At 58.8% G+C, this 53,778-nt stretch carries 58 protein-coding genes, 1 tRNA gene and 1 riboswitch (2 of these 60 cut by a window edge); of the genes, 28 read left to right on the top strand and 31 right to left on the bottom strand.

Translation table 11 applies throughout. The features are described 5' to 3' along the window. The 3 genes from ATY77_RS22960 to ATY77_RS22950 all read left to right on the top strand — a co-directional run. A protein-coding gene (locus ATY77_RS22960; protein ID WP_088676733.1) for an aspartate aminotransferase family protein crosses the window boundary here: on the top strand, positions 1 to 650 show its 3' portion. Its footprint begins 550 nt before the window's first position; 650 of the gene's 1,200 nt are visible here — the last part of the coding sequence; the start codon falls outside the window, past its left edge; the stop codon is at positions 648 to 650. An 18-nt stretch (positions 651 to 668) separates the two neighbouring features. Next, the gene (gene argF, locus ATY77_RS22955) at positions 669 to 1,583 is read left to right on the top strand and encodes an ornithine carbamoyltransferase (protein WP_088676734.1); all 915 of its coding nucleotides are present in this window, start codon (positions 669 to 671) and stop codon (positions 1,581 to 1,583) included. Positions 1,584 to 1,671: 88 nt separating this feature from the next. Next, on the top strand, positions 1,672 to 2,664 hold the full coding sequence (locus tag ATY77_RS22950; RefSeq protein WP_088688960.1) for an Hsp33 family molecular chaperone: 993 nt from the start codon (positions 1,672 to 1,674) through the stop codon (positions 2,662 to 2,664). Between the two features lie 123 nt (positions 2,665 to 2,787). Here ATY77_RS22950 and apaG read toward each other — a convergent pair whose 3' ends face one another. Both apaG and ATY77_RS22940 read right to left on the bottom strand, forming a co-directional pair. Next, positions 2,788 to 3,180, bottom strand: a complete 393-nt coding sequence (gene apaG, locus ATY77_RS22945; protein ID WP_011423893.1) for a Co2+/Mg2+ efflux protein ApaG — start codon at positions 3,178 to 3,180, stop codon at positions 2,788 to 2,790. A 262-nt stretch (positions 3,181 to 3,442) separates the two neighbouring features. Then, positions 3,443 to 4,627, bottom strand: a complete 1,185-nt coding sequence (locus ATY77_RS22940; RefSeq protein ID WP_088688959.1) for an O-succinylhomoserine sulfhydrylase — start codon at positions 4,625 to 4,627, stop codon at positions 3,443 to 3,445. A 43-nt stretch (positions 4,628 to 4,670) separates the two neighbouring features. Further along, positions 4,671 to 4,749: riboswitch (SAM riboswitch) on the bottom strand. A gap of 73 nt (positions 4,750 to 4,822) precedes the next feature. On the opposite strand from ATY77_RS22940, the gene ATY77_RS22935 reads away from it, so the two are divergent. The 3 genes from ATY77_RS22935 to ATY77_RS22925 all read left to right on the top strand — a co-directional run bounded on the left by ATY77_RS22935 (position 4,823) and on the right by ATY77_RS22925 (position 7,458). Next, positions 4,823 to 5,917, top strand: a complete 1,095-nt coding sequence (locus tag ATY77_RS22935; protein ID WP_190237683.1) for a 2'-deoxycytidine 5'-triphosphate deaminase — start codon at positions 4,823 to 4,825, stop codon at positions 5,915 to 5,917. A 58-nt stretch (positions 5,918 to 5,975) separates the two neighbouring features. Next, a tRNA-Gly gene (locus ATY77_RS22930) sits at positions 5,976 to 6,046 on the top strand. Positions 6,047 to 6,234: 188 nt separating this feature from the next. Then, complete coding sequence (locus ATY77_RS22925) at positions 6,235 to 7,458, top strand: integrase arm-type DNA-binding domain-containing protein (RefSeq protein ID WP_088688958.1); 1,224 nt, start codon at positions 6,235 to 6,237, stop codon at positions 7,456 to 7,458. Between the two features lie 73 nt (positions 7,459 to 7,531). Here the strand turns inward: ATY77_RS22925 and ATY77_RS22920 are convergent, their stop codons facing one another. Further along, positions 7,532 to 7,702 (bottom strand): YegP family protein, encoded by a 171-nt coding sequence (locus ATY77_RS22920; RefSeq protein ID WP_088688957.1) that lies wholly within the window; start codon positions 7,700 to 7,702, stop codon positions 7,532 to 7,534. A gap of 572 nt (positions 7,703 to 8,274) precedes the next feature. On the opposite strand from ATY77_RS22920, the gene ATY77_RS22910 reads away from it, so the two are divergent. Genes ATY77_RS22910 through ATY77_RS22890 form a run of 5 tightly spaced genes read left to right on the top strand, consistent with a single transcriptional unit; the run spans position 8,275 to position 15,391 of the window. Next, complete coding sequence (locus tag ATY77_RS22910) at positions 8,275 to 8,895, top strand: restriction endonuclease subunit S (protein WP_088688955.1); 621 nt, start codon at positions 8,275 to 8,277, stop codon at positions 8,893 to 8,895. 2 nt (positions 8,896 to 8,897) lie between these two features. Further along, positions 8,898 to 10,424, top strand: a complete 1,527-nt coding sequence (locus ATY77_RS22905; RefSeq protein ID WP_088688954.1) for a class I SAM-dependent DNA methyltransferase — start codon at positions 8,898 to 8,900, stop codon at positions 10,422 to 10,424. Continuing rightward, positions 10,414 to 11,694, top strand: coding sequence for a restriction endonuclease subunit S (locus tag ATY77_RS22900; protein ID WP_190237682.1), 1,281 nt, complete (start codon positions 10,414 to 10,416; stop codon positions 11,692 to 11,694). Before ATY77_RS22905 ends, ATY77_RS22900 begins: the two co-directional genes overlap by 11 nt. Then, positions 11,691 to 14,660: a type I restriction endonuclease subunit R gene (locus tag ATY77_RS22895; RefSeq protein WP_088688952.1), complete on the top strand. Its 2,970-nt coding sequence runs from the start codon at positions 11,691 to 11,693 to the stop codon at positions 14,658 to 14,660. Before ATY77_RS22900 ends, ATY77_RS22895 begins: the two co-directional genes overlap by 4 nt. Next, positions 14,657 to 15,391, top strand: coding sequence for a SprT family zinc-dependent metalloprotease (locus ATY77_RS22890; RefSeq protein ID WP_088688951.1), 735 nt, complete (start codon positions 14,657 to 14,659; stop codon positions 15,389 to 15,391). The genes ATY77_RS22895 and ATY77_RS22890 overlap by 4 nt, the downstream gene beginning before the upstream one ends. Positions 15,392 to 15,433: 42 nt before the next feature. Here ATY77_RS22890 and ATY77_RS22885 read toward each other — a convergent pair whose 3' ends face one another. Continuing rightward, on the bottom strand, positions 15,434 to 15,994 hold the full coding sequence (locus tag ATY77_RS22885; protein ID WP_088688950.1) for a recombinase family protein: 561 nt from the start codon (positions 15,992 to 15,994) through the stop codon (positions 15,434 to 15,436). Between the two features lie 498 nt (positions 15,995 to 16,492). Between ATY77_RS22885 and ATY77_RS22880 the strand changes: the two genes are divergently transcribed. Together ATY77_RS22880 and ATY77_RS22875 are read left to right on the top strand one after the other, a co-directional pair. Further along, positions 16,493 to 16,987 (top strand): hypothetical protein, encoded by a 495-nt coding sequence (locus ATY77_RS22880; RefSeq protein ID WP_141103963.1) that lies wholly within the window; start codon positions 16,493 to 16,495, stop codon positions 16,985 to 16,987. 98 nt (positions 16,988 to 17,085) lie between these two features. Beyond that, positions 17,086 to 19,545 (top strand): hypothetical protein, encoded by a 2,460-nt coding sequence (locus ATY77_RS22875; protein WP_088688948.1) that lies wholly within the window; start codon positions 17,086 to 17,088, stop codon positions 19,543 to 19,545. A gap of 413 nt (positions 19,546 to 19,958) precedes the next feature. On the opposite strand, the gene ligD is transcribed toward ATY77_RS22875, so the two are convergent. Next, positions 19,959 to 21,017: a non-homologous end-joining DNA ligase gene (gene ligD / locus ATY77_RS22870; protein ID WP_088688947.1), complete on the bottom strand. Its 1,059-nt coding sequence runs from the start codon at positions 21,015 to 21,017 to the stop codon at positions 19,959 to 19,961. A 133-nt stretch (positions 21,018 to 21,150) separates the two neighbouring features. On the opposite strand from ligD, the gene ATY77_RS22865 reads away from it, so the two are divergent. The 6 genes from ATY77_RS22865 to ATY77_RS22840 all read left to right on the top strand — a co-directional run bounded on the left by ATY77_RS22865 (position 21,151) and on the right by ATY77_RS22840 (position 23,747). Beyond that, positions 21,151 to 21,546: a hypothetical protein gene (locus ATY77_RS22865; RefSeq protein ID WP_088688946.1), complete on the top strand. Its 396-nt coding sequence runs from the start codon at positions 21,151 to 21,153 to the stop codon at positions 21,544 to 21,546. A gap of 8 nt (positions 21,547 to 21,554) precedes the next feature. Beyond that, positions 21,555 to 21,752: a hypothetical protein gene (locus tag ATY77_RS22860; protein WP_088688997.1), complete on the top strand. Its 198-nt coding sequence runs from the start codon at positions 21,555 to 21,557 to the stop codon at positions 21,750 to 21,752. An 11-nt stretch (positions 21,753 to 21,763) separates the two neighbouring features. Further along, entirely contained in the window at positions 21,764 to 22,075 is a 312-nt protein-coding gene (locus tag ATY77_RS22855) for a hypothetical protein (protein WP_245314387.1), read from the top strand. Positions 22,076 to 22,395: 320 nt separating this feature from the next. Next, a complete protein-coding gene (locus ATY77_RS22850) occupies positions 22,396 to 23,151 on the top strand; it encodes an SOS response-associated peptidase (protein WP_088688996.1) in 756 nt (251 codons plus the stop codon). Positions 23,152 to 23,196: 45 nt separating this feature from the next. After that, positions 23,197 to 23,376 carry a hypothetical protein gene (locus ATY77_RS22845; RefSeq protein ID WP_245314390.1) on the top strand — a complete coding sequence of 60 codons (180 nt, stop codon included), beginning with the start codon at positions 23,197 to 23,199 and terminating at the stop codon, positions 23,374 to 23,376. Beyond that, entirely contained in the window at positions 23,373 to 23,747 is a 375-nt protein-coding gene (locus tag ATY77_RS22840) for a thermonuclease family protein (protein ID WP_141103962.1), read from the top strand. The genes ATY77_RS22845 and ATY77_RS22840 overlap by 4 nt, the downstream gene beginning before the upstream one ends. 967 nt (positions 23,748 to 24,714) lie before the next feature. Here the strand turns inward: ATY77_RS22840 and ATY77_RS22830 are convergent. From ATY77_RS22830 to ATY77_RS22820, 3 genes are all read right to left on the bottom strand, one after another. Beyond that, a complete protein-coding gene (locus ATY77_RS22830; protein ID WP_141103961.1) occupies positions 24,715 to 25,266 on the bottom strand; it encodes a hypothetical protein in 552 nt (183 codons plus the stop codon). Between the two features lie 104 nt (positions 25,267 to 25,370). Next, complete coding sequence (locus ATY77_RS22825; RefSeq protein ID WP_141103960.1) at positions 25,371 to 26,222, bottom strand: hypothetical protein; 852 nt, start codon at positions 26,220 to 26,222, stop codon at positions 25,371 to 25,373. Positions 26,223 to 26,442: 220 nt separating this feature from the next. Beyond that, positions 26,443 to 26,793, bottom strand: a complete 351-nt coding sequence (locus tag ATY77_RS22820; RefSeq protein WP_088688941.1) for a hypothetical protein — start codon at positions 26,791 to 26,793, stop codon at positions 26,443 to 26,445. A 109-nt stretch (positions 26,794 to 26,902) separates the two neighbouring features. Here ATY77_RS22820 and ATY77_RS22815 point away from each other — a divergent pair, with 109 nt between their 5' ends. Next, positions 26,903 to 27,169, top strand: a complete 267-nt coding sequence (locus ATY77_RS22815) for a helix-turn-helix transcriptional regulator (RefSeq protein WP_088688940.1) — start codon at positions 26,903 to 26,905, stop codon at positions 27,167 to 27,169. Positions 27,170 to 27,172: 3 nt separating this feature from the next. Here the strand turns inward: ATY77_RS22815 and ATY77_RS22810 are convergent, their stop codons facing one another. The 8 genes from ATY77_RS22810 to ATY77_RS22775 form a co-directional block, all read right to left on the bottom strand. Further along, complete coding sequence (locus ATY77_RS22810; protein ID WP_088688939.1) at positions 27,173 to 27,544, bottom strand: DUF3768 domain-containing protein; 372 nt, start codon at positions 27,542 to 27,544, stop codon at positions 27,173 to 27,175. A 9-nt stretch (positions 27,545 to 27,553) separates the two neighbouring features. Then, positions 27,554 to 28,132 carry a hypothetical protein gene (locus tag ATY77_RS22805; RefSeq protein ID WP_088688938.1) on the bottom strand — a complete coding sequence of 193 codons (579 nt, stop codon included), beginning with the start codon at positions 28,130 to 28,132 and terminating at the stop codon, positions 27,554 to 27,556. Positions 28,133 to 28,270: 138 nt separating this feature from the next. After that, the gene (locus tag ATY77_RS22800) at positions 28,271 to 29,176 is read right to left on the bottom strand and encodes a hypothetical protein (RefSeq protein ID WP_088688937.1); all 906 of its coding nucleotides are present in this window, start codon (positions 29,174 to 29,176) and stop codon (positions 28,271 to 28,273) included. A 91-nt stretch (positions 29,177 to 29,267) separates the two neighbouring features. Then, positions 29,268 to 29,963 (bottom strand): hypothetical protein, encoded by a 696-nt coding sequence (locus tag ATY77_RS22795; protein ID WP_088688936.1) that lies wholly within the window; start codon positions 29,961 to 29,963, stop codon positions 29,268 to 29,270. Further along, positions 29,960 to 30,202 (bottom strand): AlpA family phage regulatory protein, encoded by a 243-nt coding sequence (locus ATY77_RS22790; protein ID WP_088688994.1) that lies wholly within the window; start codon positions 30,200 to 30,202, stop codon positions 29,960 to 29,962. The genes ATY77_RS22795 and ATY77_RS22790 overlap by 4 nt, the downstream gene beginning before the upstream one ends. Positions 30,203 to 30,333: 131 nt before the next feature. Further along, positions 30,334 to 31,281, bottom strand: coding sequence for a hypothetical protein (locus ATY77_RS22785; protein ID WP_088688935.1), 948 nt, complete (start codon positions 31,279 to 31,281; stop codon positions 30,334 to 30,336). A 219-nt stretch (positions 31,282 to 31,500) separates the two neighbouring features. Then, on the bottom strand, positions 31,501 to 31,785 hold the full coding sequence (locus ATY77_RS22780) for a hypothetical protein (RefSeq protein ID WP_088688993.1): 285 nt from the start codon (positions 31,783 to 31,785) through the stop codon (positions 31,501 to 31,503). Between the two features lie 152 nt (positions 31,786 to 31,937). Further along, positions 31,938 to 33,944: a HAMP domain-containing methyl-accepting chemotaxis protein gene (locus ATY77_RS22775; protein ID WP_088688934.1), complete on the bottom strand. Its 2,007-nt coding sequence runs from the start codon at positions 33,942 to 33,944 to the stop codon at positions 31,938 to 31,940. A gap of 325 nt (positions 33,945 to 34,269) precedes the next feature. Between ATY77_RS22775 and ATY77_RS22770 the strand changes: the two genes are divergently transcribed. Then, positions 34,270 to 35,145, top strand: a complete 876-nt coding sequence (locus ATY77_RS22770; protein ID WP_088688933.1) for a transporter substrate-binding domain-containing protein — start codon at positions 34,270 to 34,272, stop codon at positions 35,143 to 35,145. A 17-nt stretch (positions 35,146 to 35,162) separates the two neighbouring features. On the opposite strand, the gene ATY77_RS22765 is transcribed toward ATY77_RS22770, so the two are convergent. The 5 genes from ATY77_RS22765 to ATY77_RS22745 form a co-directional block, all read right to left on the bottom strand. Further along, positions 35,163 to 35,576, bottom strand: a complete 414-nt coding sequence (locus tag ATY77_RS22765; protein WP_088676740.1) for a tellurite resistance TerB family protein — start codon at positions 35,574 to 35,576, stop codon at positions 35,163 to 35,165. Positions 35,577 to 35,678: 102 nt separating this feature from the next. Then, on the bottom strand, positions 35,679 to 36,392 hold the full coding sequence (locus tag ATY77_RS22760; protein WP_088688932.1) for a thermonuclease family protein: 714 nt from the start codon (positions 36,390 to 36,392) through the stop codon (positions 35,679 to 35,681). A gap of 11 nt (positions 36,393 to 36,403) precedes the next feature. Next, positions 36,404 to 37,069 carry a helix-turn-helix transcriptional regulator gene (locus tag ATY77_RS22755; protein WP_088676742.1) on the bottom strand — a complete coding sequence of 222 codons (666 nt, stop codon included), beginning with the start codon at positions 37,067 to 37,069 and terminating at the stop codon, positions 36,404 to 36,406. Between the two features lie 120 nt (positions 37,070 to 37,189). Then, positions 37,190 to 37,837: a response regulator transcription factor gene (locus ATY77_RS22750; protein WP_088688931.1), complete on the bottom strand. Its 648-nt coding sequence runs from the start codon at positions 37,835 to 37,837 to the stop codon at positions 37,190 to 37,192. A gap of 91 nt (positions 37,838 to 37,928) precedes the next feature. Beyond that, the gene (locus ATY77_RS22745; protein WP_088688930.1) at positions 37,929 to 38,327 is read right to left on the bottom strand and encodes a hypothetical protein; all 399 of its coding nucleotides are present in this window, start codon (positions 38,325 to 38,327) and stop codon (positions 37,929 to 37,931) included. A gap of 118 nt (positions 38,328 to 38,445) precedes the next feature. On the opposite strand from ATY77_RS22745, the gene ATY77_RS22740 reads away from it, so the two are divergent. After that, positions 38,446 to 38,799, top strand: a complete 354-nt coding sequence (locus ATY77_RS22740; RefSeq protein ID WP_088688992.1) for a DUF952 domain-containing protein — start codon at positions 38,446 to 38,448, stop codon at positions 38,797 to 38,799. Continuing rightward, positions 38,796 to 39,884: a quinone-dependent dihydroorotate dehydrogenase gene (locus ATY77_RS22735; protein ID WP_088688929.1), complete on the top strand. Its 1,089-nt coding sequence runs from the start codon at positions 38,796 to 38,798 to the stop codon at positions 39,882 to 39,884. Before ATY77_RS22740 ends, ATY77_RS22735 begins: the two co-directional genes overlap by 4 nt. Here the strand turns inward: ATY77_RS22735 and ATY77_RS22730 are convergent. From ATY77_RS22730 to ATY77_RS22720, 3 genes are read right to left on the bottom strand one after another with little or no spacing between them, the layout of a single operon-like run. Next, on the bottom strand, positions 39,860 to 41,206 hold the full coding sequence (locus ATY77_RS22730; protein ID WP_088688928.1) for an MATE family efflux transporter: 1,347 nt from the start codon (positions 41,204 to 41,206) through the stop codon (positions 39,860 to 39,862). The genes ATY77_RS22735 and ATY77_RS22730 overlap by 25 nt on opposite strands. Positions 41,207 to 41,250: 44 nt before the next feature. After that, positions 41,251 to 41,769 carry a CAP domain-containing protein gene (locus ATY77_RS22725; protein ID WP_088688927.1) on the bottom strand — a complete coding sequence of 173 codons (519 nt, stop codon included), beginning with the start codon at positions 41,767 to 41,769 and terminating at the stop codon, positions 41,251 to 41,253. Between the two features lies 1 nt (position 41,770). Then, complete coding sequence (locus ATY77_RS22720; RefSeq protein WP_088676748.1) at positions 41,771 to 42,037, bottom strand: DUF6460 domain-containing protein; 267 nt, start codon at positions 42,035 to 42,037, stop codon at positions 41,771 to 41,773. Between the two features lie 174 nt (positions 42,038 to 42,211). Between ATY77_RS22720 and ATY77_RS22715 the strand changes: the two genes are divergently transcribed. Both ATY77_RS22715 and ATY77_RS22710 read left to right on the top strand, forming a co-directional pair. Further along, a complete protein-coding gene (locus tag ATY77_RS22715; RefSeq protein WP_088688991.1) occupies positions 42,212 to 43,144 on the top strand; it encodes a methyltransferase in 933 nt (310 codons plus the stop codon). 203 nt (positions 43,145 to 43,347) lie between these two features. After that, positions 43,348 to 43,983, top strand: coding sequence for a YitT family protein (locus ATY77_RS22710; RefSeq protein ID WP_088676749.1), 636 nt, complete (start codon positions 43,348 to 43,350; stop codon positions 43,981 to 43,983). Between the two features lie 324 nt (positions 43,984 to 44,307). Here the strand turns inward: ATY77_RS22710 and ATY77_RS22705 are convergent, their stop codons facing one another. Both ATY77_RS22705 and ATY77_RS22700 read right to left on the bottom strand, forming a co-directional pair. Further along, positions 44,308 to 44,769, bottom strand: a complete 462-nt coding sequence (locus ATY77_RS22705; protein WP_088688926.1) for a carboxymuconolactone decarboxylase family protein — start codon at positions 44,767 to 44,769, stop codon at positions 44,308 to 44,310. Between the two features lie 18 nt (positions 44,770 to 44,787). Beyond that, on the bottom strand, positions 44,788 to 45,288 hold the full coding sequence (locus ATY77_RS22700) for an Rrf2 family transcriptional regulator (protein ID WP_088676751.1): 501 nt from the start codon (positions 45,286 to 45,288) through the stop codon (positions 44,788 to 44,790). Positions 45,289 to 45,414: 126 nt separating this feature from the next. Here ATY77_RS22700 and ATY77_RS22695 point away from each other — a divergent pair, with 126 nt between their 5' ends. From ATY77_RS22695 to pdeM, 3 genes are read left to right on the top strand one after another with little or no spacing between them, the layout of a single operon-like run. After that, positions 45,415 to 46,047: a YitT family protein gene (locus ATY77_RS22695; RefSeq protein WP_088688925.1), complete on the top strand. Its 633-nt coding sequence runs from the start codon at positions 45,415 to 45,417 to the stop codon at positions 46,045 to 46,047. A 47-nt stretch (positions 46,048 to 46,094) separates the two neighbouring features. Beyond that, a complete protein-coding gene (locus ATY77_RS22690; RefSeq protein ID WP_088688990.1) occupies positions 46,095 to 48,605 on the top strand; it encodes a ligase-associated DNA damage response DEXH box helicase in 2,511 nt (836 codons plus the stop codon). A gap of 36 nt (positions 48,606 to 48,641) precedes the next feature. Next, positions 48,642 to 49,367 carry a ligase-associated DNA damage response endonuclease PdeM gene (gene pdeM, locus ATY77_RS22685; RefSeq protein WP_088688924.1) on the top strand — a complete coding sequence of 242 codons (726 nt, stop codon included), beginning with the start codon at positions 48,642 to 48,644 and terminating at the stop codon, positions 49,365 to 49,367. Positions 49,368 to 49,407: 40 nt separating this feature from the next. On the opposite strand, the gene ATY77_RS22680 is transcribed toward pdeM, so the two are convergent. The 5 genes from ATY77_RS22680 to ATY77_RS22660 all read right to left on the bottom strand — a co-directional run. Further along, entirely contained in the window at positions 49,408 to 49,989 is a 582-nt protein-coding gene (locus ATY77_RS22680; protein WP_088688923.1) for a transglycosylase SLT domain-containing protein, read from the bottom strand. A 96-nt stretch (positions 49,990 to 50,085) separates the two neighbouring features. Beyond that, positions 50,086 to 50,643, bottom strand: a complete 558-nt coding sequence (locus tag ATY77_RS22675) for a dihydrofolate reductase family protein (RefSeq protein WP_088688922.1) — start codon at positions 50,641 to 50,643, stop codon at positions 50,086 to 50,088. 174 nt (positions 50,644 to 50,817) lie between these two features. Further along, positions 50,818 to 51,618, bottom strand: coding sequence for a TIGR02186 family protein (locus tag ATY77_RS22670; protein WP_088688921.1), 801 nt, complete (start codon positions 51,616 to 51,618; stop codon positions 50,818 to 50,820). Next, positions 51,618 to 52,541 carry a sulfite exporter TauE/SafE family protein gene (locus ATY77_RS22665; protein WP_088676756.1) on the bottom strand — a complete coding sequence of 308 codons (924 nt, stop codon included), beginning with the start codon at positions 52,539 to 52,541 and terminating at the stop codon, positions 51,618 to 51,620. Before ATY77_RS22665 ends, ATY77_RS22670 begins: the two co-directional genes overlap by 1 nt. 432 nt (positions 52,542 to 52,973) lie before the next feature. Beyond that, positions 52,974 to 53,778 carry the end of a peptidoglycan-binding protein gene (locus ATY77_RS22660; protein WP_088688920.1) on the bottom strand. Its footprint extends 2,966 nt past the window's final position, so only the last 805 of its 3,771 coding nucleotides appear in the window; its start codon lies beyond the right edge, outside the window; it ends in the stop codon at positions 52,974 to 52,976.

Below are 53,778 nucleotides of genomic sequence, written 5' to 3'. Positions count from 1 at the left end.
CGGTGCAGGGCGAGGGCGGTGTGCGCCCCGCCACCAACGAATTCATGAAGGCGCTTCGACAGCTCTGCGACGAAAAGGATCTGCTTCTGATCCTCGACGAGGTCCAAACCGGCGTCGGCCGCACAGGCAAGCTCTTCGCCCATGAATGGTCCGGCGTGACGCCCGATATCATGGCCGTTGCCAAGGGCATCGGCGGCGGCTTTCCGCTCGGCGCCTGCCTTGCGACGGCAGAAGCCGCCTCAGGCATGAAAGCCGGTACGCATGGCTCGACCTACGGCGGCAACCCGCTAGCCATGGCCGTCGGCAGCGCCGTGCTCGACGTCATTCTTGCCGATGGCTTTCTCCAGCAAGTGCGCGACGTCGCGCTGGTCTTCCGCCAGGGGCTGGCTTCGCTCAAGGATCGCTATCCCGATGTGATCGAGGATGTGCGCGGGGAGGGCCTTCTGCTCGGCATCAAGGCCGCCGTTCCCTCGGCCGAACTGCTGCAGGCGATCCGCGAGGCGCATCTGCTCGGCGTGCCGGCCGGCGATAACGTCATCCGCCTTATTCCCCCTCTCGTCGTCACCGCCGAGGAAGCCCGCGAGGGCCTCGTCCGGATCGAGCGCGCTGCCGAAAGCATTCGCGCCTCCAAGGTGAAGAAGACGGCTTGAACGAGGTAAAAACACGATATGGCTCCTAAGCATTTTCTCGACCTTTCGGCGGTCACATCCTCCGATCTCAGAACCATCATGAACGATGCGCTCGCTCGTAAGCAGGCCTTCAAGGCCGGCAAGGGCGACAAGCCTCTCGACGGCAAGATGCTGGCGATGATCTTCGAAAAGCCGTCGACGCGCACCCGCGTCTCCTTCGATGTCGGCATGCGCCAGCTCGGCGGCGAGACGCTGTTCCTTTCCGGCACCGAGATGCAGCTCGGCCGTGCCGAGACGATCGGCGATACCGCCAAGGTGCTGTCGCGTTATGTCGATGCGATCATGATCCGCACGACCGAGCATTCGCGCCTTCTAGAACTCGCCGAGCATGCGACCGTGCCTGTCATCAATGCGCTGACCGACGACACGCATCCGTGCCAGATCATGGCCGATATCATGACCTTCGAAGAGCATCGCGGGCCCATCAAGGGCAAGACCATCGCCTGGACCGGCGACGGCAACAACGTGCTGCATTCGCTGGTCGAAGGGGCCGCGCGTTTCGGCTACCGCATGAACATGGCCGTGCCTCTTGGTTCGGAGCCCAAGGATCACTATCTGAACTGGGCCCGCAATGAGGGCGCCGAAATCATGCTCTGCCATGATGCCGACCGTGCGGTCGCCGGCGTCGATTGCGTGGTGACCGATACCTGGGTCTCCATGAATCAGGAACATCGGGCCCGGGGTCACAACGTCTTCCAGCCTTATCAGGTCAACGCGGCCTTGATGGCCAAGGCCGGCAGCGATGCATTGTTCATGCATTGCCTGCCCGCCCATCGCGGTGAGGAAGTGACGGATGATGTGATCGACGGCCCGCAATCCGTGGTCTTCGATGAGGCGGAAAACCGCCTTCATGCGCAGAAATCGATTCTAGCTTGGTGCCTGGGCGCGATCTGAACCATAATCGGACGTCGTGAGTCAAAGCTCGCGACCGCGCGAGCGCCGGGCACCTTGGCCGTCGCTCTGACAATGAGGAGTGAAAGCCATGGCAGAAGCTGCAGCCGTTCTAGGCCAGTTCGATTTCGCCGGCGATGACCATGTCGTCCCCTTTCAGGTGGAAGGCCTGGATGTGCGCGGGCGCGCCGTCCAGCTCGGCCCGATGCTCGATGCGATCCTCGAGCGTCATCATTATCCGGCGCCCGTCGCCCGGTTGCTGGCCGAAGTCGTCGTGCTGACGGTGCTGCTCGGCACCTCCTTGAAGTTCGAGGGCAAGTTCACGGTGCAGACCAAGGGTGACGGACCGGTCGATCTTCTCGTCGCCGATTTCTCGACGCCGGAAAATGTCCGCGCCTATGCCCGCTTCGATCAGGCGCTGCTCAACAAGGCTGTCGCATCGGGCGAAACCGAGCCGGAGCAACTGCTCGGCAAGGGCGTGCTCGCCTTCACCATCGACCAAGGCAAGTTCGGCCAGCCTTATCAGGGCATCGTTGCGCTGGACGGCACCTCGCTCGAGGACATCGCCGGCGTCTATTTCCGCCAGTCGGAACAGATCCCGACGCGCGTGCGCCTTGCGGCGGCCGAGCTCTTCGATCGCGATGAAGCGGGCAAGCCGCGCCATCGCTGGCGGGCCGGCGGCCTTGTCGCCCAGTTCCTGCCGGAGGCGCCGGAGCGCATGCGCCAGCCGGATCTCCACGGCGGCGACGGCGACACCGGCGACCGCCCGCATGGAGAGGATGACGCCTGGGCCGAAGCGCGTTCGCTGGTCGAGACCATCGACGCCGACGAACTCACCGATCCCCAGGTCGGGACCGAGCGGCTGCTGTTCCGCCTGTTCCACGAGCGCGGCGTGCGCGTCTACGAACCGCGGGCGGTCCTCGATCGCTGCAGCTGTTCGCGCGAAAAGATCGGTACCGTGCTGAAGGGCTTCAGCGCCGAGGAAATCGAAGCGAGCCAGGAAAACGGCGAGATCGCCGTTACCTGCGAATTCTGCTCGACCACCTATCGCTTCCAGCCGGCCGAGCTTCAGCCGGCGGAATAGTTTTCGGCGGCGCTCCGATAGCTACCCTCACTATAACCCTCTCCCCGCGCGGGGTGAGGGGACTCACCCGCCTGTGTTGCGCGTCGCTGTTACTTTGAAACGGAATCGAGTTCAGAAAGCGCCTCAGTTGAGCACGCGCAATAGCCCCGGTGAATCCAGCGAGAAGGCGGGGATGTCGACATCGAACAGCTCGCCTTCATCAGTTTCCATCTGGTAATGGCCGAACATCAGGCCCGAGGGCGTATCGAGCGGACAGCCGGAGGAATATTCGTAGGTGTCGCCGGGGCTGAGCCGCGGCTGCTCGCCGACGACGCCGGGGCCGGTCACTTCGTCCACCTGGCCGTTCTGGTCGGTGATGTTCCAATAGCGGTTGACCAGGCGAACGGCGACGCCGGAATTGTTGCTGATGACGATCCGGTAACCCCAGACATAGCGATCGTCTTCCGGATCGGATTGCTCCTCCAGATAGAACGGTTCGACTACGACTTCGATATCTCTTGTGAGGGCGCGATACATGCCTTGCACCATAGTCAAGATATGTTACCCGTATCTTATAAAGAGGCCCTGTCCGTCAAGAAACGGAACGTTGATCAGGGATGAAACAAGCATGATCGAAGGGTTTTCGATCGTTAAGCCTAATCGTCAGTGTTAATTTTACTTCCGAACGCCTGCGCTGGCGATCTTGTTCCCCCGGCCGAGCAGGCGCGAGGTCCGGCCCCGGCCGAACCTCCGCAAGGTCCGCGAGCCGGACCCCGGCGGGTCCGGCCGCTATTCTCGATCAGGCCGAAACCTTGGGAAGCGCCTTCGCGAAATCCTCGATCAAGTCGTCGGTATCCTCGATGCCTGCCGAAAGGCGGACCGTGCCTGCGGAAATGCCGAGTTCGGCGCGCGCCTCGTCCGTCAGGTTCTTGTGCGTCGTCGTTGCCGGATGTGTGATCAGGCTCTTGCTGTCGCCGAGATTGTTGGAGATTTTGACGATCTCAAGCGCGTTCTGCAGCGCGAAGGCCGCTTCTTTGCCGCCCTTCAGTTCGAAGCAGACGAGCGTTGAGCCACCCGACATCTGCTTGGCGATGATATCGGCCTGCGGATGGTCCTTGCGGCCGGGATAGATCACCTTGGCGACCTTGCCTTGCTCCGCCAGGAAATCGGCAATCTTCGCCGCATTCTGGGTCTGCTGCTTGACGCGCAGCGGCAGCGTTTCGATGCCCTTCAGCAGCGTCCAGGCGTTGAACGGCGACATGGCCGGGCCGGTATGGCGGAAATAGTCGTGCAGGTTCTCGTCGATCCAGGCCTTGTCGGAAAGCACGACGCCGCCGAGGCACCGGCCCTGGCCGTCAATATGCTTGGTGGCGGAATAGACGACGATATGGGCGCCGAGTTCCAGCGGCTTCTGGAAGAGCGGCGTTGCAAAGACGTTGTCGACGACGACCTTGGCGCCGATCTGGTTGGCAAGCCTGGCGACGCCTGCGATGTCGATCACTTCAAGCGTCGGGTTGGTCGGGCTTTCCAGGAAGAAGACCTTGGTCTTCGGCGTGATCGCCTTTTCCCAGTTGGCGAGATCGCGGCCGTCGACGAGCGTGCAGTCGATGCCGTATTTCGGCGCCAATGTTTCCACTACCCAGCGGCAGGAGCCGAAGAGGGCGCGCGCCGCGACGATGTGGTCGCCGGCCTTCAGCTGGCAGAGGATAGCGGCAGTGACGGCGGCCATGCCGGAGGCGGTGGCGCGGGCGTCTTCGGCGCCTTCCAGAGCGCACATGCGCTTTTCGAACATGTCATTGGTCGGGCTGCCGTAGCGGGCATAGATGAAGCCGTCCGTCTCGCCCTTGAAGCGGGCTTCGGCCGCCTCGGACGTGTCGTAGACAAAGCCCTGCGTGAGATAGATCGCCTCGGACGTTTCGCCATATTGCGAACGCAGCGTACCGCCATGGACGAGTTGGGTTGCCGGGCGCCAGGTCTTGCTCATGCCATCACCTTCACATAACAAAAAAACCGGCCGCAAAAGCAGACCGGTTTCATACCCGGTCTTTTTAGCCACTTGTTTAACGTGGCTGCAAGCCGACCGGCCAAATCACCACGGGATAATTCTGCAATACTGCTGTTAGCTGCTTGCGTCAATTCCCCGAGTTTGGTTTTGTCTGCGGCAAATGATGGATGGGGCATGATGGCTCGCGAAACGGGAATTCTGGCTGACCGCGCAATCTCGGCGCTGTTCGAAACGGGGCGTCTTAACTCCGAGCGGGAGCTGGACCGCGATCAAATCCAGCCGGCAAGTCTCGACCTGCGCTTAGGAAGCAAGGCTTTTCGCGTGCGTGCCTCCTTCATGCCAGGGCCCTCGCATCTAGTGGCCGACAAGCTCGACCGGCTGAGCCTGCATGTGATCGATCTCTCCGAGGGCGCGGTGCTGGAGACCGGCTGCGTCTATATCGTGCCGCTGATGGAGAGCTTGGCGCTGCCGGCCGATATGTCGGCCTCGGCCAATCCGAAGAGCTCGACCGGAAGGCTCGACATCTTCACCCGCGTCATTACCGATTATGCCCAGGAATTCGACAAGATCCCGGCTGGCTATTCCGGCCCGCTCTATCTCGAAATCAGCCCGCGCACCTTCCCGATCGTCGTGCGCCGTGGCTCGCGCCTGTCGCAGATCCGCTTCCGCGTCGGCCACTCCGTCCTCGGCGAGCCGGAACTCTTGAAGCTGCATGAAAGCGAGACGCTGGTTGCCAGCAAGCAGCCGAATGTTTCCGGCGGCGGCATCGCGCTGTCGATCGATCTCAGCGGTGATAAGGACGGCCTAATCGGTTATCGCGGCAAGCATCACACCGCCGTCGTCGACGTCGACGAGAAAGATCAGCACGACATCTTCGATTTCTGGGAGCCGCTCTATAGCCGCGGCCGCAACGAGCTGATCCTCGATCCCGACGAGTTCTATATCCTCGTCTCGCGCGAGGCCGTGCATGTGCCGCCGGACTATGCCGCCGAGATGACCCCCTTCGACCCACTGGTCGGCGAATTCCGCGTCCACTACGCCGGCTTCTTCGACCCGGGCTTCGGCCATGCGCCGGCCGGCGGGCGCGGCAGCCGCGCCGTGCTCGAAGTGCGCAGCCACGAAGTGCCCTTCATCCTCGAAGACGGCCAGATCGTCGGCCGCCTCGTCTACGAGCACATGCAGGAAAAGCCGGCCAGCCTCTACGGCTCCGGCCTCGGCTCCAACTATCAGGCTCAGGGCCTCAAGCTCTCCAAACACTTCCGCATCTGAGGCGCAGCATTCGGGCGACTTGACAGCGACGCCCATCTGTTGGAAATCTCAGGGTATCGCGGGTGTAGCTCAATGGTAGAGCAGCAGCTTCCCAAGCTGAATACGAGGGTTCGATTCCCTTCACCCGCTCCCTTCCCTCAGGGCGTTTCGCAAATGTTCGTCCAGCAACGTTCAATATGACGTTTAAAATCAGTGACATCCGGATAACTGGTGCCTCGCGCGCGCGTAGTTTGTGCAAAGTCGTGCAGTGACAGCCAGCAATTTTTTCGGTACAAAACCACGGTATAAGGCTACTAGCATCGAGGCCGATACCGTAAATGGCGCTGACAGACGTTCAAATTCGAAATGCCAAAAAGTGGGAAAAACCCTACAAACTGCCAGATGGAAAAGGCCTTTACCTCTACGTGTCGACGGCGGGCGGCAAGTCATGGCGGCTAGATTACGCCTATTTCGGAAAACGAAAGACGCTGACGCTGGGTTCTTATCCTGCCCTCGGGCTTGCTGACGCGCGTAGCCGACGGGATGACGCCAAGCGAACGCTATCTGAAGGTTTAGACCCGTCCTTGACGAAGAAGCGGGAGCAAATGGCTGCCAAAGCGGCAGCCGGGAACACTTTCGGCCTGATCGCCGATGAGTTCATCGCCAAGTTGCGTCGAGATAAACGGGCTGAGCCGACTATCGACAAAAATACGTGGATGTTGAAGGTTCTGGCGAAGAAGCTTTTGCCGTACCCCATCACGCAAATTTCGGCGAAAGACGTTTTGGATGTCCTTACTGCTGTCGAAAAAAGCGGGCGCATAGAGAGCGCCCTTGCTACGCGTTCAGTAATAGGGCGCGTCTTCCGGTTCGCTATTGCAACCGCAAGAGCGGAAAACGATCCTACCTCGGCCTTGCGCGGCGCCCTTCAGCGGCATGTGCCCGTTAGCCACCCTGCACTCACCACTCGTGAGGAGCTTGGCGGATTGATGAGGGCCATTTATGGTTACGAAGGCTGGCCGTCGCTTGTCGCAGCGTTGAAAATTCAGGCTCTCTGCTTCGCCCGGCCCGGGGAAACAAGATCGATGGAGTGGCCGGAAGTCGACCTCGATAAGGCCATTTGGACAATTCCGGCTGCAAAAACAAAGATGCGCCGCGAGCATCAGGTCCCACTCTCCCGTCAGGCCATCGAGGTGATCAAACATATGAAGGACCTGTTCGGAGACAAACCGCAGGTTTTTCCGTCAATGATGTCTGGCAAGGCACTGCTCTCCGAAAATTCGATGAACTCTGCTCTGCGTCGTATGGGGGTAGGGGAGGAGGAGCATACGGCGCACGGATTTCGCTCGTCGGCTAGTAGCATCCTGAACGAGTCGGGGGAATTCGGGGCCGATGTTATAGAAGCCCAACTCGCCCACTTGGACACCTCAAAGGTACGCAGAGTCTATAACCGCGCTACTTATTGGGAGGAGCGTACGCGGATGATGCAATGGTGGGGCGATATGCTTGATGAAGAGCGGCTGAGACTGTCCTCAATTAAAATTCCTGCAGCGCGCCGCCCTTAAATATTTTTTAAAGGTCGAAACGCATGGCGAGTGAGTGCCCCGACTTAGCTTGGGGCACTCACAGAGTTGTTGCTTACGCCTTATCGTAAACCTGTGCGATTGGCGCTAGCCTCTTCGCTGCATCAACGCCGTTCTGGGCCGACTGCTTGGAGGTGTAAACCTCCGAATGGCAAAGCGTCTCGCCATTGCCTCCCTTCAAGCGCCAGAAGTAACCGCCGGAGCTTGCGCGGAGAATCTCGAACATACTGTTTGCCCTCCTTGGGGCGAGAATCTAACCCGGCCGAAGCGTCCGGGTTATTGATTTTTAAGGAGGGGACCGCTACGGTTCGTTTGCTTAGGACGTCCTAGCGGGCTTCGGCCCCGGGGTATTTGGAAATCGGCTGGTTTACGTGATCAGTCGATTTTCCATCCATGATGCCTTGGGAGTCAAATACGGCCCCTTAGGCGGGAGTTCGTCTGGATTCGCAGCGGCAGTATTTGGAAACCGAGTGCCGTCCTTGATCTCAGCAATCCTACCTTGATTAAGTCCAAAGAAAGCTGCGATGTCGTGGTGACGATCGCCACGATCAATCATTCCCTTGATGAGGGAGGCGTCGCTTTCCGATATTGAGAGGCCGCTCGGCCTCGCTCTTGCATTCATATATTTCTCCGTCTTGCTCTACACCTCGGACTCTAGATCCGATGTAAGCAGGATGGCAGAGATTTCCGGCTTGTCAACGATGGATTTAAAAATATTTCTTACCGTATTTGAATACGGCTTATCGAGACCGCCGTATTTTCTTGACATCGTATGCGAATACGGTCAATTCATAGGTCATGGTAAGAGAAAGCGACAAGCATAACAATCGAGAATTTCGCCTTGGAGATATTGCTAGGCTATTCGCTGGCGCGAGTACCACTCGGAGCGAAAATGCGGAAGGGATCCTCTTTCCAGTAGTGGGCGTTCGCCACTTAGATGATGGGCTAGTAACGCCCGTGTCGGAGCTAGACGTGATGCCATTTCCCTCAGAGGCCCGTGCTCTACCTTTTCAGTTGCGGGAGGGGGACATTTTAATCACCGGTCGCGGAACCGTTCTGAAATTTGGTATGGTTGGAGCTGAGACGGCTGGAGCGATCGCCAGTGGTAATATAATAATTGTTCGTCCCAGCCTGCCCATTCGCGGCGAAGTGCTGTTTGCAATTCTCTCGAGTGAGGCTTTCCGTCCAAAGATCGAGCTTCTCCAGCGTGGTGCCACCACCCTGTTGTCTTTGTCGCCAAAAGATCTCGCTAACCTCGAAATCAGTTTGCCGCCGGTTGAGGAACAGGACCTGATCTCTGAATTCGTACGTGCGTCATTAGCCACGTATGCAGCCGCCATTCATGCTGCGACAGCTCGTCGCGCGTTAGCGCGTGGCGTTTTGAACGCGCGCCTTTTTGGAACCCGAAAGAAAGACTGATTATGGCCAAACTCACACGCTCGGAGCTTGAAAACCATCTTTGGAGGTCGGCTGACATTCTGCGCGGGTCTATCGATAGTTCCGACTACAAGATATACATTTTTGGCTTTCTGTTTCTGAAACGCCTGTCCGATCGATTTGAAGAAGAAGCGCAGGAAGCTATCCGTCAGGGCTTGCCTGAAGATGTGGCCTATAATGATGCCGACGAGCACGAATTCTTTCTTGTGGAGCGCGCGCGCTGGTCATCGATCAAGAAGCTGACCACAGGCATTGGCGACCATCTCAATAAGGCATGCGCCGCAATTGAAGATGCCAACCCTTCAATTGAAGGCGTGCTGGCCAATATCGACTTTAACTCCGAATCACGGCTTGGCGATGCCAAGAACCGCGAAGGCGTTTTGTCGCGCCTGATCGATCACTTCTCGCGCATCGACTTGTCGAACGCTTCGTTGTCTGAGCCAGACATGCTTGGTCGCGCCTATGAATATTTGATCGATAAATTCGCGGACGACGCAGGCAAGAAGGGTGGCGAATTTTACACCCCCCATCACGTCGTGCGGCTGATTGTCGAGTTGCTGGACCCCAAGCCCGGCATGCGCATCAGCGATCCCACCTGCGGCTCGGGCGGCATGCTTGTTCAGGTCGCGGAGCATGTGGCGAAGCTTGAAGGCAAGCGGCTGGGCGAAGCGCTTAACATCACGCTGCATGGGCAGGAAAAAAACCTTGGCACATGGGCTATCGCCAAGATGAATTTGCTGCTGCACGGGCTTCGCGATGCGCGAATCGAAAAGGGTGACACGATCCGCAACCCACGCCTGCTCGATCAGGATGGCAACCTGTTCCTGTATGATCGCGTGATCGCCAACCCGCCCTTTTCGTTGGATAGCTGGGGCGCGGAGGATGTTTCAGGCGACACCGAGAAGAAGGGTCATAACCGCTTTATCTACGGCATACCGCCTAAGAATATGGGCGATATGGCCTTTGTTCAGCACATGGTAGCGACGCTCAACGCCAAAGGCGTGTGCGGCGTGGTAATGCCGCATGGCGTGCTCTTTCGCGGCTCGGGAGACGGCCGTATTCGCGAGGCGATGCTGAAAGCCGATCTGTTCGAGGCCATTATCGGTCTGCCGGAAAATCTGTTCGCCGGCACCGGCATCCCAGCTACCGTTTTGATCCTCAACAAGGCGAAGGCAGCTGAACGCAAAGGCAAGGTGCTGTTCATCCACGGTGCGAAGAAGTTTGAGGAGCGGCCCAAAAAGAACATCTTGGGCGAAGGCGATATCAGGGACATCCGTGACGCCTTCCGCGCATGGAAAAACGAGGACCGCTTCTGCCGGGTCGTGGATTTGAAAGAACTCGAGGAGAACGATTTCAACCTCAATATCTCCCGTTATATCGATACGCTTGAGCCGGAAAAGCCAATTGACGTCAAAGTTGAGCTTGGCAAACTTTGGGCTGCCGAGCAGGCACGCGATGAAGCCGCCGCACGCATGAATGCCCTTCTCAAGGAGATGGGCTATGTCAGGTGATTTCCATTGGCCCCCAGTGAAAATAGGCGACCTCATCAAGGAAAGCCGAATTAAGGGGAGCAACGGCAGCAATGCCAGAAAACTGACAATTCGACTTTATGGGCGCGGCATCGTTGCGAGTTCGGATCGTGGCGGAAGTGAAGCGACCAATTACTACATCCGCAAAGCAGGCCAGTTTGCCTATAGCAAGCTCGATTGTTTGAATGGTGCATTCGGGATCATTCCGCCGCATCTGGACGGATATGAAACAACGCTCGATCTGCCGACGTTCGACTTTGTCGGAGAAGTGGACCCGTCTTGGTTTCTAAAGACAGTCGCCCGTCCTAGCTTCTATGGGCGTTTCAAGTTTGCCGCGATCGGCTCGCGGAAAGCGAACCGTGTACCGACAGAAGAGTTTCTTGCCACTCGCCTAAGCCTTCCGCCGCTCGCCGAACAGTGCGCGATTGCCGAGGTCTTGGCTGCGGTGGAGGAGGCTATCGTAAAAACGGAGGCGTTAATTGCGGCGCTTGCCGACGCTAAGTACGCCACGATGCGCGAATTGCTGATGCTCGGCATCCGGCGCGAGAACGCGCCGAGAAAGCCCTTACCGTCGCGCTGGGTGCTTGGACGAGTAGCCGAAGGGATCACTCATATCCCAGCAGATTGGGACCTCGTGACACTGACGAAGGTAGCCAAGCTCGAAAGCGGCCACACACCGAGCCGAGAAAAGGCAGAATATTGGAACGGTGAAATTCCATGGTTATCGCTCGCCGACACCGAGGCTCTCGACGCGCTCGAAATCGATCAAACTTCTGAATGCGTCACCCCTAAGGGCATAGCAAATTCCTCAGCGCGCGTTCTGCCCAAGGATACTGTGGTATTTTCCCGTACGGCAACGGTAGGCAAGGCCTCGCGCATGAAGCGAGCGATGGCGACCAGCCAAGACTTTGCAAATTGGGTCTGTGGGCCAGCTCTAGTGCCGGCCTATCTCGTTCAGGTTTTCCGCCACATGGAACGCGAGTGGGATCGCCTGCAGGAAGGCAGTACTCACCAGACCATTTACATGCCGGTCTTCAAGAAGCTCCAGATCTTGCAGCCACCGACGACCGAGCAACAAAAGATCGCAGCCGTCGGCGAAGCATTTGACATGCGGATTGCGAAAGAGCGGGAGACCCGCAAGGCGTTGACCGAAAACCGGGATGCATTGGCTCAGGAACTGCTCTCAGGGCACATTCGCCTTCCGGAAATCATCATTGCGCGGCATAGGGACAGAGCTGGGCAAGCGGCATGAACGAGACTAGTGACCAGCTAGAGCGCGAATGGGTAGAGGAGCCGGCAACGGACCTGCTGCGGGTGCTGTTCGACTATAAGCCCTTGTCACCAGAAGATGTGCGACGGTTGCGCGATGGTCAGTCAACAGAACCAGTTCTTACGGTTCGCCTTGTGGAATGCCTGAAGCGCCTTAATCCGTGGCTTGGCGATGACGGCGTTCGCCGCGCTGTTGCCGCCGTCACGCGCGTGACGGCCGTCGATGTGATGGAGGCTAACGAGAGCGCCCATACGGCCGTCACCTACGGCGTGACGGCCGCCCATACGGAAGGCGGCAGACGACAGGACCGCAATGTTCGGTTCTTCGATTTCGATGAGCCATCCGCCAACACGTTCGAGTTTGCCCGCCAAGTCGCAATCAAGGGCGCTCGTCAGGACATCATTCCCGATATCGTCGTATACGTGAACGGCCTCCCGCTTGCGGCCATCGAATGCAAATCACCTTCACTGGCCGACCCGATGGGCGAGGCGATCCGCCAGTTCCGCCGTTATGAAAGCCGGGATGAATTCGCCGGGCTCGGCGCTCCTCGCCTGTTCGAGACGGCGCAAATTTCCATCGCGCTGGCGCGCGACGTCGCGAAGTACGGCACGACGCTGACACCTGCTCGGCAATGGGCTGAGTGGAAGGACCCCTATCCGCTCACGCTTGATGCGCTCGCGGCGCAATTGGGTCGAACACCAAACGGACAAGACATCTTGCTCGCCGGGCTTCTCTCCCCGGCCAATCTGCTCGATATCATCCGCAACTTCGTGATGTTCGAGACCATCGACGGGCGGCGCATCAAGAAGCTGGCGCGCTATCAGCAGTTCGTTGCCGTCGGCAAGGCGATTGAGCGCATCCGAACCGCACCCAACCCGCAGCGCCGTGGCGGGGTCATCCACCATACCCAAGGCTCCGGTAAATCACTGACGATGTTGTTTCTCGCAACCAAGTTGCGCCGTCTTGCCGAAGCCGAAAACCCAACGATTGTCATCGTCACTGACAGAACCGACCTGGATGACCAGATCACTGGGCAGTTCCAGCGATCAGGTTTCGCCAACCCCATACAGGCCGAAAGCGGAGATGCGCTGCGCAAGGCTCTGTCGGGCGGTGCCGGAACAACAGTTCTGACGACAGTCCATAAGTTTCACAGTGCCGTGCCGAAACGCTCTTCGGAAATCTCCAAGGCGCGGAACGTCTTTGTCATGGTCGATGAAGCGCACCGGACGCAATATGGCGCGCTTGCCGCCCGGATGCGGGCGGGACTGCCAAATGCTTGCATGATCGCCTTCACCGGCACCCCCATCGACAAAAAAGACCGGAGCACTCGGGAAGTCTTCGGCGATTACCTGCACCGCTACCTGATTGACCAAGCCGTGAAGGATGGAGCGACTGTCCCGATTTACTACGAGATGCGTGACGCCCCGCTCAGGATCCACGGTCGCGATCTCGAACAGGATATTCGGGCCGCATTCCCGGAATTATCTGAGGAAGAGATCGGTAAACTTAGACGCGGCACAGGGCTTCAAGAGAAGTTGGCTGGAGCGCGTGTTCGGGTGGAGACCATCGCCACAGATATACTTGAGCATTATCAGAGCACCATCGAGCCAAACGGGTTCAAGGCGCAGATTGTAGCCGCCAGCCGAGATATCGCGGTAACCTATACCGAGGCCTTGCGAGGTCTTGGCGCACCTGAATGCGCGCTGATCATGTCCGCTTCGAACAATGACAGCGCCCGGCTGCAAACCCATCACCTGTCCAAGCGCGACCGCGACATCTTGATAGGTCGGTTCAAGAAGCGCGACGATCCGCTAAAAATCTTGGTCGTGTGCGATATGCTCCTGACCGGTTTTGATGCGCCGGTAGAGCAGGTTTTGTATCTCGATGCGCCTCTGCGAGAGCATACGCTTTTGCAGGCCATCGCCCGTGTGAACCGTACTGCTGACGGAAAAACCTATGGGCTGGTCGTAGACTATTGGGGAGATAACCGGCGCATCGCAGATGCACTGGACATGTTCTCCGACGAAGATGGCACAGCCAGTGCCCTCCGTCCGCTGTCCGAGAAAATCCAGCTTCTCGAAAGTCGACACCGGGCGGCCATTCGGCTCTTTGAAGGCCTTAACCGTCAGGACGATACGGCTTGCGTTGAACTACTGCGTCCGGATGACGTCCGCGCCAAGTTCGAACTCGACTTCCTGCGTTTTGCCGAAGCGATGGACATGGTCTTGCCTGACCCCAAGGCATTGGAAGAACCCTATCCAACCGACTTGAAGTGGCTGTCGCGCATTCGCGTTCTTGCCCGCCGCGCCTATCACGAGGAGCCGTTTGATCCGAAAGATTATGGGGCAAAAGTCGGTGAGATCATCACCAGCCATCTTTCTGTGACGGGTGTCGAGCAGTTACTGGTGAAATTCGACATTCTCGACCCCGCCTTCCGTCCTCACCTCGAAAGCCTTCGGTCGAGCGATGCTAAGGCGGCAGAGATTGAGCACGCCATCCGACAAGAAATCCACGTTCATCGCGACGAAAATCCCACAGCCTACTCGTCGCTCTGGGAGCAGCTAGAGCGGATCGTCAACGACAGGCGGGAAGCCCGCGTTTCCGCCGCCAACGCGTTGACCCAGCTTGAGGCAATGGTGGGTCAGGCCGCGGATATTCGCGCGGGCGCGACGGGCAGGAGCGATGGCCTCACCGGAACGGCTGCCGCCATCCTGCCCTTCATTGACGCCGATCTACCCAACGCGGAGCGCTCCCGTAGCGCGGCCGGTATCACCAAGGCACTCGAGGAGTATGCCGACGTCGTCGACTGGAACCACAAGGAGGACGTGCAGCGGCAGATGCGCCGAACAATCAAGGAGCAATTGCGCAGCTTGGGATTAGATGCCCACAAGGTCGAAGCTACGACGGCAAAGATCATGGATGTTGCCCGCGCGAGATACGCGGGATGACGGCCCAACATTCCATCGTCTTTGGCGGCGAAACGTTCGCATTCGTTATTGAGCGGACAGCGCGCCGGAAGACTGTTGCAATATCGGTTGGCTTCGACGGAGTGCGCGTCCTCGCACCGTCTGACCTGGATGATGATCGCGTCCTTGGCCTCGTTCGGAAGAAAGGCGCTTGGCTGCTTCGCAAGCAGGCGGCATATCGCGAGCTTGGAGGACAGCCAGTTGCAAAGGAGTTTGTAAGTGGCGAGACCTTCCACTATCTGGGCCGTCAGTATCGCTTGAAGCTCATTCCCGACGAAACCGCGGTCACGACCCGTATTGCAGCGAGAGGTTCAACCCTTGTCGCGCCAGTGCTGCCACATGGCCATGTATCCGTTCAGCGTGCGGCAGTCCGCAGCGGGCTCAGGCACTGGTATCGAGCGCGTGCGATCGTGCATTTTCCGGTTCGGGCCCGGATGATCGCGGAGACGATTGGAATTCCTACGCCGACCGTTAACGTCGTCGACCAGTCCAAACGCTGGGGGAGTTGCGATGCGAGGGGACGCATACGCCTAAACTGGCGCTTGGTCATGGCACCAATGCAGTTGGTTGATTACGTTATTGCGCATGAGGCTTGCCATGTGCTTGAGCATAACCATTCGCGCCGTTTTTGGCGCTCGCTGGAAACGATTATGCCGGACTACGAGGAGCGGTTGCGAAGATTGGATAGGATGGGGCACCTATTCGTTTGGTGAGGGCATCCACCCTGTGGGGCTAGGACACTCATGTTGACGCTCTCAGCGGGAATTAACCGCCAGATTCTTGAGGACACGGTAGACTTGCATACGGGAGCAACCAGCTGCTTTCGCTATCGCGGACACGCCCTGTCCATCGTGGTGAAGTCGGGATATAAGGGCGTGGTCGAGCCGCGTTTTACCGCCTTTATAGACACCCTCCGCTCTTGCTTTTTCAATACCTTCCCGTTGCCGCTCCCTTATGAAGCGACGTTCCATTTGAGCGACCATACCAAGGACTGTGAGAATAACGTGACCCATCTCACCGCGGGTGGAAACGTGAGGGTCCAGGACGGTCACGTATGCGCCCCGTTGCTCGCACTCATGCACGATGTTGAGGACGTCGCGCGTGTCGCGCCCCAGACGATCCAGCCGCGTGACGACCAGCTCATCGCCTTCTCGTAGAAATTCGATGATGGTTGAGAGTTCCGTTCGTCCCTCGCGACTGGCACCTGAAACCTTTTCTGCGCGCACGATCACGCATCCTTCGGCCTTCAAACGTTGCTGCTGTATTTCGAAGTCCTGGTCAACTGTGCTGACCCGGGCATAGCCGATTTTTGTCATGTGTCACCTCAAGCTTTATGCCTGAAGCTACCCTGTAACAAATAGCCGACGTCAAGACCGATGTGACGATCGGTTGTGTAACCCGATGCGTGTAACAACCAGCTATACTCGAGTGTGACGTGGAAGCGATTGCAATGGAGAGGAGACGCATTGACCAGTCTACCGGTAACCGCGAGGGTACGGGCGAACTTTCGAAGATGCTTAAGGAAGCGCAGTAGATGACTGCTGAATTCAGCGACGATGGAGAGCAAATACGCCGGTGACCGGCATTTTGGCGCCGGCCTGTTAGCCGGGCACATCGTGCATTGGGCCATCAGCTCGGTATTGCCGTTGGTAGGCAATGCCGAACAGGCTCAATTCCTAGCCTCATTGGAAGCAATCCAGAAGCGTGGGGTAGCTTTCGGAACACGTTGATCGGGTGTAAGCTGAGAGAGCGTCGATCGGGAGGATAGCATGAACAGTTGCTCAGCGACTCTCGTTATATGCTGGGTCGGGGGAATGACCTTGCTTATACCTCTCGAGGTGCAAGCAAAGTCAAAGTGCGTTGTGCCGCCAATCGAAAAAAGGGAAGCAAAGGGTAGCTCCGCGCAAGCCGCTCGTTTTCACGCGGAGCGTAATATTGACACACACCAAGTCGGCTACGGTGACGTGTCGTTAGCACCCAGCGGTCTTGCCACCATCACTGCGACGTTCTCTAACGGCAAGAAGATAGCCGGAAACAAGTTTTATGCCGTAACCGGTTTTTTTGACCGCGACGACAGGCTGATCTTCAGCTACGTCCAGTGGAAAGGCCTCAATGGCTCATTCGGCGGAAAGGCGAGAGAGGGCTCGGTCACCGACCGCGTCCAGCTGTCACCTGCCGAGGTCCGGCGGTTGTGTAGGATCAAGTTCCGGTTCGGCACGCGGGACTGCGGACTCGAATTAATCAGCTTCAAAAAGAACACTTTGACTTTCTCCACCGCAGAGTGCCGGAACGCGCCTAAGCGCGATTAGTTGGCGCGGCCACACCTTGAGCGTCTGGCCGAGCACAATCAACGGCTAACCTGCAACTTCGCGGATACATGTGCAAATTAAGAACAGGGGTGCCGACAATGCGAATTGGCCTTATTCTGTCGGTCTTGTCGTTAGTAGCGCTGCCTCTCGACACGGCTGTTTCGCAGACGAAAGAAGGGTGGCGGGAATATCCACACTTGGTAAAAGTTTTCAATGAGGATAACAAAGCAAAATATTCTCTCTTAGTTAACGATCACGTAACTAAGAGAGATGTGTTCATTTTCAGTGAAGCCGTAACTATCAACGAACCTGTTTTGACTAATGGCGGAGATGTTATAATCGCCGCAAATGATGTCTATATAAATGCGCCCATAGATACTAGAATATATTTCAAGTATAAATATCTATACTGGCAACCGTACAAGAAAAATAGCAGAGCATATGGCATAATTACCTATTATGAAAAACCAATCGTAAGAAGTTTTAATTATTATTACAATTGGATGGAATACTATGATGACGTCGGCAAGGTATACAGCTTCAAGGGGTTTGAGGGGCCAGAAGATCGCCATCGTGCGAACGAGTATGTAGACAAGGTACTGGAAGTTCCGCAGCTTCCCTCTGCGCCAATGCTATTAGTTCCCACTGAGGTGAATCGGCAAGTTGGCGGCGATGCTCCCGATCACTCCGTGGTTTGGCCGAGTGTGCGCTCGGGGTCCATACGGATCTATGCTAGCCGCATACATTTTTGCGAGACCTGCCTCAAATCCATGGAAGTTGATCACCCTCCGATAACAGGGGGCGACCCCTATGACGAGACGCGAGCGGTATTCTTGCACGTCGGGGGGCTCAAGGGCGGAAGAGGCGGAGCCGGCATGACGACGGCCTGCTCCTACCATCCCAGCGCTCAGACCGACGCGTGTGATATCGATCGACCAAAACGCGGCGCGTTATCAGGAAAGCCCGGGAGGGGCGGCGACGCCGGTGAGATCTTCGTAAAGTTTGTTGGGCGTGAACCATCCGCTCAGGAGAGGAGTGACCTCCGCCTAGCGTCGAATGTGCAGGGCGGACGGCCCTCACATATTGCTCAGAAGCGCACCCCCAAGTTCAAGACGCTTTATGATAGACCTTCCCGAGCCATCTTTTCCGACGAGGTACCGGTGCACGAGGGAAATCTGTTCGGCAGCGACGGCCGCATCGATATTTTTTCAATCAATACCGACGAGGCGATATCCGAACTCTACGCGCTGTTGGCAAAGTACGAGACGAATGGAAACTATGCAATTGCGCCTCTCCTCAGAATGGCGATGGACAATCCCGCCATCTTCTCGTTCTCGCCGCGCGATTTATTGGCAATACTTTTGGAAGAGGAGATGACGCTCCTGCAGCAGGAGTTGCTAACGGCGTTACCCGGCGCATTGCGTGGCGCAAAACCTATTCGCTCCAATAGAGAGTTTTTTTCGTCTCTCAGCTGTAGTGACGAGATGTCGTTATACACTGAGTTAATCGACAGCCTCTTGCACGAAATATGTAATTTTAGAACACTAAATGACTTAGATTTTGTCAGATCATACCTGTTTCGAATTGGCGGCATATATAGAGAGGGAGAGGCTGACGTAAATGTTGGAATCAGACAGAATGACACGCTGAGTAAATTGGATAATATTGCGGTTATCATCAGGAAGTCTCTTGCGCAGCAAAAAGAAATACACCTGATGCTTTACGACAGCATGAAACAGGAGCAGCGTGATAAAATAGAGGTTGCCATCAGGGCTGTTAATGAACAGCGTCGACAACTCCTACAAACAGTTGAAGATAGGAAGAAGGCAAAAAAAGGTTTCGACAAACTGGTCGCGCCTATGGAGAAGGTCGCGGACGGGGTTGGTAAGCTTTACACGAAGGCAATATCAGGTCAGTGGGCAACGGCTGGGCAACAAGTCTTCGCTGTTGTCAAGGACATCTCCGATCTACGTCTGGTGGACTATGGGATGCCGCCGGCTGACACGGCGGATATCGATGAACGACTGAGCGCTTTGAAGCGAACGCTTCGCAGATTCATGGAAGCTACTGCCCAAGTGCGGGCCGAAATGCTAGCTTCCGCAAATGTCAATCTTCGCGAAATCGCAGATCTAAGGTGGGAAATAAAATCTCGTCAGCTGACATCCAAACTACGGTTCCCTAATTATATCCGGGCTTCGATACAGGAGTTCATCCGCACGAACGTCGATGCGGACAGAGTCCTCAAGAGCAATTTAGCGTTAATTGACCAATCCCTGGAGGGGGTGTTACGCGTTCCAACCGAACTCGACGTTACTGCACCAAAGCAATCCTGTGGACCTAATGAGAAGGGAATTCGTCTGCAAGACGCGGAGGGGCCGCTGGGCTGCGTTAGGATGAGCTCCATTGCCGCGACTTCCGCACTTGTCGTATCTGGCGACTGGCTGCGAGATTTTCCCCTTTTTGTAATCGAACCGGGAAAAAATACATTTCGGATTGATCTTGAATTTGCGTTTGATCGAAAGGACCTCTCGTTCGAAACGATGGATTTTTCCCCTTAGTTAATGGCCACCCTCGGGCTACGGAGGAGCGTAAACATCCTTTCCTCGAAGACGTTCACAATCCCATGCGTTGTCTCGCCATTAGATCAGATATTGTAAGCCGACGAAGTTGAAATGACAGAGCCCACGCAATGAAATCGGTAGTCCCACCCTGTTGGACCCTTGATCTGGAGACTTTGCCGGCCATCTGCATCGATCCCACCTCTCCGAGTCCGATCACGGCCCATTGACCAGCTTGAGGGTAGTTGGGGGATATTGCCGCCGTCGCCCATGAGTGGTGGAATCACATCAACGGTCATGCTGGCGAAGAGACTCAAAAGCCCGAATAGAGGGACCAAGTGGAAGTCATTAGCAACGACTGAGATGTTGCGGCTGTTTGCCAAACGACGGGACGCATTTGCCCGGTGCAGATCTTAGCGGAGGTCGTTCAACTCATAGACCGCCAGTTGATCAGCGGCTTCGCGCAGCCCCTTATAAGAAGCGTGGCGCAGCTTTCCATCATGCGTCCATGCGCGGTATTCGATCTCTGCAACAAGCTCCGGGCGGACGAAGACCGCAGTTCGCTTCCGCCCAGTGTCGATCACGGGCTTACGAACCATCAGCTTGTCCATCTGCTCCCGAAGTTCACCCGCGGAACGTTCGTTGAAGCCGGTTCCCACACCCCCGACATAGACGAGATCGTTTCCCTTGCGCGCGGCGAGCAGCAGCCGCCCAATGCGCCCGAACGAGGCCGTCGATTTCTCGTACCCGACAATGACGAAGCCGTCGCTCTGGATGCACTTAATCTTCACCCAGTCGCCGAGCCGGCCGCTGCGATAGGTGCTGTTCCGGTCTTTCGCAATGATCCCTTCGAGCCGGTGCTCGCACGCGATGCGCAGGAGCGCATCTCCCTCTGCCTCGATCTCCTCTGATAATCGAATGGCATCTTGGCCGCCCGCGGGGACAAGCCCCTCGAGGAGATGGCGCCGCGCGGTGAGTTCCGTTCCGGTGAGATCGTGACCGTCGAAATAGAGAAGGTCGAATGCCATGAAGACTGCTTCCCGAGACATCCGCTTTCCACCGCGGCCGCCGAGCGATTGCTGAAGTCTAACAAAGTCCGACCGGCCCTGCTCATCGAACACGACGGCTTCTCCGTCCAATATCGCTGTGGAAACAGGAAGTCGTCTTGCCTCAGCCGCGATGGCAGGGAAGCGATTGGTCCAGTCATGACCGCCTCGGGTCAGAATCCTGACGCCCTTGGGCTCGATGTGGACCGCCAAGCGGTAACCGTCCCATTTTACTTCAAACGCCCATTGCCGCCCCTTCGGCGGCCGCGGCTTCAGTAGCGCAAGGCATGGATCAATGCGCGTCGGCATGGGGTCGAGAGTGAGCTGAGGCTGGGCGGGGTCGCGCTTTTTCCGCGGCCGGCTACGCATCGGCGCTTCGGCTTCACTGAGGAGTGGCTTGACAGGCTTAGGTGGCGGCTTGGTCATGCCCGCACTTCATCAGCGACACCTTAAAAAGCAATTGACCTAGATTGATTATTGACTCGTCAGCTGAAGAGAACATAATAAGAACATCGGCGAGCGGCCGCCAATCTAAAAATTGAAGATTTGGAGAACGGATATGCGAGAGCAGCCGATTGGCGAAGCCGTGGATGATGACGAGGACCTAACCGGGGTGATGTGGCCACCGGAGACAGAGATCGAAGTCTCGGACGTGCACGCGAGCCTCGCCAAGGCCGTGGCGGGCAGTCGAGGCGTAAGATTTTTCACGACCAGACTTATCGACGTTCCGAGTGATGCCACCTTGGGAGCAGTTCAGATGGCGATCGATGAGACCGCAGGCGAGGCGTGCGGCATTTACCTGACCACGCATGTTGCGGATGTGGATGCAGCAACCGGAGATCCAGTTCTCGTAGACGAGGCCACAAGGCCTTTCAAATTTCCCTGCAGCGGCGGCTTCGACGAAGCTATATCCATTCTTTGCGAGAACATGCGGTTAGCGGGCATAATTCCTTGAGCGCAGCCATGGAAACCGAAGCTCTTTCATGCCCGCTCGCCAGCGAACTTGACGAGGTGGTTGCCTTTCACAATGGCGATATGCGAGCCGCTATAATTGCTCTGCTGGAGGATATCCGGCATCTGCGTCACCAGCTCGTATTGGCAGAGGGCGCTATGAGCAAAGGCATGGCGCGCGGCTGGCGTCCGACTTACGACCGAGACTGACGATGCCTGAAATGAACTATTCCAAGAAGTTGCGCGGCTGGAGCCTGCGCAACGCGGCCGATGCCAACCAATTACTGGAGGTAACGTGCCAATTCTGCAGAAGGACTTACCGTTTCTTCCCCAATGACCTTTTGAAGTTGACGGCCGATGTCAGCCTTGACCGGCTGGCAAGTCGATTCCGTTGTGAGATTTGCAACAGGGGCGATTTTATGAGCCTGAAGGTCGTGCAGATATGGGGGACTGAATACGGCAAGCTTCCCGTGCGGCGCTTGGTCAAGATAAACACCGTCAAAATGCCAGTATGGGAAGACGGGGTTTTATAGTGGCCTCCCGACGAGACAATCCCAATGCCCGATGGCGCTTGAACAAGGAGCTTTCCCATCATGTAATCGTCTACTGGGGGAACTATCATGCCGGCACGCAGGTCCATGACAGTCGCCTGAGGGGTGAAATCATCAGTTCCGCACTAGCCTATGACCGGGCGGCCAGGTCCTATCGTGCTTCGATTGAATGGGACGACTACGTTGTGTTCTGCTTCGGAAGCCGCGATGCTGCGAAACAGTTCAGAGACCGGTGGAATGGTCAGTTCATCGATACCGACGAAGTGAACCGGAATGGCGAGTGGACGCCGAAGGAGGGAGACGTGTGCAATCTATACCGGATGATGAGCAATCAAGAGGCCATCCGCGCGATTACCGGCGCTATGATCGACAGCACCGGAAACATGGAGCCGCAGCAGGAGATATGGCCCGACCGGATGGCTCCAATCGTCCGCAACACGCCCGCCGGGCGAGAGCTGGCCAACGTGCGATGGGGGCTGCCTAGCTCTTCAAAAGCTCTCCTCGACGCAGCGACCAAAAGGGCTGATGGTTTGCGCAAGAAGGGCAAGCCGGTTGATTTCAACGAGCTCCTGAAGATGGAGCCGGACGGCGGCACGACCAACGTCCGCAATGTCAGCAGCAAACATTGGGTGCGTTGGCTTGGCGTCGAGAACCGGTGCGTGGTGCCGTTTACCCGCTTTGCCGAGCCGGACCCCGCGAACAAGCCTGAAGGTGGCAGAACACCGAATGCGTGGTTCGGCGCACCCGACGAGGCGCTGATGTTTTTTGCTGGGCTGTGGGTGCCGCAGTGGACGAGCGTTCGGAAGATCAAGGAAGGTCTGATTACGTGCGACCTGTTCGGCTTTCTCACCACGGAGCCAAATGCCGTCGTTGCACCCATCCATCACAAGGCGATGCCAGTCATCCTTGCCAACCGGGAAGAAGTCGAAACGTGGCTGACGGCCCCTTGGGAAGAGGCAGGTAGGATGCAACGGCCACTGGCCGACGGTAGGCTCGCCTTGCTGCCGCCCGTGGAGACTCTGCCCGTAGCAGCGAATCCGCAACCCCTGTTGATTTGAGCGATGAACGACACTGACAAGCCGCCGCTGAATGGCGCATCACACATGTACATCCATTATTGCGAGGAGAACGGATGCAAAGCGTGGGGAGGCTTCGGCTTTAGCCCATCGAAGGCTGTGCCGTCGCGCTGGTGGTGTTGGCCACACTATCCACACAAGACCTACGAGCAGGAGAGGGCATTCAAGGAAAAGCTCGAAGCGGCTGCGAAGGCAACGACACAATGATTGCTGGATTGATCATCTGCTCGTCGCTGACGGCGGTCGATGGGGATACGGTGCGCTGCAACGGTCAGCTCATGCGTCTGCTTGGGGAAGGCGTTCCATACGTTTCCGGGATCGATACCCCCGAGATCGGCAGTCACGCAAAATGCCCAAAGGAACGCAAGATGGCGCTGATCGCCAAGGGCAGGCTCAAAGAGCTTCTTGATGAAAAAGGCCTCAGGGTCGTTTTCAGCGGCTCGGAAGACAAAACGCAGGCGCACCGGCCCCTCGTGAACATCTACAGAAAGAACGGCGAAGAAATAGGCAGGAAGCTGCTCGACGAGGGGTTCGCCAGAACCTGGAGCCCGAAACGAAGGAACGATTGGTGTGACTGACGGCCAGATGCGGTCCCCAGTTCGACAGGTGTGAAATCCATGATCCGCATTTTTTCCGCGTTGTTGGCGTTTCCGAGTGTTGGCGTTGCTCGAAGGCGAAGGCACGATCAGGTCGGCGCGGGGCAAAGTCACCATGCGTAATCGCACCAAACTTATCAGCATAGCGAGCGGGAGTTACAATCGCTTTGCGGCGGGAACAAATTGGCAGCACTAGTCGTATTTCGTCAGCCGCGCGGAGCTTGAATGGCAGCCAAGTCTTCATGACGCTCCGCCCGGCCCATCACAAGTTCCCAACTTGAGCCCCCGCTTTGCGCGGGGTCTCCTTTTAAAACCTGCGCTGGTAAGGCCGTGCCGGCGCCGTGGTGGTACTGGCCGCACTACCACAGGCGCTGAGACGATATCTTGAGACCAAGGGTGCGGAATTAACCGTTATTAATCACATAGATGAGAAGCATAGTCCATGCGGAGCCGAGTATGAATATTGCTGCCCATATCCGCATTAGCGGCTTCACCGCGTCAGGATTTCCTTTCAAGAGATGCAAGCCTACCGCCAACATCATCATCAGATAAACCTGCGGACACGCGACTAGCATTCCAAGAAGCGGGCCTCGGAATCGAAATGCATCGAAAATTTCTTCATAGAAGCTTTCATAATATGGTATCTGCCTAAACAATAAATAGAACGAGATAAAATATATAAGAGAAATTATTGCGAACAATTTTCTAATTATATTTAGTTTATTCAATTTCAAATTTCACCTGTGTTGTATGTAGATTGCTGGGCGCTATCTAACGTCGGCACGGTTATACATCAACGCGCGCCCACAGGCTTGCAACTGTCAGATACACCGGCACTTGTGGGAAATGCCGCTGTAAAAGGCTCATCAGTACTCGTTTGCCAAGATCGATTCTAGTATTTGAGATAAGCCGCTCATGCTACGGACTATTCAACCCCTTCATTGCGTAATCAATGGTGCGATTTTATTCGAGTGGTGATCTTGAATAATATCAAAATAATTAAAGCCAGCATTGCAGATCCGACAAAACTCAAAGAGTACAGGACGGAGAAGCCATACTCTTTGCGCCCGAGTAGGAGCTCTAAAGCGTAGCACTTACTAATCGTGCAAGCTTCTGAAATAGGAAATGTGAACACGAGTATGAAATAAATAATATAAACAATTACCATGAAGTATAACGTCCATGGCAGATCGCGTATTGTTGTTTCTGCGGTCTGAAAAAAAGGATCGCCGTGGCGATGCTTCTCTAAAACATATATCCCAACAAAGCATGGAGCCGTCGCAAACTGCCCTATCGTTACGACAACAGGGAGGTCGTACACCCCTAAAAACATCAGCGAAATCAGAGCGATGAAACCTAATGGAAAGAGAAACGCAGCAACAAAACGCTCACCAGTCATTTCTCTTCGATTTACGAGAGCTTCAGTAGTGATATAGGCCGACCAAATCGTCGCCAGAATTGGAACTGGGCCGGCGATCCAGGGCAGGCTAAAAGAAGACATGAGTTCCCCAACATCACGACGAATATTTCACGCACAGAGTCGTAAGCAATGCCAGAAGAAACGGAAAAGCGGAACTAAGGTCGCAAACAATATATCGGTGGTTCTCACTTCGGCCGAGCAGGCGACCCTGCGGCAGCAGAATCCGGGTCGGGTGTGCCATAGCAGGCCTTGAATTTAGAGATCGCATCGGCGGCCCCCGCGAGGCTAACAGCTACGCGCTCGCCCTTTGCGCCTGTCACCGCGAGTTCCTTGCCCTGCGCCATCTGATTCAGCAATTCGGTCGGCAGCTGACCAAACTCATGCCAAGTGGCGCCGTCGCCCTCTCTCCCGTTTAATACGTAGGCCGGCATGTCATCGACGTGCCACGTCGCCCTCGTCTCGCCGGTGAAAAGGCTGCTAACGAATCCCACGTGATCCTTTCCCGGCGACCCCATTAGGCCGACCATCACTATACCACGATGAGTTGATGCGAAGCATGTAAGACCCCCTTCACCCCGGGTGTAAAATTCCCAATCCGTCGGAGACTGCGCGACGGTGACAGGAGCATTCTGTATGCGCGAATTTGAGGACGCGGGCGCGAATGGCGAGGTGTCCGCAGTGCCCTCAATTGAGTTCGCCCGCAGCCCTCTGAGGTCCACATCGCAGCGGCTGAATGCCTCATTAAGCTCGATTGTTTGATATCGGTTCAGGGCAGGTACGGTCCACATCGGTTCATTGCCTGCGAACTTGACCGTGAGGGACGGGGGCTGCCGCGCGCCGAATATCTGTTGGAGGATGGTACTCAAAATTAAGCTACGTTCGTCAACAGATCCATCCGGAATTTCGTAATAAAGCTCTTCCGTGTTGATCGCTTTCATCGTGGCTTCGGCACCGATGCCGGCCACTGTCATGAAACCGACCGCCGTTGTCTGATTGAGCGGAAGTTTCCAGTTCTCCTTTCTGATGCGAATAGCCATCGTGACCGCGTCTGCGGCTCCAATCTGCGTTTCGACTGAAATCGTCCTTGTATCCCATAGCGACGTGCGAACAGCACAATATGAGTGTTCGTTAGGGGCCTCGGAGGTATGTAGAACGACCTCCCAAGGCTTGCTGTTATAGTAGTTCGTCTCGGCTGCTCCCACTCCTGACGCGGCTGCAAGGTAAGCCGAAAAGCCGACTGCGAGGACCTTTAAACTGTTAGGCAGCAGCATCGGTCTTCGCCCGCTTAGTTGAACGCCATGTGAAGAATGACATGACCGCCAGCGCCAAAGCGATAAAGCCCCAGATGGTGATGTCGCTAAAGCTGCCCGAGGTCGAGGCGATGAACGCGAAAGCTGCGGCCAGCGCGAACATGATCGAGCCGACAAGCGGCAGGGCGAACGAGAACGCCCCTGCGATAAAGAACAGCAGGCCGACCAACATGCCGATCGCCCCGGCACCTCCCGTGGCCTTGTCCTGAAGCAAGCCGCTGCCCGCCGTGACCGCGCATGACTGCATCAGCACGAGCAGGCCCAAGAAGATTCCAATAATTCCGACTGCTATTTTCATAAATTCCCTCTCGAAAGAATCACGACTAATGCCCCTCGTGATGTGGTTGCAATAATATGGGACTGTCAGTCCGTCGATTGTCAAGCTGTGAATATGGCTTTGTTTCCGCATGGACGTGCGGCAAACCATTGGCTGGAACTTGCGACGCTTGCGGGTAGCCAAAGGACTGTCGCAGGAGCGGTTAGCTTTGGCCGCCGAGATCGATCGCTCCTATGTGGGCCGAGTTGAACGCGGCGTGGAGAACGTGACCGTGTCGACGCTTGAAGCTCTCGCTGGAGTTCTCCAAGTGCCTGTGTCGGTCCTGTTTCAGCAGGTTGACGACACGGCAGCAAAGCCCCCTCCATTGCGGTCAGGTCGAAAGCCGAAGGCAGGTTGACCATCAGTATTCGTCCGCCCGCATTATCGTCAGCACACGGCGAGTGATATGCGGATTGGCAGGATCAGGTGACCCCATGTCATAGTCCTGATCGAAATAATCGATCTTCCAGAAATAGCTGACGCCATCCAACTCGATGACGCCGAAGTCATGCTCGTTGTAGGGATCGTTACCGGCATCAAATGCGGTGAAGCCCACGACAGCCCTCAGCAGGGCCAAGCGCTGATCTTGAGGCAGAGCGCACACTGCCGGCGTTATGACGGCCCGACCGGCAGTCGGATTGCGCCGGAAGGCGTCGTTGAGGGTGCGAATGGTGGCCGTCCTTTCGACGGCCGCCTGTTGATCAGGAGATGAAGTCATAGCGAGGCTCCGCATCGGTCGGCCTCACATCTTTATCGACGGATGCAGCAGCGCCACGTCTTCAAGCCGGCGGTTGAACGGCGGCAGGTCGAGGTAGTGCCGCCACTGGAGCCGCAAGACGTTGTCCGACTTCAGTTCAACGACGGTTGCTTCAAACCAGCCTTCGAGGGGATCCTCGGTTGCGAGCACCAAGCTGCCGACGGCGACCTTGCCCCAATCATCCGGAACGTTGCTCGGCGTTGCTGCGTGTCCCTGTTGCGAAACGTCAACCGGGGCAGTTCGCACTTCCTCCGCCTTGGCTCGGTCGGCTTCCGGCAGGTGAGCAGCGATCTGCTTGTAGAGGTCCTGCTTTACAAAGGGCACGAACGCCTTCCCGCTGTCGAACAGCTTTCCCTTTGGCAGCTTCGGCAACAGCGAGCGCACCGCGTCGTTGTCAGCTGGAAGGGCAAGCATACCCATCAGACTAGCGGCACGTGAGGCCGGCTGGGCGTCTGTCGCAGGGAAGAACGAGGCGTGGGCTTTGCCATTGTCGTCGCGGCCGAGAATGATAACGGGGTGGGGCAGGCTTATTCCGGCGGCGGCAAGGGCATTAGAAGTCGTCATGTAGCTCTCCAATTAAAAGAGGGGCCGAAGCCCCTCAACAAGCCGCCGATCGTCAGCGACGATATGTTATATCAGAACTCACGCCGATTGTCAATCGGAGGTTGATAATTATGCAATACGCACTACTTGGGGGTTGGTTCAGAAGTCAGATAATGCGCGAGCTAGATCCTGTTGATGTAGGCGCCGGAGAACTGCCAATTTCGCCCGCGTTTTTTTAAGGGCCCTGCGCTTAAGGTGTCTTCCATGGCCATTAGCAATGCACATGTCTTTGAAGGTTACGTCTCCGATGCAATTGATCGCTCGAATAAGGGCTGCAGGTCCTATCTTCCGCTTTTGATTCCTCCATCTAGAAGTGGGCACCTTAATGAGCTCGCCGGTGATCAGATCGGCCTGATCGGACAAGATCGGAAATGCTGAATATTCCGCGACTGGGCCTTTCGCTAAATAGAAGAGCATCTCGTCAACCTGTGCACCTGATCGGGTATCGTAATGAAAAGGTGTGGCGCCGGGAACGAAAGCTTTCTCGGATTTGTCCATAGCGCACTTTTTGGCTTGGATCGTTCCTTCCGGTACGCCCCAAACTATAAGATGGCAGTGCCATGACCCGTGCGGCTTGTAGCCGTCCGAGAGAAATGGTGATCGGTAGTAGTAGGCAAGGTCCGCAAGTCCGATAAAATCGAAACCCTCCAGCGCTTCGCGCACCCACTTGCGGTAGGATTTCAGATCAAAAGATGACACCTTGGAAAGTGACCCTGCGTGCTTATCCGAAATGAGAGTGACAAAATGCACTGGTTCCAGCTTTGCACGAATTCCCTGAAGTTCCATCATAAGAGCACGGGTGAATTCTATGCGAGCGATTGCATTAATCGCTTTAAGCGATTCTGCATTTCTCGCAGCAAGGTCTATTCGTGTCTGATCACTGAATAGGTGCCAGCACGCGTACGACACCCGATATCTCCGAAGTCGCTGATCTTCTGCGAGGGCCTGCCGCTCAAAACCCTGCATAGTTCTTACCCTGTAAAGTTTACGTCTGTTGGTGTTCATAGGCTCTCCTAATAATCGACAGGCAATGTTCTACCGTTCAGGCAGCCTTGCCTGTCGTAAATGATGAATTTTCGCGGTGGTGGGTTGGGTATTACAAGGTAGGGGCACGGGTCCCGGGCATAGCTTTTTTTGCCCGGATTTCCCTATCGTGCCATTCTTCGAAATGCGGCTCGAAGTGCTCGATCAGCGGAAGTTTTTTCACGCTTGCGATGCCGGTCATAATCTCTGCCTCACGTATACCGTCGGCGGATTCGAAGACACGAATTACGACGATGGCATCAAATTGCCGAGTCTCCTTGTTTATCGACTTTGCATGCCGATTTTCACGCAGCCTCAATAACAGGCCACCCCGATCGGCATTGGCACGTTTCATTTTCTCGACACCCCCGTTCTGCTCAAGCAGCATTGGAATTTCTTGAGCGGCTACGCCCTCTTGCCACCATCCCCTCATCGCATTGTTATAGCGGTGCACCGTGCTGTTCGCTTTCGCGCCGTCAAAGCCTACTGCGAAACGGATGGCGTGCTTAAGAGCGTTCTTTTGGTGTGCAGTTGTCGCGCGCGGCCTTCCTTTGAAGTTGAGCCACTCGTCCTGCTCGCAAAATGCTTGCCATTGATCTACGTCGTCCCGCAAATATTCAGCAGCGGCATAGACTTGGCCAAGTTGAACCCTGAGGCTATCATCAGTTCTCGTGAGCAACTGCACCATCTGAGACCGCACGTTTTTAAGATAGGTAGTTGCGCCGACCTCAAGCAAGTTCTGCGGCGCACATTCATAAATCGCGTTCATTTGTTGCTCCTGTTCTCGAGACGTTCAATAAGGTCGATGATGTCTTTGCCGCGCCATGCTGTGGTACGCGGTCCGAGCTTGATCGGCTGAGGGAACTCGCCTCGTCGCACCTTCAGCCACCAGCTAGACCGGCTGATCGGAAGCGGTCCAATCGGGCTCAAAATCGAACTCAGGCGGAGGAAGCTATCGGGATGGATTCTCGATGCGATCGTCAGTTTGCTTGCGTGTGTTGTTGTCATCGTCTGCTCCTGTGTGATGAAGACGAGACAAAGATGCACCGCGGCGACGGAGCTGACCATTTCCAGAGTTTTTTGGACTAGGCGAAAGAAATACAGACAACAGAAAAGTTGTGCGCCCGTAAAATGCTCTTCTAAAGGCTGTATGCCTTTTTGGTAAATGCCACATCGCTTGGCGTTAGCAAATTCAGTGAAAAGCGCTCGGGTTCCACTTTACGAAGTGGACGAATGTTCGCCTCATAGAGTTCGCTGTCTGGCATGCGACGGAGAACATGCTCGCAAAAGAATTTCGCCCGTCGCGCCCATTTTTCGAAGAGCTTACCGTGCTCTTCGAAGGTGGCATTCGCCTGAAGCAGTTTATCTAGTAGGGTGCCAATCTCCAGCTCAATGCTCTCTGCCGCACAGATCCAGGCGATTGTATCCTTGCATTCAGCCCATTTGGCGTAGATTGATGCCCTGGACATTATCTTGGGATCGATGAAGGTGCGTACAGTTGCCACGGCCTTGTTTACGGTCGGCTGAACCGACCCGTCTTCCGAAGTGCAACTCGCAACGTAAAGGCACGAAGCCATCATTTTTAAGATCGTATAGAAACTCTTTCGTTCATCATCGAAAAGGTGATCGGCGATAGTCCGTGAACCGAAGTCAGACAGCAGTTCCATTCCACCACCGAAGGGCACATAGATTTGTTCTATGAATTGCGGACCTGCTATCAAATGCCGAGCGATTAGGTCTCGCATAAGGATCGAATTTTCGCTGAAATCTTCTGACGCGATTGCTTCGGCCTTCGCGAGAAGTCGCTTAATGCAGAGGCCGATAAGTTCGAGCCTCACGTTCGGGTCGTTCGGTAAGATCACCCAGCTCGTAAAACTAGCGAACATAACCTCCTTATGCCCGAAAAATGAGGGGGAGGTGTCCAATAGAAGCGTTACAGCGTCTTTCGGCCGGTATTTGTCGCCGAGGCTCACTTTATAGAACGGTGATTCGCCGTTTGGTCGCTCGATCTGATTTTGTGCATAGAGGTCCTCAGAGAACAATCTGGCTTTCTCTATAAGGTCGATGCGCTCAAGGGCTCGTTCCATGCCGCCTCAACTTCAATACGTCGCGAGGATAGGTTCTACCGTGGATGGAGATTGTCTTACAAGGTTTTTATCGGCTATCTACATCCCGATCGCTTTTCGGTACAAATCTCGGTACTCTCGCACGAGCGTCAATGATTATCAAAATATTACAAGCCATTAAGTGACGATATCGATTCCCTTCACCCGCTCCAATTTTTCCGCAAACTGAATCGAACGCGCTTAATCGTCGAATAACCAGATCGGCCTGTAGCGGCGATGCGCGATGACCAGGCTTCTGTCGGGCCGGATGATGTAAGTTTCCTCCACTTGCCGGCCGTATTGGTCGATGAAATCGTGCGGAAAGGCGGAGCCGGGCGGCGATTTGGTGAGCTTGGTGCGCGGCTGGCCGCTATAGGTGATGCTGCCGGGTATCGGCTCAAGGCCGGGGCCGCTGTAGTTGGCGGCGGCGGTGGTGCACCCGGCAAGAGCCAGAGTGCCGATGAGGCCGATGATTGCGGGTTTCATATCCATCCCCCGATGAGCCGAACGATACGATCATACTCCCTATAAAGTCCCGCGCATCAAGCAAACGGCATGTCGCTCTCAATCTTTGGTGCGTGCTGCCTGAAAGCAAAGGGCGGCCGCAGCCGCCCCTCGACATGCCTGTATCGATCGGTTCAGAATTCCGTCCAGTCGGCATCCTTGCTGGATGATGCGCTGCTGCCTGCGCCGAAGGCGTTGGCGAGCTGTTGACCGAGTGTGCGGGCCGGCGAGGCGGTCGGGCGGGCCGTACCTTCCCTCGCGATGCGGATCGGCGCCTTGGCAGCCGGGCGCGCTACGGCGCGCGGGGCGGGGGCCGGGGGCCGGATCGAGGCGATCGGCGCGGCGGCGGCGAAGCTGCCGGTGCCCGTCAGGCGGAACTGGCCGAGCAAATTGTTGAGCGCGGCTGCTTCCGTGGCAAGGCTGTGGCTGGCGGCCGTCGATTGCTCGACCATCGCCGCATTCTGCTGCGTGCCCTGGTCCATCGTGTTGACGGCCGTGTTGATCTCCTGCAGCCCGATCGACTGTTCTCGGGAGGCTTCGGCGATCGCGTGGACGTGCTGGTTTATTTCCTGGACCTCGTGGACGATCGAATCGAGTGCCTTGCCGGTTTCGCCGACAAGCGAAACGCCGGTCTGCACCTGCGTGCCCGACGTGGTGATAAGGTCCTTGATTTCCTTTGCCGCCTTGGCCGAACGCTGGGCGAGTTCGCGCACTTCCTGGGCGACGACGGCAAAACCCTTGCCGGCTTCGCCGGCGCGCGCGGCTTCGACGCCGGCATTGAGGGCCAGCAGATTGGTCTGAAAGGCAATATCGTCGATGACGCCGATGATATTGCCGATCTCGGCCGAGGACTGCTCGATTTGCTGCATGGCGGAGACCGCCTTGCGGACGATCGCGCCGGATTTTTCGGCGCCGAGACGGGTGCGGGCGACGAGCTGGCTTGCCTCCTCGGCCCGTTTGGCGGCGTCGCGCACCGTCGTGGTGATCTCTTCGAGTGCTGCCGCCGTCTCTTCGACGGAGGCCGACTGCTGTTCCGTCCGCCTGGAAAGCTCGTCCGCGGAAGAACGGATTTCGTTGGCGCCGGCGCCGATCGCCCGGGCATTGGCGCCGACTGTATGCATGGTCTCGTTGAGCTTCTCGACCGAATTGTTGAAATCCTCGCGCAGCGCATCGAGATGCGCGACGAAGGGTTCGTTGATATGCGAGGCGAGGTCGCCGGCGGCAAGGCGGCGCAGGCCATCGCCGAGTGCTGTGACCGCGCGTTCGAGTTCGGAGGCTTCGCGGGCCTTCTGCGCCTCGCGCTCGCGGCGCTCGCCGTCGCTGAGGCTGCGGTCGGCCGCGGCGCGCGCTTCGATCTCGGCGCGCTCGATCGCGTTGTCGCGGAAGACCGACACGGCCTTGGCCATCTGGCCGACCTCGTCGTGGCGGTCGAGGCCGCTGATGTCGCTGTCCGTATCGCCTTCGGCAAGCCGCGTCATGCGCTGGCGCAGTTCGGCCATCGGGCCGGCAATGCCGATCTGGGCGACAGCGACGCCGAGGCCGATCGCGGCGAGAACAGCAATGCCGATCAAAGCGAGGTAAAGGTTGATCCGTCCATTGACGGAAGCCGAGAGTGCGTCGCCGCCATCGTTGAGCATCGCCATCATCGCATCGTTGTTGGCGATCATCTTCGGCGTCAGCGCGTCGAGCTTGGCATTGATCAGGGCAACGTTTGCCTTGGCGCTGGCGCTGTCCTTGGCTTTGCTCTGTACGATGATTTTGCCTGCCAGAGTTTCGATCTCGTCGATGCCGGCCTGGATTTCATCGATCGCCGGCTTGCGGCTGGGCACAAGCGCCACTGCCTGCTTCATCCGGTCCCGGGCCTGCGGCAGCTTGCTGGGTGTGGCGAGCGCGGTCTCGAACGCCGGGGTATCGGGCTTCATATCCGCAAGCAGGCTGACCTGAAGCACCGAGGCGACGACCGATGCGCTGGCGCGCGCGCTTTGCATCGAGGCGAGCGCCTCATGATCGATGAAGGCGCTGTAGGCCGTATCCGCACGGCGGAACTCGGCGATGACATAGATAAGTCCGGCCATGGCAACCAGTCCCAGCAGCGCCACGACCGATATGATCTTCGTGCGGATTTTCAGATGTTTCAGCATGGAAATATCACCCGATTGGCGGGCCTGTTGCGCCCGGCGCTTGAAATCAATTGTTGCAAACAGAGCTGCTGACGCGCGCATCATGCGATCGACTGGCGGGTCCGATGACGTCGCGATAAATAAAGGCGCTATTCTTTAATTCCGCCCTAACGCCGGGGTGGGGGATGCCCATAATTTCTGGGCTGAACGGTTATCCACCAGTATGTTGCGGCGGCAGCCGGATGAGCCGCCAATGCGGCACGATCCCGCCCATGCATATTCCCCGCCAGCCGTGACTCTGGTACATCTCGGCGATGCTTCGCGCTTAACCCGAGACCGGATCACGATGATGCAATCCAAGCTGTCGCCCCTGATTTTGAAGGGATTTTTTGTGGTCGGGCTGTTTCTCGGAGCGCTGTTTTCGAGTTTTACGGCATCCGCTCAGCAAGCGGCACCATCGCTGCCGCTGCTCTTCGATGCGCGTGAACGCCTGGCCAGGCCGGATCTTTCCTCGCTGGTCCGCCTGCGCTTCCTGACATCGGTCGATTTTCCGCCCTTCAATTTCACCGATCAGAACGGCAAGCTCTCCGGCTTCGATGTCGATCTCGCCCGCGAAATCTGCGCCGAACTGGAGATTTCGGACAAGTGCCAGATCCAGGCGGTCCCCTTCGCCGATCTCAAGGATGCGCTCGCCGCCTCGCAAGGCGATGCCGTCATCGCCGGTCTTGCCGTGACCCCGGAACTGCGCCGGCAGTTCCTTTTCTCAAGACCCTATCTGATGCTGCCGGCCCGTTTCGTGCGCAATCTCGCAGCGCCGCTGGACGGAAAGACGGCGGCCGCGCTTTCTGGCCATCCGGTCGGCGTCGTCAAAGGCACGGTGCACGAAGCGATGCTGGCTGCCTTCTTCCCGGCGATCAAGGCCCAGGCCTTCGACAACAGGGAGGCTCTGCTTACGGCTCTGAGGGATCGCAAGGTCGACGCCGCTTTCGCCGACGCCTTGCAGCTTTCCTTCTGGGTCTCGTCGCCCGCCTCGGCCAAATGCTGCGCGCTCTTCGACGGCCCTTATCTCTCCGAACATTTCCTTGGCGAGGGCATGACCATCATGCTGCGGCAGAAGGACAGCGTGCTGACATCGGCCATCGATCATGCGCTCGGCGCGCTGTCGCGCAACGGCCGTTTGCAGGAAATCTATCTGCGCTATTTTCCTTATGGGCTTTATTGAAGCGCCGGGGAAAGACTCTAGCCCTTGCGGAAGCGGGCAATGGCGCTGCGTTCGATCGCGGCGCAAGTGAGCTTGTCGAGGCCGAGCCGGTCGCGCAGCAGGCTGAGCAGCCGGAGTTCCTCGGCTTTGACCGAGAGATCGGCGGAGGCTACTTCGACGGCGAGCGCATAGGCCGTGTCGTAGAGCTTTGCCGGCAGGGTATCGCGCACCGTTTCGAGAACGACGTCGAGGCCCTCCGGCCCGGCAAGAAGCGAGGCGCAGTCGCGCGCGATCGAAATCAGCTTATCGTCATCGAAATCCTTGAAAACCGGCAGGAAGCCGATCAGTTGGCCGATCCTCGTCATCTCCCTGTCGTTCATCGTGCTATCGACGGCGGATGCCATCACCATCACGTAGATCAGGGCATCATGGGCGGAAAGCGGCTTGTTCATCTCTGATTCCTTTTTCGATTTGCCCAGATTAGGAAGTGGCGGCGGCCATTACAAGGGATCGCCCCCTACGAGAGGAAGCCAATCCCTGTCGCGGCGTATCGGTTATTTGCGGCGCGGATCGCCGCCATATATGCCTCTCCCCGCCTGCCTGGCTGTCTCGGAGATGGCGGCGAGAGGCGAACCTGCCGCCGCTTCCGCCCAGCCGTTTTCGGCAAGCCACGAGCCGAGATCCTGGGTGCCGAGCCGGCAGGCCGCCGTGATCGTTCCCTTCCATTCGGCTTGATCGAGATCGCAGACGACGCTGCGGTTGCGCAGCAACTGGCGTAGCGCCGTCTTCGCCATCATGCCGCAGGGCCATTGCCGGCCTGCCGGCCCGCATATCCTGTCGGCCGGTGTCGCGACGATGCCGGCAAGCTGAAGCCTGCGCTCGCCGAAGGAAAGATCGCCGGCATTTTCGACCTTCGGCCTCGGCAGCTCGATCGCCTTTTTCGCCGCGGGACTCGCCGTTTCGCTGGCGGCAGGCGCCGCTTGTTGCGCGAGGTCGGCGGGTTTGGGCGCCTTGCCATCGGGCGCTGCCGCAGCGGGCGGAGCCGCCGGTTCTGCGGAACGGGCGATCATCTCGGCACGTTCGTCGGATATCCTCGCTGTGGGTTTGGCTGTCTCAGGGGCAACACCCGGCGCTGCTGCGGCCGTCTCATCTGCGGGCGTGCTTTCTTCCCCTGATGAGCCGCCGCGAAGCCTTGCTTCGCCTGCCATCAGCAGGCCGGCTACCACCGCCATCCCTGTGAAACCTGTGAAGACGGCAGCAGGGCGCATGGAATATCTTCCTACTGACTGGCCCAGATGATGCGGGCGATCCAATCGACATCGGAAAGATCGAGGGTGCGGTTGGGGTGTTCGGGATTGAGCGACATCAGCTCGATCGACCGCGGGCTCTGGCGCAGCAGCACCTTGGCCATCACCTCACCCTCGCGCGTACGCACCACGACGCGGTCGTTGCGGCGCACTTGCGCGCCCGGTTCGACGATCAGCACGTCGCCGTCGCGGTAGAGCGGCATCATGCTCTCGCCCTGCACCTCCAGCGCATAAACGCCGGCCTTTTGCGATGGCGCCGCCGGAAATTCGACCACGTCCCAGCCCTGGCCGGCCGGAAAGCCGCCGTCGTCGAAGAAGCCGCCGGCGCCGGCCTGCGCGAAGCCCAGCAGCGGAATGGAGCTGCCCTGCGGCTGAAACGCGGCTTCCGGCAATCCGGAAGGGCTGCCGCCCGGCCGCATGAAGGCAAGAAACTGCTCCATGCTCGCCCCTGTCGCCTCGAGCACCTTGGCGATCGATTCGGTCGAAGGCCAGCGCAACCGCCCGTCGGCGGATAGCCGTTTCGATTTGTTGAAGGAGGTCGGGTCGAGCCCGGCGCGCCGGGCAAGACCGGACGGCGTCAGGTCGTGCCGTTCGGCAAGCCTGTCAATCGCTCCCCAGATCTGCTCATGTGACAGCATAGGCGCCCGATCCCGTGCGGCTCATCCAATGCCGCGCTTCAACCGAGCGGAATATTAACCGACCGTATCGCCCGAGTAAAGACGAGAAAGGAATAAAATCCTGTAAGCCGAGTGCCGTGCTCAGGCGACCATCGCCATATTGATCTTGCCGAGCTGGATGACGGCCTGTGTCCGGCTGTCGACATCGAGTTTCAGGAGAATCGCCGAGACATGCGCCTTGATCGTCGCCTCGGAGACGCCGAGTTCATAGGCGATCTGCTTGTTCAGCAGGCCTTCGGCGAGCATGGTCAACACCCGGCTCTGCTGCGGCGTCAGCGTGTGCAGGCGGTGGATCAGATCGGCGACATCAGGATCCTGCTCCTGACCGTCGCGATAGCTCTCGGGCGTGGCGATATCGCCGGCAAGCACCGTCTGGATGCTGCGGCGGATGTCCTCGATACCGGAGGATTTGGAAATGAAGCCGGAAGCGCCGAGTTCCAGGGCCCGGCGAATCGTCGTCGCATCGTCGGTTGCCGAGACGATGATGATCGGCAGGCTGCCGAATTCCGCGCGTAGCGCCATCAGACCGGAGAAGCCGCTGACGCCGGGCATGGCGAGATCGAGCAACATCAGATCGGCATCCGGATGCGTGCCCGCAGCCGTGCGTGCGGCAGCAAAATCGCCGGCCTCGACGATCGTCTGCCGGCCTTCCATGCCGATCACCGCCTGGCGCAGCGCATCCCGGAAAAGCGGATGGTCGTCCGCGATGATGATGGTCTGTTCCTGCATCGAAAACTCCCTCCCAAGAGTCCGATCACGCCTGCATGCGCCGCCATCCCCTCCGCGCCGCATGCATATCTACTGAAATGACTATATCAGATCATGTCTTCTGCGGAAGGGGATTGGCCTTTTCCTCGGCCTGGAACTCCTTCACCATCCCCATGAAACTCTTCATCATCTTCTCCATGATGCTGATCGAGCGGTCGATCTCGGCATCGCTCGGCAGCGCGCGCTGGACGAGGCTGCCCTGTTCCAGCTTGGTCACCCGCTCGGAAAGCCGGTCGAGCTCGTCCTCATAAGCTGCCCGCTCGTCGGCGGCCATCCGGCAGACGAGTGTGCCGTCCTTGTCCTGGCAGATCGACATGGCGCCGGTCTGCCGGTCGAGACGGACGAAATGATCGCCGCTCTTCTCCAGCTGGAAACGGCTCGCATCGGCTTCGGCCGCCGCGGCGCCGAGCGGCAGGAGAAGAACGCCAAGTGTCAGAACCAGAATCTTCATCGTCTTATCCTCCGGATTTGCCTGTCTCGGCCTCGTTTTTTAAACGCCGGGGCGTGGACATCGCCGCCTCTTTCCGGCAAAGCGCTGATGACCGAGGACCAGCAATCGCGAGGCCATGATGACCGTGACACCGACCCTTTACAAGATCGTGACGGAAGCGCTCTGGCAGGAAGCCAGACAAACCGGCATTTTTCATGGCGCCGGCATCGATCTCAAGGACGGTTTCATCCATTTCTCGACGGCAGACCAGGTGAAGCGGACCGCCGCGCTGCATTTTGCCGGCCAGTCCGGCCTCATGCTGATTGCCGTCGACGGCAGCGGCTTCGGTGACAAGCTTCTCTTCGAGCCATCACGCGGCGGCGATCTGTTCCCGCATCTCTATGCCGACCTGCCGCTTGCAGCCGTGCTCTGGGAGGCGCCACTGCCGCTCGATGGGGCCGGCGCTCACGTCTTCCCGGAGCTGCAACCATGATCGACCCCTTGAAGCGTATCGCCCGCAAGGGCCTCTTCATGTTCGATCCGGAAACGGCGCACGGCATGTCGATTGCGGCGCTGAAATCCGGCCTGGTGCCGGCCTGCCACATCGCGTCCGATCCGCGGCTCAGCCAGACCGTCGCCGGCCTCGTCTTCCAAAACCCGATCGGCATGGCAGCGGGCTACGACAAGAATGCCGAGGTGCCGGAAGCGCTGCTGAAGCTCGGTTTCGGTTTTACCGAGATCGGCACAGTGACGCCGAAGCCGCAGTCCGGCAATCCGCGGCCACGCATCTTCCGCCTGGTGGAGGATGAAGCGGTCATCAACCGTCTCGGCTTCAACAATGAAGGCCATGACGCCGCCTTCACGCGCCTTGCCGCGCTGACGGGCAGGGGCATCGTCGGCGTCAATATCGGCGCCAACAAGGAGAGCGAGGATCGCATCGCCGACTATGTCGCCGGCATCCGCCGCTTCTATTCCGTTGCACGCTACTTCACTGCCAACATCTCCTCGCCCAATACGCCCGGCTTGCGCGACCTGCAGGCGCGCGAAAGCCTTGCGGCGCTGCTCTCCGCCGTGCTCGCGGTGCGTGACGAGATGGCGGCGAATTCCGGCCGGAAAATCCCGGTTTTCTTGAAGATCGCCCCCGATCTCACTGAAGAAGGCATGGACGATATCGCCGCCGAAGCGCTCGCGCATCCGCTGGATGGCCTGATCGTCTCCAACACGACGCTGTCGCGCGATGGGCTCAAGGATCAGCGCCAGGCCAAGGAGGCGGGCGGTCTCTCCGGCGTGCCGCTGTTCGAAAAATCGACGTCCGTGCTCGCCAAGATGCGCAAGCGCGTCGGTCCTGATCTGGCGATCATCGGCGTTGGCGGCGTCTCCTCGGCCGAGACGGCGCTGGAGAAGATCCGGGCGGGCGCCGATCTCGTCCAGCTCTATTCCTGCATGGTGTATGAAGGTCCCGGTCTGCCGGGCGATATCGTCCGCGGCCTCTCCGGGCTGCTCGACCGGGAAAAAGCCGGTTCGATCCGCGCGCTGCGGGACACCAGGCTGGATTATTGGGCAGCGCGGAACGTCTGATCGGCGCGCGGCCGCACCAGCATAGCCAGGAAGAAGCCGCGGAAGAGCAGGAAGGCGTTCATCGCCAGCCACAGACCGTGATTGCCGAAAAGCGGCACGAAGACGGCGAGCATCACGAGGTAACCGGCAAAGGACATTAGCATCCGGTTGCGCATGTCCGCAGACCATGTCGCGCCGATGAAGACCCCGTCCATCAGGAAGGCCAGAGCGCCGGTCAACCCGGTCACCGCCGCCCAGGGCAGGTAGGCCCCGGCCGCCTGCCGCACCTCGGGCGAGGTCGTCAATACCGAGATCAGCCAGGGCCCGGCCAGGAAGAAGAAGGCCGAAACGATTGCCGCCAGACCGAAGGACCAGAGGGTCGTCAGCTTCAGCCCGCGGTCGAAGGCCGGCCGATACCGCGCGCCGATCGCCCGGCCGGTGATCTGTTCGGCGGCATTGGCAAGCCCGTCGAGATAATAGCCGGACAGCAGGAAGAAGTTCATCAGCACCGCGTTGGCGGCAAGCGTCACCGCGCCGAAGCCGGTGCCGATCCGTGTCATGATGGTGAAGGCGCCGATCAGCACGAAAGTGCGGATCAGGATGTCGCGGTTGAGCGCGAAAAGCTCCGCTAGGCGGTGGCTGGAAGTGATCTCCGACCATGCCGGCCGCTCTGCCTTGCCGAAGCCGCCGAGCACGATGGAGAGCCCGGCGAACGCACCGGCCATCTCGCCGGCCATGGTTGCCCAGGCGACCCCAGCCACGCCCCAGCCGAGCGACAGGCCGAGATAGATGGACAGCAAGATGTTGATGCCGTTGATCAGGGCCTGCAGCAGCAGCCCGACATTGCCCTGTCCGCGTCCGAGCACGAAGCCGAGGATCGCGTAATTCGCCAGCGCCGCCGGTGCGGCCAGCATGCGAATCGAGAAATAGGTGCTGGTTGCCTCGGCGATCGCCCCTTCTGCGCCCATCAGTTTCAAACCGGCCGCCATCAACAGCGGCGAAAGACAGAGCAGCGCCAGCCCGCAGCCGAGCGCGGAAATCAGTGCCCGCCAAAACACGGCCTGTTGCTCGTGCTGGTCTCGCCGGCCATAGGCCTGCGCCGTCAGCCCTGTCGTCGAGGCGCGCAGGAAATTGAAACTGCCGAGGATGAGGTCGAAGAGCATCGCGCCGATCGCAAGCCCCGCAAGCGCCTCGGGATTGCCCATATGGCCGACGACGGCGGTGCTTGTCAGCCCGAGCAGCGGCGTCGTCATGAAACCGAGCGTCATCGGAATGGCGATCGAGAGCACCAGCCGGTGCGTCACCTCGAAAGCGAACGCATTGTTATTGCTGCGCGTATCCATGCCGGCCTCATCTACAGCGTCTGAGCCGATTCCGATTTCGGGAATTATGCGGCGGAAGAATCGCCTCGGCTGGAGAGCACCATGGCCCAATAGGGCAGGTTCCGGGAAGATGCATTATGAGCAACGGCGACGCCGAGGCCGTCATAACGCCCGAGCATGTTTTCCAGATGATGTGGCGAGTTGATCCAGGCCGTCACCACGGCATCGACGCTCTGCTGGCCGGAGGCGATATTTTCCGCCGCCGGCAGCCGCACACCGCTCGCCTTGACGCGGGCGCCGAAGCTGTCGGTCATGCCGATCAGATGCGCCATCTTGCCGGAGCTCGCCATGCGTTTCGCCTGGAAGAGGGCGGCGGTCTGCGCCGCCGGATCGGGGCTAAGCGGCGGCAGGCCGTTCTTGGCTCTCAGCTGGTTGACAAGCGGCAGCACGCTTGTTGTCTCGTCCTCGCCGTTTGAGGGCGTGCCGGCAAGGCGGGGTGTCGTCGTGCAGCCGGCGATGCCGGCAGCGAGCGCGAGTGTGGAAAGGCGCAGCATGCCGCGTCTGGAAAGATCGATGGATGTCATGTTACCGGCGATAGCTGAAAAGGCGAAGGATGACGAAGAGCGGGATGACGATCGTCGCCCCGAGGAGGAGATAGTCGCCGACGCGCCCTAGCGCTGAAAAACCCCGATGCCAAATCTCCAGGATGAAGTCACGGAATCCATAGATGATGTTCCACGGCGTCAGGCCGAAGATGGTCATGACGAAACCGACAATCAGCGACACGACGATGAGTTTTATCAACGTGCGGCCGAGCGAATCGCCGAGGAACTTGTTCACCTGATCGGACATGCGCCATCTCCTGTTTGCCCCTGAATTAAGGTTGCGGCGCACCGCCCGCAAGCCCTTTCCTGGATTGGCCGTTCCGCCTCTGAAATAGGACTTGAGTTTTTTTGTGGCCGCCGCCAGATGCGAAGCCATGCAAACTGCGCAGTGCCACCATATGCGCAAAATGAAGAGCCGATGATGCAGCCCCACCAGCTTTCCTCAGGCGACGTCATCGCCGACCGCCGCGCCGATTATGCCAAAATGCTCGAAGAGGGCGGCGAACCGGAGGCGGCGGCCGAGCTGATGGAACAGGCGCTTGAGCTCGCGCCCGGTTGGGCTGCCGGCTGGTATCGCCTCGCCACCTATCGGGAAAAAGCGGGCAGGGCAGATGCCGCGATCGAGGCCTATCGCAGGACGCTTGCCCTCGATCCCGAAGATATTTTCGGCTCGGCCCTCAAGCTCGCCCTTCTCGGCGACGGAGCTGCGCCCGACCGGCCGCCGAGCCGCTATGTCGAGCGGCTCTTCGATGATTATGCCGACCGTTTCGAAACCTCGCTCGTCGAGAAACTCGACTACAGCGTGCCGCAGAAGCTTGCCGCGCTGGTCGCCTCCACCGCCAGGCGTTACGAATGCGCCGTCGATCTCGGCTGCGGCACCGGGCTGCTTGGTCCGGAAATCCGCGCGCATGTCGGCCGCCTCGAGGGCTTCGACCTCTCGCAGAAAATGTTGGCCAAGGCGGCGGAGAAGGGCGTTTACGATTATCTTGCCCAGGCCGATCTATCGCTTGCACCCGATCTTTCCGGCGTCCTTGCGGATGCCCTGCGCCATCGCACCGATCTTGTGACGGCAGCCGACGTCTTGATGTATCTCGGCAATCTCGAGAGCGTCTTTGCCATCATCGACGATCTCGCCGGCGCCGGCGCCGACATCGCCTTTTCCGTCGAGGATGCGGGGGAAGGCGAAGGTTTTCACCTCGCCCCGTCGCTGCGTTATGCCCATTCGGAAGCCTATGTGAGGAGGCTGCTTGGCCGCCACGGCCTCGAAATCCTCCAGACCGTCAAGACGGTTATTCGCAAAGATGGCGGTAAACCCGTTTTCGGCATTCTGTTCCTTACGCGCAAGGCGGGGTGAACGAATGTATCTTGCGATTTTTATATAGGTCAGCGTTGCTTACCTATTTTCCTTGATCCGCCGCCGGAAAGCCTGATATTTCAAAGGCGTACGACGAAGCGCGGCGACAGCATGTCGAGCGCTACGGCGCATTCACCTCAAATCCATCACGCCCGGAACTCTTCGGGTGTTCCCGAACTCGTCTGCTGTTGGAGACCGGCGCTATGACACAGCTCATCAATGCTCTTGGCGTCTGGAACACCAGCGCGACGCGCCACTCGCCGATCGAAGATGTGCAAGGCATTTTCTCCGGCAGCCTCGTCGCAGCGCTCGGCCTTTACGTTCTCGCCTGCGCCGGCCTTCTCACCGGCAGTACGGCGGGCGTCGCCTTCCTCCTGCATTATGCCTTCGGCCTCAATTTCGGCATGGCCTTCTTCCTGCTCAACCTGCCGTTCTTCTATCTCTCGTGGAAGCGCCTCGGCATGGCCTTCACCGTCAAGACCTTCATCGCCATCGGTTTGACGTCGGCGATGTCAGATCTGCAATCGCGTCTCTTTTCCATATCGAGCATCCATCCGGCCTGGGCAGCACTTCTCGGTGGCCTGCTGCTCGGCTTCGGCGCGCTGGCGCTCTATCGCCATCGCGCCAGCCTCGGCGGCGTCGGCATCCTCGGCATCTATCTGCAGGAGCGCTTCGGCATCCGCGCGGGTCTCGTCCAGCTTGCCATCGACATGTGCGTGCTTGCCGCCGCCTTCTTCGTCACCACGCCGCCCATCGTCTTCTATTCGGTGCTCGGCGCCGTCGTGCTCAACCTCTTCGTCGCCATCAATCACCGCGCCGACCGTTACATCGCCCTTTGACATTACAAATCGGTAAGCCATTCTAAACAAAACGTAACTTGCCTGTGATCGATCCTGGCGCGACACTTCTTTTCGCGCCGGATTTGATGAGGTGAACTATGTCAGATTTGGAAAAACTTGTGAGGCTCCGCATGCAGGAAGAATATGCCAAGGGCACTTCCGCAGAGGAAATCGCGAAAGTCGTCCGCGACATATTCAACAGCACCGATCTCTCGGGTAGTCGGCCTGGCTCTGCTGCCGCGCGAGCCGCTACCAATCGCGAGTGAGCATATTCAACCGACCCGAATTCTTCGGGTCGGTCGCCGGGATCTATCCCTTAAGCCGTCAAGCTGCCTTCTGAGCCGCATCGATCGGATGCTGCGAGCGGAAGCCGACCGCAAGCCGGTTCCAGATATTGATCGCACCGATCGCCACCGTGATCTTCGTCATCTCCTCCTCGGAGAAATGCGCCTTCAGCGCCTCGTAGTCGCCATCCGGCGCGCCTGTCTTGGCGATGTTGGTGACGGCGTCAACCCAGCCGAGCAGGGCGCGTTCGCGGGCGTCATAAATCGGCGACTCCCGCCAGACGCACATCAGGTTGATCCACTGCTCGCTCAGCCCATCGTGGCGGGCTTCCTTCACATGCATGTCGACGCAATAGGCGCAGCCGTTGATCTGCGAGGCACGCAGCTTGATGAGGTGGATGAAGCGGCGCTCCAGCCCGGAGGCCTGGACATATTGTTCGAGCGCTGCGACGGCCTTGTAGGCGTCCGGAGCGGCTTTGGCGAAATTGAAACGCGGTTGCATGATCTTCTCCTTTATGGCTCAGCGAGCCGTTTTGCGTTCATGGATTTCAAGGAAAGCGCAGCCTCGGGCTGCGATCGACCCGTCGTCGAGGGCATTCAGTTCGATGCCGATATCGGCAATGCTCGTCTTGGCGAGTTCGGCGCGGTAGACGCGTTCGGCCCGCAGCATCGCCGCGCTGATGTTGCAGGGCTTGGCGAAGAAGCGGTCGGAGACCGGGTTCGGCCCGCGCTGGCGTATTTCGGCGCAGCGGAAAGCCGGCGCCGGCCCTTCGACTGCAAGCAGGATGTCGAGCAGCGAAATCTCCGCCGGCGCCTTCGCCAGCCGATATCCGCCTTTCGGGCCTGGTACGGTATCGAGGATGCCGGCGCCGGACAGCGCCTGCAGATGTTTCAACAGATAGCTTGTCGATACGCCGTGGAATTCCGCCAACGCTGCTGCTGAAAGCACGCCGCCGTCCGAGAGGCCGGAAAGCATCGCAACGCTGTGAATGGCCTGCTCGACCCCATCGCTCATCTTCATAAATGGCTTCCTCTAATCGTGGATAAAAAATATCCATGATTGTCACAGTTGTCAACAGGCATCTCGCCGCCACTTGTCTTTACCGCCGCGCGGGATAGAAAGCGGAAAAGCCGACAGGGGAACATCATGGCGTCCAACGCTTTCGCGGGCTTTCTCAATTCCAGCGCCGATCGCCATTCTCTGTTCGACGATGCGCAGGGCATTGTCGCCGGCAGCATGCTCGCCGTGCTCGGCGTCTCGCTTCTCTCCGGCGCAGGCCTGCTTGCCGGCGGCACCGCAGGTCTTGCCTTCCTCGCGCATTACGCGACCGGCATAAGTTTCGGCCTCTGCTTCTTTGCGGTAAACCTGCCCTTCTACTATCTCGCTTTCCGCCGTTTAGGCCCCGCTTTCACCATCAAGACCTTCGTCGCGATCGGGCTCACCTCAATCCTGTCCGAATTCGCGCCCGGCTTCATCGGCATCGGGCATGTCCACCCCGTTGCCGGTGCGCTCTTCGGAGGCCTCGCCATCGCTGCCGGCATGCTGGCGCTCTTCCGCCACCGCGCCAGCCTCGGCGGCATCGGCATCCTTGCTCTCTATATCCAGGATCGTTTCGGCTGGCGTGCCGGCCTCGTCCAGCTCGGCTTCGATGGCATCGTGCTGGCGCTCTCCTTCTTCGTTGCCAGCCCCGTCATCATCGCCTGTTCCGTGCTCGGCGCGATCGTGCTCAACCTGACGCTGGCCATCAATCACCGCAAGGACCGCTATATCGCGATGTGAGCGGCGGCCGCTCTTCTTTTTCTTCCGCTTTTCACTACCTTCAGGGCGTGGACCAGATCGATTCCGAAGCCCGCGCCCTGCTTCCTGCCGCCTTTGCCCGCTGGTTTGCGGAGAAGGGCTGGCGTCCGCGCGCCCATCAGCTGGAGCTGCTCGCCCGCGCCGAGGCCGGCGAAAGCACGCTGCTGATTGCGCCGACCGGCGCCGGCAAGACGCTGGCCGGTTTTCTGCCGTCGCTCACCGATCTCACCCGCCGCGGCAAGATTCCGCCCGGCTCGGCCTTCACCGGCATCCACACGCTTTATGTCTCGCCGCTGAAGGCGCTGGCGATCGACATCGAGCGCAACCTGATGAAGCCGGTGGCGGAAATGGGCCTGCCGGTCACCGTCGAAAACCGCACCGGCGATACGCCGAACGCCAAGCGCCAGCGCCAGAAGCTCAATCCGCCGGATATTCTGCTGACGACGCCAGAACAGGTCGCCCTGCTTCTCGCCAATCGCGAGGCCGAACGCTTCTTCAAGGATCTGAAATATGTGGTGCTCGACGAATTGCATTCGCTCGTCACCTCGAAGCGCGGTCATATGCTCTCGCTCGGGCTTGCCCGTCTGCGCCGCCTTGCCCCCGGTCTGAAGACCATCGGCCTGTCGGCGACCGTGGCCGAGCCGATGGACCTGCAGAAATGGCTGGTCGCCCATGAGGAGGGGAAAGAGCATCATGCCGGCCTCGTCGTCGTCGAAGGCGGCGCCAAGCCCGATATCTCGATCCTGTCCACCGAAGAGCGCATTCCCTGGGCCGGCCATTCCGCCAAATACGCCATTCCCGATGTGTACAGGCAACTCCTCGATCACCAGACGACGCTGCTCTTCGTCAATACCCGCAGCCAGGCCGAAATGCTCTTCCAGGAACTCTGGACGATCAATGACGACAACCTGCCGATTGCCCTCCATCACGGCTCGCTCGATGTCGCCCAACGCCGCAAGGTCGAGGCGGCGATGGCTGAAAACCGGCTGCGCGCCGTCGTCGCCACCTCGACGCTCGATCTCGGCATCGACTGGGGCGATGTCGATCTCGTCATCCATGTCGGCGCGCCGAAGGGCGCCTCACGCCTTGCCCAGCGCATCGGCCGCGCCAATCACCGCATGGACGAGCCCTCGAAGGCGATCCTCGTGCCGGCCAACCGTTTCGAGGTCATGGAGTGCCAGGCGGCGCTCGACGCCAATTATATCGGCGCGCAGGATACACCGCCGGTCGGCCGCGGCGCGCTCGACGTGCTCGCCCAGCACGTGCTCGGCATGGCCTGCGCCGAACCTTTCGACATGCTGGAACTCTACGACGAGATCACCAGCGCCTCGCCCTATGCCGATCTCAGCTGGGAAAACTTCGAGCGCGTCGTCGATTTCGTCGCGACCGGTGGTTATGCGCTGAGGACCTACGAACGTTACGCCCGTATCCGTAAGACCAAGGAAGGCCGCTGGCGCGTCTCCAATCCCGCCGTCGCCCAGCAATATCGCCTCAACCTCGGCACCATCGTCGAAAGCCCGATGCTGAACATCCGCATGGTCAAGCGCGGCGAGGGCGGCCGGATCGGCCGCGGCGGCGCCACGCTGGGCAAGGTCGAGGAATATTTCCTCGAACAATTGTCTCCCGGAGATACTTTCGTCTTCTCCGGCAAGGTGCTGCGCTTCGAAGGGATCCGCGAAAACGAATGCCTGGCGTCACAGGCCTTTTCGCTCGATCCGAAGATCCCGTCCTATAACGGCGGCAAGTTTCCGCTGTCGACCTATCTCGCCGAGCAGGTGCGGGCGATGATCGCCGATCCCGACCGCTGGGGCCTTCTGCCCGATCAGGTCCGCGACTGGCTGTCGCTGCAGACGGACAAGTCGATGCTGCCGAAGCACGACGAATTTTTGATCGAAACTTTCCCGCGCGGCAGCCGGGGTTACATGGTCGCCTATCCCTTCGAGGGCCGTCTCGCCCATCAGACGCTCGGCATGCTGCTCACCCGGCGGCTGGAGCGGGCAGGCGCCAAGCCGCTCGGCTTCGTCGCCACCGATTATTCGCTGGCCGTCTGGGGCCTCGAAGATATGGGACTGATGATCGGCAATGGCCGGCTCAGCCTCTCCGACCTGTTCGACGAGGACATGCTGGGCGACGATCTCGAAGCCTGGCTCGACGAATCCTTCCTGCTCAAGCGCACCTTCCGCAATTGCGCCGTGATTGCAGGCTTGATCGAGCGCCGCCACCCCGGCAAGGAAAAGAGCGGCCGTCAGATCACCGTGTCGGCCGATCTGATCTACGACGTGCTGCGCAGCCATGAGCCGGATCACATCCTGCTGCAGGCGACGCGCCAGGATGCGGCGACCGGACTTTTGGATATTCGCCGTCTTGGCGATATGCTGATCCGAATCAAAGGGCACATCACCCACCGCGCCCTCGATCACATTTCCCCGCTGGCCGTGCCGGTGATGCTGGAAATCGGACGGGAGGCGGTGCCGGGCGAAGCTCATGATGTGCTGCTTGCCGAAGCGGCCGATGATCTGATCGCCGAAGCATTGGCCTGAAGAGAGCGGCCTGAAAATTTGGAAACGACGATAGTGATGAACCGCCTTGCGCTCGCGCGTGACATATCGGGATTGGCCGCGACATCAGGCGTCGAGACATCGGTTCACGGCATTGCCGCCGTCTGCGATCCATTCGGCGCCCTCTATCTGCCGGATGCCGGCATGCTCGTCGTGTCTGATCTGCATCTGGAGAAAGGTGCTGCCTTCGCGCGCCGCGGCATGATGCTGCCGCCCTACGATACGCTGGCGACGCTCACCGTCCTTGCCGCCGTCATTTCCCGTTATGACCCCAAACTCGTCGTCTCGCTCGGCGACAATTTCCACGACCGCGTCGGCTCACGACATCTGCCGGAGAATTTTCGCGCATTGATCGTCGGGATGGCGCGCGGCCGCGAATGGATCTGGGTCAACGGCAACCATGATCCCGACGGGGTCGTCGATCTTCCGGGCGCCTGTGTCGACGAGATGCACTATGCTGGCCTGACCTTCCGCCATGAGCCGAGAAATGGCTTGCAGAGCGGCGAAATCGCCGGCCACCTGCACCCTGCGGCGACCGTGCGCCGGCGCGAGCGATCCGTGCGCCGCCCCTGCTTCGCCACCGACGGCGCCCGCCTCCTGATGCCCGCCTTCGGCGTCATGAGCGGTGGGCTGGATCTTGCCCATCAGGCGATGAAAGGCCTGTTCGACAAATCGTCGTTGGTGGCCCATCTCCTGGGACGGGATCGGATTTATTCGGTCAGATATGGGAATTTGCGGGGGTAGGAACGCCGGATGGGGCGTGCCGTGTGGCACCCAACTGCCGTTAATTACACCCTTGTAACTGCTGCTGATACGTTCCCGCCATCCGCGCGAACTTCTGCGCCGTCTGCTGCAATTGGCCGTTCGAGCGCCAGTCACCGCGCTTATATCCCGTCGGCCCGGAATAGTAGGCAAGATAGAGATTATAGGCGTCGTTCAGCGGAATGCCCGTCTCGGCGCTGTTCTGATAGTGATACCAGCCGATGAAATCGATCGCGTCGGCGAAATTCGTCCTCCGCGCGTTCCAGTTTCTCGTCTGCGACTGGTAGTGATCCCATGTCCCGTCGAGCGCCTGCGAATAGCCGTAGGCCGTCGAAGGCCTTGTCCAGGGAATGAAGCCGAACAGCTTGGTGCGAGGCGGCCGCGCATAAGGTTGGAAGCCGGATTCGGTGTACATCGTCGCCATCAGGATCGGCACGGGCACGCCGTATTTTTTCTCCGTCCGCTCGGCCGCACTCTGCCAGCTGGAAAAAAGCCCCTCGCGCTGGTCGAACACGGAGCAGATGTTTCTCGTTTGCTTCGGCGCGGTCGCGCAGCCGACAAGCAGCGCGAGGCCCACGGCCGTCAAAACGATACGAGTACGCATAACCAAACCTCTCATTTCCGAGAGATTACTAACTCGTAAATGTTAAGAACCGGTTTTTAGTCGAATGCCGACTTTTCTGATCGATGACCCGGTCGGCTATGCCTTGACGGGCTCGTAGCGCAGGATCACCGCACCGGTTTCGGTCGTCGAGGACTCGATGAGTTTCAGCGGCACTTGGCCTTCGGCCGGCTTGAAAAGCGGATTGCCGCCGCCGAGAATGACAGGCACCACGCAAACCCTGACTTCGTCGATGAGGCCCGCTTTCATGAGCGTGTCGGCAAGCTCGGCGCTTCCGAAGATGAAGATCGTCTTGCCGCTCTCCTGCTTCAGCTTCGTCAATTCGGGGATCGGATCGCTGACGATGCGGGCATTGTTCCAGCCGGGCTCGGTCATCGTCTTCGATACGGCGATCTTGGCGATGGCGTTCATATAGGCCTTGATCTTGCCTTCGCCTTCGGCGGTCGGCCAGTAGGCGACCATGCCTTCATAGGTCTTGCGGCCGAAGACCAGCAGATCCGCCTCTTCGCCGACCCGCTCGGCATATCGCTCCAGCTCGGGTCCCCAGGCGAGATTATGGAAATCGATATCCCAGGGCTTCGTGCCCTCGAAATAACCGTCGAGTGTCATCAGGTTCCAGACCACAAGCTTTCTCATTTTATCCTCCTTTGGGCACAGAGGCCACAGCCGAAAACCAGTTGTTTTTAGCAACTGGTTGAAACGTAAAGTGACTGATAGCAAAATGCAAGCAGTTTTCCGAAGCATGATGAATGCTCCGCGATTGCCGGCTGTACAAAGGCTGGGAAAGAAGACGAACCGCCTAGCTGCGGATCAGTCCTTGCGGAAGATCAGGCTGGCGCTCCAGCCGGTGATGACGGCGAGCAGCACCGCCGCAAAGCCGTAGAGGATCGGCTGCTCATGCGCCGCGTCGGTGATCGTCTGCTCGATGCCGGTCTTGATGACGCGCAGCGGCAGCGATTTTTCGGTGACGAAATTGCCGCTCTTGAAGAGATAGGCGCGCACCGTATGCACGCCATTCGGTATGTTCGCCGGCAGGCGCAGGCTTGCCTTGAAGAGGTTGGAGGAGACGAACCGTACGCCGCTCGGGTTGCGGTCGTAGAGCGCGCCCGCCTGCTGCAATCGCAGGAAGGCCTGGCGGAACTCGCCGAGATTGCTGCCATCGCCGACGAAGCCGACGGGGGTCAGCGGAATGTGATCGATACCGATCCCGCGATCGGTCATGTCGAGCGGGGTCGTCAGGTCGTCAATCCCGCGCGAACTCGACATCGAATAGGAATGCGGCACAGCTTCGAACGTCATCGAGCGCCTGTTCACCCAGATGCCGAAGACGCGCTCTTTCTTGCGGACCGTCGCGTCCTCGCGTGGTCCTTCCAGCACCACGACGACATCATATTGGCCGATGGCGAGCAGCAGCTGGTCAGTGTTCGAAAGTGCGCCGAAGATCGTCAGATCCGCGCCGTGGAAATCCGAGGTGATGGCAATCTCGCTGGTTGATGTGCCGATCTCAAGCCCCTCGCGCACGGCTTCCGTGCCCTGTCCCGGCAGCCACTGCGCTCCGGCTGTCGCCGGCAGCAGGCAAAGAAAAGCGAGGAAGGCGGCAAGCAGGCGCATCAGTTGCCCGCTCCCATCACCACCGAATAGACATCGGCCGGCGTCACCACCAGCGCGACCGCAAGGCGCAGGCCGACGGCGAGCACCAGCAGGCCGAGGAGCGCACGCAGCTGCTCGCCGCGCAGCTTCTGGCCGACGCGCACGCCGTATTGCGCCCCGATGACGCCCGCCACCATCAGAATGAAGGCGAGCACGATATCGACGGAATAGTTCGTCGCCGCCTGCACGATCGTCGTATAGGCGGTCACGAAGATGATCTGGAACAGCGAGGTGCCCACCACGACATTGGTCGGGATGCGCAACAGATAGATCATCGCCGGCACCATGATGAAGCCGCCGCCGACACCCATGATCGAGGTGAGGATGCCGATCGCAAAGCCGAGCGCGACAATCGGAATAACGCTGAGAAAGATCTTCGATTTCTTGAAGCGCACCTTCAGCGGCAGTTTGTGCACCCAGTGCTGGTGGCCGGGCTTGCGCGGCGCAGGCGGCTCGTTGCGCGCCGCCCGCCGCATCGCATTGATGCTTTCGAGCAGCATCAGTCCGCCGACGGTGCCGAGGAAGATGACATACATCAGCGAGATGATGAGATCGAGCTGGCCGACGGCGCGCAGCAGCGAGAAGATCCAGATACCGACCGTGGCGCCCGTCAGGCCGCCGATCAGAAGCACCGTGCCGAGCTTGACGTCGAGCGTGCCGCGCCGGAAATGCGTGATGGCGCCCGATATCGACGAGGCCACCACCTGGTTGGCGCCGGTGGCGACCGCGACGACGGGCGGAATATTGTAGAAGATCAGCAGCGGGGTGATGAGAAAACCGCCGCCGACGCCGAACATTCCTGACAGGAATCCGACGGCCGCCCCCATGCCGAGAATGATGAAGATGTTCACCGACAATTCTGCGATAGGCAGATAGATTGTCACAACCGACCCCGAATGATGGCCGCTCCTGCCGAGCGGCTTTTGTCACGTCCCCGTTCGAATGCGCATCATATTGTGAAATCGTTGCCAGAGGCTTTCGATCGCTCCCCTGATGGCAATGAGGTCGCCGACAGGGGATTCGGCGGATGCGTCGAGCGATCTGTCCCGCATAATCCGGCTTTTTTCAGATTTCGTGGCAGGCGGCGGAGAAATTGTGAATGCCCAGATGCCGCAAGCCTTCTTTAGCGCGATTTGGGCAAAAGAGCCGTGCGGTTTGCGCCCGCGTTGGCGCAAACAAGACATAGTCATTTTCGCGACCGGCGGGAGCCGTTCTAGAGCGTGTCGCGCAAAAGTGTGCGCGGTTTTGCGAGAACGACACGTGTAAAAACAAAGACCTAAAGCGCGACGAGCGAATCTGAAAGATCGCGGCGTGCTTTAGATCGCCTTGGTGCCCTGCTTGTTGCGTTCGAGCAGTGCCTTCACGGTCGCGTCGGTCACCTTGCCGTCCGGCTCCTGGCCGATCGATTTCTGGAAGCTCTTGATCGCGGCGACGGTTTTCGCGCCCATTTCGCCATCCGGCACGCCGGCGTCGAAGCCGTTGTTGTTGAGAATCGCCTGGATGTTGCGGATCGCCTTCTTCATGTCGACGCTCGCCGTCTTCGTGCCGTTGCCGGCCCATTCGTCCGGCACGTCGATGCCGTTGGTGCGGTGATCGAGCGGCTCCGGCTTCCAGAGATCGGCCTTGGCGCGCGCCCGTTCGAGCTGATCGGGCTTCATGGCATTGGCCACTTCGTCGCGTTTCTGCGCCGCATCCTTGTCGCCTGCCTTGGCGGCGATCGCAAACCACTTGTAGGATTCTTCGAGATCCGCCGGCACCCCGTTGCCCCTCGCACAGAGAATCGCCAGATTGAACTGGCTGTCGGTGATGCCGAGGTTGGCAGCTTTGGTGAACCAGGAGGCGGCCGTCGCGTAATCCTGCTGACCGAGCGCACCGGAGGCGTAGAGAACGGCGAGATTGTGCATGGCGCTGGCGTTACCCTGGTTGGCCGCCTGCTCGTAAAAGCCCTTCGCCTTGTCGATGTCCCGTTCGACGCCGTTGCCTTTCTCATACATGCTGCCGAGACGGTATTGCGCTGGCGCAAAGCCCTTGTCGGCTGCGAGCTGGTACCAGCTTGCGGCTTGCTTCTGATCGACGGTCACGCCGTTGCGGCCGTCCGAATAGCGTGCGCCGATCTCGAAC

The organism is Rhizobium sp. R634, assembly GCF_002211305.1.
Classification (GTDB): Bacteria; Pseudomonadota; Alphaproteobacteria; order Rhizobiales; family Rhizobiaceae; genus Rhizobium.
Note: the sequence above shows the minus strand (reverse complement) of the source record. Positions and strands in the feature narration are given on the sequence as shown.

What these genes read in the sequence shown, in the direction of transcription:
- ATY77_RS22715 (WP_088688991.1), top strand. Translation starts at nt 42,212, where the DNA reads ATGCAGCCCCACCAGCTTTCCTCAGGCGACGTCATCGCCGACCGCCGC.
- ATY77_RS22820 (WP_088688941.1), bottom strand. Translation starts at nt 26,793, where the DNA reads ATGAAAATAGCAGTCGGAATTATTGGAATCTTCTTGGGCCTGCTCGTG.
- ATY77_RS22700 (WP_088676751.1), bottom strand. Translation starts at nt 45,288, where the DNA reads ATGAAGATGAGCGATGGGGTCGAGCAGGCCATTCACAGCGTTGCGATG.
- ATY77_RS22725 (WP_088688927.1), bottom strand. Translation starts at nt 41,769, where the DNA reads ATGACATCCATCGATCTTTCCAGACGCGGCATGCTGCGCCTTTCCACA.
- ATY77_RS22865 (WP_088688946.1), top strand. Translation starts at nt 21,151, where the DNA reads ATGCGAGAGCAGCCGATTGGCGAAGCCGTGGATGATGACGAGGACCTA.
- ATY77_RS22875 (WP_088688948.1), top strand. Translation starts at nt 17,086, where the DNA reads ATGCGAATTGGCCTTATTCTGTCGGTCTTGTCGTTAGTAGCGCTGCCT.
- ATY77_RS22775 (WP_088688934.1), bottom strand. Translation starts at nt 33,944, where the DNA reads ATGCTGAAACATCTGAAAATCCGCACGAAGATCATATCGGTCGTGGCG.
- ATY77_RS22785 (WP_088688935.1), bottom strand. Translation starts at nt 31,281, where the DNA reads ATGGAACGAGCCCTTGAGCGCATCGACCTTATAGAGAAAGCCAGATTG.
- apaG (WP_011423893.1), bottom strand. Translation starts at nt 3,180, where the DNA reads ATGTATCGCGCCCTCACAAGAGATATCGAAGTCGTAGTCGAACCGTTC.
- ATY77_RS22745 (WP_088688930.1), bottom strand. Translation starts at nt 38,327, where the DNA reads ATGAAGATTCTGGTTCTGACACTTGGCGTTCTTCTCCTGCCGCTCGGC.
- ATY77_RS22710 (WP_088676749.1), top strand. Translation starts at nt 43,348, where the DNA reads ATGACACAGCTCATCAATGCTCTTGGCGTCTGGAACACCAGCGCGACG.
- ATY77_RS22795 (WP_088688936.1), bottom strand. Translation starts at nt 29,963, where the DNA reads ATGAACGCGATTTATGAATGTGCGCCGCAGAACTTGCTTGAGGTCGGC.
- argF (WP_088676734.1), top strand. Translation starts at nt 669, where the DNA reads ATGGCTCCTAAGCATTTTCTCGACCTTTCGGCGGTCACATCCTCCGAT.
- ATY77_RS22730 (WP_088688928.1), bottom strand. Translation starts at nt 41,206, where the DNA reads ATGGATACGCGCAGCAATAACAATGCGTTCGCTTTCGAGGTGACGCAC.
- ATY77_RS22800 (WP_088688937.1), bottom strand. Translation starts at nt 29,176, where the DNA reads ATGAACACCAACAGACGTAAACTTTACAGGGTAAGAACTATGCAGGGT.
- ATY77_RS22735 (WP_088688929.1), top strand. Translation starts at nt 38,796, where the DNA reads ATGATCGACCCCTTGAAGCGTATCGCCCGCAAGGGCCTCTTCATGTTC.
- ATY77_RS22935 (WP_190237683.1), top strand. Translation starts at nt 4,823, where the DNA reads ATGATGGCTCGCGAAACGGGAATTCTGGCTGACCGCGCAATCTCGGCG.
- ATY77_RS22765 (WP_088676740.1), bottom strand. Translation starts at nt 35,576, where the DNA reads ATGAACAAGCCGCTTTCCGCCCATGATGCCCTGATCTACGTGATGGTG.
- ATY77_RS22855 (WP_245314387.1), top strand. Translation starts at nt 21,764, where the DNA reads ATGAACTATTCCAAGAAGTTGCGCGGCTGGAGCCTGCGCAACGCGGCC.
- ATY77_RS22825 (WP_141103960.1), bottom strand. Translation starts at nt 26,222, where the DNA reads ATGGCTATTCGCATCAGAAAGGAGAACTGGAAACTTCCGCTCAATCAG.
- ATY77_RS22920 (WP_088688957.1), bottom strand. Translation starts at nt 7,702, where the DNA reads ATGTTCGAGATTCTCCGCGCAAGCTCCGGCGGTTACTTCTGGCGCTTG.
- ATY77_RS22950 (WP_088688960.1), top strand. Translation starts at nt 1,672, where the DNA reads ATGGCAGAAGCTGCAGCCGTTCTAGGCCAGTTCGATTTCGCCGGCGAT.
- ATY77_RS22940 (WP_088688959.1), bottom strand. Translation starts at nt 4,627, where the DNA reads ATGAGCAAGACCTGGCGCCCGGCAACCCAACTCGTCCATGGCGGTACG.
- ATY77_RS22790 (WP_088688994.1), bottom strand. Translation starts at nt 30,202, where the DNA reads ATGACAACAACACACGCAAGCAAACTGACGATCGCATCGAGAATCCAT.
- ATY77_RS22755 (WP_088676742.1), bottom strand. Translation starts at nt 37,069, where the DNA reads ATGCTGTCACATGAGCAGATCTGGGGAGCGATTGACAGGCTTGCCGAA.
- ATY77_RS22760 (WP_088688932.1), bottom strand. Translation starts at nt 36,392, where the DNA reads ATGCGCCCTGCTGCCGTCTTCACAGGTTTCACAGGGATGGCGGTGGTA.
- ATY77_RS22720 (WP_088676748.1), bottom strand. Translation starts at nt 42,037, where the DNA reads ATGTCCGATCAGGTGAACAAGTTCCTCGGCGATTCGCTCGGCCGCACG.
- ATY77_RS22810 (WP_088688939.1), bottom strand. Translation starts at nt 27,544, where the DNA reads ATGCGGAGCCTCGCTATGACTTCATCTCCTGATCAACAGGCGGCCGTC.
- ATY77_RS22680 (WP_088688923.1), bottom strand. Translation starts at nt 49,989, where the DNA reads ATGCGTACTCGTATCGTTTTGACGGCCGTGGGCCTCGCGCTGCTTGTC.
- ATY77_RS22815 (WP_088688940.1), top strand. Translation starts at nt 26,903, where the DNA reads ATGGACGTGCGGCAAACCATTGGCTGGAACTTGCGACGCTTGCGGGTA.
- ATY77_RS22805 (WP_088688938.1), bottom strand. Translation starts at nt 28,132, where the DNA reads ATGACGACTTCTAATGCCCTTGCCGCCGCCGGAATAAGCCTGCCCCAC.
- ATY77_RS22770 (WP_088688933.1), top strand. Translation starts at nt 34,270, where the DNA reads ATGATGCAATCCAAGCTGTCGCCCCTGATTTTGAAGGGATTTTTTGTG.
- ATY77_RS22860 (WP_088688997.1), top strand. Translation starts at nt 21,555, where the DNA reads ATGGAAACCGAAGCTCTTTCATGCCCGCTCGCCAGCGAACTTGACGAG.
- ATY77_RS22675 (WP_088688922.1), bottom strand. Translation starts at nt 50,643, where the DNA reads ATGAGAAAGCTTGTGGTCTGGAACCTGATGACACTCGACGGTTATTTC.
- ATY77_RS22780 (WP_088688993.1), bottom strand. Translation starts at nt 31,785, where the DNA reads ATGAAACCCGCAATCATCGGCCTCATCGGCACTCTGGCTCTTGCCGGG.
- ATY77_RS22905 (WP_088688954.1), top strand. Translation starts at nt 8,898, where the DNA reads ATGGCCAAACTCACACGCTCGGAGCTTGAAAACCATCTTTGGAGGTCG.
- ATY77_RS22885 (WP_088688950.1), bottom strand. Translation starts at nt 15,994, where the DNA reads ATGACAAAAATCGGCTATGCCCGGGTCAGCACAGTTGACCAGGACTTC.
- ATY77_RS22845 (WP_245314390.1), top strand. Translation starts at nt 23,197, where the DNA reads ATGTACATCCATTATTGCGAGGAGAACGGATGCAAAGCGTGGGGAGGC.
- ATY77_RS22890 (WP_088688951.1), top strand. Translation starts at nt 14,657, where the DNA reads ATGACGGCCCAACATTCCATCGTCTTTGGCGGCGAAACGTTCGCATTC.
- ATY77_RS22900 (WP_190237682.1), top strand. Translation starts at nt 10,414, where the DNA reads ATGTCAGGTGATTTCCATTGGCCCCCAGTGAAAATAGGCGACCTCATC.
- ATY77_RS22840 (WP_141103962.1), top strand. Translation starts at nt 23,373, where the DNA reads ATGATTGCTGGATTGATCATCTGCTCGTCGCTGACGGCGGTCGATGGG.
- ATY77_RS22670 (WP_088688921.1), bottom strand. Translation starts at nt 51,618, where the DNA reads ATGCGCCTGCTTGCCGCCTTCCTCGCTTTTCTTTGCCTGCTGCCGGCG.
- ATY77_RS22910 (WP_088688955.1), top strand. Translation starts at nt 8,275, where the DNA reads ATGGTAAGAGAAAGCGACAAGCATAACAATCGAGAATTTCGCCTTGGA.
- ligD (WP_088688947.1), bottom strand. Translation starts at nt 21,017, where the DNA reads ATGACCAAGCCGCCACCTAAGCCTGTCAAGCCACTCCTCAGTGAAGCC.
- ATY77_RS22695 (WP_088688925.1), top strand. Translation starts at nt 45,415, where the DNA reads ATGGCGTCCAACGCTTTCGCGGGCTTTCTCAATTCCAGCGCCGATCGC.
- ATY77_RS22895 (WP_088688952.1), top strand. Translation starts at nt 11,691, where the DNA reads ATGAACGAGACTAGTGACCAGCTAGAGCGCGAATGGGTAGAGGAGCCG.
- ATY77_RS22830 (WP_141103961.1), bottom strand. Translation starts at nt 25,266, where the DNA reads ATGTCTTCTTTTAGCCTGCCCTGGATCGCCGGCCCAGTTCCAATTCTG.
- pdeM (WP_088688924.1), top strand. Translation starts at nt 48,642, where the DNA reads ATGAACCGCCTTGCGCTCGCGCGTGACATATCGGGATTGGCCGCGACA.
- ATY77_RS22925 (WP_088688958.1), top strand. Translation starts at nt 6,235, where the DNA reads ATGGCGCTGACAGACGTTCAAATTCGAAATGCCAAAAAGTGGGAAAAA.
- ATY77_RS22740 (WP_088688992.1), top strand. Translation starts at nt 38,446, where the DNA reads ATGACCGTGACACCGACCCTTTACAAGATCGTGACGGAAGCGCTCTGG.
- ATY77_RS22705 (WP_088688926.1), bottom strand. Translation starts at nt 44,769, where the DNA reads ATGCAACCGCGTTTCAATTTCGCCAAAGCCGCTCCGGACGCCTACAAG.
- ATY77_RS22750 (WP_088688931.1), bottom strand. Translation starts at nt 37,837, where the DNA reads ATGCAGGAACAGACCATCATCATCGCGGACGACCATCCGCTTTTCCGG.
- ATY77_RS22880 (WP_141103963.1), top strand. Translation starts at nt 16,493, where the DNA reads ATGACCTTGCTTATACCTCTCGAGGTGCAAGCAAAGTCAAAGTGCGTT.